Source organism: Synechococcus sp. MU1617, from assembly GCF_020514235.1.
Lineage (GTDB): Bacteria > Cyanobacteriota > Cyanobacteriia > PCC-6307 > Cyanobiaceae > Parasynechococcus.
This window is the reverse complement of the sequence record NZ_VTLB01000002.1, coordinates 220,918-274,916: the sequence shown is the minus strand read 5'-3', so window position 1 is coordinate 274,916 and position 53,999 is coordinate 220,918. Positions and strand designations below refer to the sequence as shown.

The window sequence follows — 53,999 nt, the reverse complement described above, 5'->3', positions numbered from 1 at the left end:
TGTACGTCCTGGAGCTCGCGCGCAGCCTGGCTCAGCGGGCCGAGGTCGATCAGGTTGATGTGGTCACTCGCCTGATTCAGGACCGTCGGGTTCACCTCGATTACAGCCAACGGGAAGAGGTCATTGGTCCGGCTGCCCGCATCCTGCGCTTTCCCTTTGGTCCGAAGCGGTATCTGCGCAAGGAGTTGCTTTGGCCCCATCTCGAGGAGCTGGCTGATCAGCTGGTGGAACATCTGAGCCAGCCCGGCCAGAGGGTTGATTGGATTCATGCTCACTACGCCGATGCCGGGCTGGTGGGTGCTTTGGTCAGTCAGCGATTGGGGATTCCGCTTGTCTTCACCGGCCATTCCCTCGGTCGGGAGAAACAGCGACGTCTCCTTGCCAGTGGCCTGGATCGCTCTCAGATCGAGCAGACCTATGCCATCAGCCGCCGAATCGACGCTGAAGAGCGTGCTCTGGCCCAGGCGGATCTTGTGATCACCAGCACCCGTCAGGAGGCGGATCAGCAGTACTCCCGCTACGGCCACTTTCAGGCGGATCAGGCGGAGGTTGTGCCCCCCGGGGTCGATGCCACCCGGTTCCATCCCCACAGTTCATCGCAGGAATGCTCCGCGCTGCAAAGTCTGTTGCAGCCTTTCCTAAGGGAGCCGGATCGTCCGCCCCTGCTTGCGATTTCCCGTGCGGTGCGGCGCAAGAACATTCCCGCGCTGGTGGAAGCCTTTGGCCAGTCGCCGGTGTTGCGGCAGCGTCACAACCTGGTGCTTGTGCTGGGCTGTCGGGATGACCCGCGTCAGCTCGAGAAGCAGCAGCGTGATGTGCTTCAGCAGGTGTTCGATCTGGTGGATCGGTTTGATCTCTATGGCCAGGTGGCTTATCCCAAACAACACAGCCGTGCCCAGATTCCCGCTCTTTACCGCTGGGCGGCGCGTCGTGGAGGGCTGTTTGTGAACCCGGCGTTGACCGAACCTTTCGGACTCACCCTTCTGGAGGCCGCGGCCTGTGGTTTGCCGATGGTGGCCACCGATGATGGCGGTCCACGGGACATCCAACTCCGCTGCGACAACGGTCTTCTGGCGGACGTCACCGATCCTGGTGCACTTCAAGAGGCCTTGGAATTGGCCGGCAGCGATCGCTCCCGTTGGCGTCGTTGGAGTGACAACGGGGTTGAGGCCATCAGTCGCCACTTCAGCTGGGATGCCCATGTGTGTCAGTACCTCGCCCTGATGCAGCAGAAGATCCGCGTGTCACCTGTTCGTCCGATGTCGGTGGTGCGGCGGCCAAGTCCCGTCTCCAGGCTGTTGGCGTTGGATCTTGACAGTTGCTTGGAGCTGCCGGAGGAACGCTCCTTGGCGCATCTGCGCGATCGGCTTCATGCCGAACCTTTTGCCGCCTCGACAGGCTTGGTGATCCTCACGGGGCGGTCGCTGGATCAGGCGCGTCAGCGCTACCAGGAGTTGCATCTTCCCGACCCCAAGGCCTGGATCTGCCGTGCTGGGACCGAGATTCACCACAGGCTGGATCGTGCAGAAGATCCCGTTTGGGCGCAGCGCATCAGCCAAGCCTGGGATCGCGAGGCTGTTCTCGCAGCGATGGGGCAACTCCAGGAACACCTTCAGCTTCAGGAGTCTGATCATCAGAGTCACTTCAAGGTCAGCTACCTCTTGCGTGCCTCCAACCGCGGTCTGATTGGTTTGGCCCGTCAGTGCTTGCGCCGCCATGGTTTGCAAGCTGAACCCCAGCTCCGTTGCCACTGGTTCCTGGATGTTCTGCCCCAGCGCGCATCCCGCAGCGAGGCCATCCGTTTTCTGGCCCAGTCTTGGCAGCTCCCCCTGGACCAGGTTCTGGTGGTGGCCAGTCAGCAGGGGGATGGAGAATTGCTGGAGGGTTTGCCCGCCACGGTGGTTCCTGCGGATCATGATCCCTGCCTGTTGGGTCAAAGGACCCAGCAGCGGGTGTATGTGTCGAAACGCCCCAGTGTTGGAGCCGTGCTGGATGGCTTAACCCACTACCGGTTTTCAGGCAGCCGTTGATCCTGGGATCACGGTTACACAGGCGGCTGCCCTGTCGGCCTTGGCTTGTGCTTCCTTCCGATCTCCTCCCCTTGCCAGGGCTACACCCATCCGCCGACCGGGGCGGGCCGTGGGCTTGCCGAACAGCAGCAATTGGGTGTCAGCTTCCGTGAGCGCTTGTTCGACCCCTTCAAAAGCGACGGAGTCCATTTTTGTTTGGGACAGGATCACTCGGCTGGCGGCGGCATCAGCTGCCGTGATGGTGGGGATCGGCAGACCGAGAACAGCGCGCAGGTGCAGTTCGAATTCGCTCAGGTTCTGGCTGATCAGGGTGACCAGGCCTGTGTCGTGCGGCCGTGGAGACAATTCGGAAAAAATCACCTCATCGCCACAGAGGAAAAATTCCACACCGAAGAGGCCGGCACCGCCCAGGTTGTCGGTGACGGTCTTGGCCATGGCCTGGGCCTGACGCAGTTGTTGGTCGGTCAGTTGCGCCGGCTGCCAGCTGCACTGATAGTCCCCTCCTTCCTGTTCGTGGCCGATCGGTGCACAGAACAGGGTTTCGCCATTGCGCTGACGGATGGTGAGCAGGGTGATCTCCAGATCAAAATGGAGAAATTCCTCCACGATCACTTGGGTTGAGGTGCCCCGTGCGCCGGCCATGGCGGCCTCCCAGGCTTTGGGTAGATCGTCCGCACAAGCCACCACGCTCTGGCCTTTGCCGGAGGAACTCATCACCGGTTTCACCACGACGGGCCAGCCCAGAGGTTCCGCCACCGCTGTGAGTTCCTCAGCGCTGGAGGCATAGGCGAACCGGGCGGTGCGGAGACCGAGTTCGCCGGCCGCCAGGTCGCGGATGCGGTCTCGGTTCATCGTGACGGCCGTCGCACGGGCCGTTGGAATCACGGTGATTCCCTCTTGTTCGAGTTCCGCCAGGGCATGGACGGCGAGTGCTTCGATTTCTGGGATCACCACGTCGGGTTGGTGGCGCCTGACCACCTCAAGCAAGGCATCGGCATCGGTCATCGGCAGCACTTCGGCCACGTCAGCCACCTGCATGGCCGGGGCCCCGTCATAGCGATCACAGGCGATCACCTGGCAGCCAAGCCGTTGGGCAGCAATGGCCACTTCCTTGCCCAGCTCCCCGCTGCCCAGCAGCATCACGGTGCGTGGAAACGACGGCATGGTGATCCTTGAACGGCCTGCCTGCATCATCAATCAATGCAAGTCCTGAGACTTTCCGCAGCCTTGAGTGCAGGGCCCGATCTCCCGCTAGGTCAAGGATGCGTTCTTGATTGAGTCCAGTGCTTCGGGCGACGTTGTTGGCGGTTTTGGCTGGAGCCTGTCTCCAGCTCGGGCCTGCCCAGGCCAGGTCTGCGGATCCCATTCCACCGGTTGCCCCCTGGCTTAGTGATGCGGAGGCGCTGGCCTTGTTGCCTGCTGCTGTTCGTTCCCGTTCCACCAAGCAGCTGGTGCTGCATCGTTCCAGCCGTCAGCTGATCCTGCTGGAGCAGGGACAGCTTCGTTTGCGTGTGCCTGCTGCGGTCGGCACGCAAGGCTGGGAAACGCCTCTCGGTGAGCATCGGGTGCTATTCAAAGCGGTGGATCCCGTCTGGCGGCATCCAGGCACCGGTGCTTTGGTTCCCCCCGGCGGTAGAAATCCCCTGGGATCCCGCTGGATTGCTTTCTATCAGGACTGTTCCAATCCCGGTGGTTGGGATGGCGAAAAGGTGGTGCAGGTTCGCGGCTGCTCCCACGTCGGCTTGCACGGCACGCCCCATCGTTGGACCGTTGGACGGGCCGTGTCCCATGGATGTGTTCGCCTCTACGACGAACACATCCAGAGGGTCTTTGACCTTGTGGATGTGGGGACGCCGGTGGTGGTTCTGCCTTGATGGTTTTGTCTTGACAGACAGGGACATAAAAAAGCCCTGGGTGGACCCAGGGCTCGGTGGACGTGTTTTGTCGTTCTGCCTTTAGATCACCAGAGTCCCTGAACGGGAGCAGCGGGAGCGGGCTCGGGGGCCTTGGCGGTGTAGGCCTGGATGCAGGCCGGGGTGTTCATGTACCAGCTGAGCAGTGAGGTGTCCTTGTGGAAATCACCTTGCACATCGGCATTGCAGACCTTCATGGCACCTTGCAGGCGCTGGTCGGTCGGCAGCTTGGCCATCATTCCGTAGCTGGAAAGCTGGCCATCTTCAGCATCAAGGATGATGGCACTGCGAACGGCCTGCAGATCGTTCTGCTGGCTGTAGTACGGGTGATAGTTGCCGTTGATGCTTTCTTTCAGGAAAGCCTCGCCTTCAGTTGAGTAGAGGAAGCGGGTGACGTCTGCAACGTCGACGTCGTACTGCTTCTCCAGACCCACCTCGAGTTCTTCACGGGTCCAACCGGACAGATCGCTCAGATCTTCAGGAACGGGATTGGAGACGGCTTTTTTGCCACCGATGGGCAACAGCACGTTGGAGCGCACGAAACCGTTGGTGACGGTGCGGGCGGTTTGCTTGGGAGCGGCGAAGCTGGGAAGTCCAGCAGCGGCGACCATCAGTCCGGCGCCGGTGAAGAGAAGTGCTCTGCGCATGAGCTGCAGTTGATTTGCCTTCGAACCGTCGCCAGACCGCCCGGGAAGTGGCCTGGAAGCACAGGGTTTTTTTCCTTTTAAGAGAGCGTTAAGGAAAAACGAGAATGCTGTCTTTTCTCTGACGGAAGGGACTTTGTCTTAAGATTCTCTTCCAATTCTCGTTTTGATTGTTTGCTCGGTCTGTTTGCCGCGTTGCTTGTGCCGATGTCGGGTGTGGTGACCCAAGGCGTCGAACAGGACCATCCAGCCTTGGACATCTCCTGCCGTGTTGGTCGCCCTGTGCGTGCCGCTCATGACGGGGTCGGTCGGAGTCGCTGGACAGCGACCCACGGATGGACGTTTCATCTGGCTGGGGCAGGCGTCAAGACGCGTTACAGCCATCTCAATGCTGGTGCCCCAGCAGGCTCCTACGACCGCGGCGAGATCATTGGTCTTTGCGGGAACACGGGCCGTTGGTCGACAGGTCCTCATCTGCATTTCGAAGCAGAACCCCTGCATCTCCTGGACGTGCTCGAGAGCCCCAACGCAGAGCAGTTGAAATCGATGGAGCAATCGCCTCAATGGCGTCAGCGCTCGGTGGAAGCGAGCCGCTAAGGGCTCAGTTCGAATCGGTACTGCTCTGACGGCGCACTTCTCCGATCAGCCATACACCCATAAATCCGAGCGACGACACACCGAAATAGATCAGCACCCACCGCAGAACCCGATCTGGATCGGCAGCTGCGTTGGCGAGCAGCTCAGCGGTTTTGGCAAGCAGGTTGTCCATCAGTTCTGAAGATCGGGGATCAGCGTGAGTTGGCGGACCGGTGATTCCTCGCTGACGAAACCCCAGGCTTCAAACACGGTGGGATCGGGATGCGTGATGCGCTGCTCCGTTCCATGGCGTTCCAGTTGGAACCCTTCGCTCGACATGCGCCGCATCAAACTGGCCGACTCCTCAAAGCGGGCAGCCATCGCCTCGAGGCTTGAGCAGTCAGCTGTGAGACCGGATTCACGCCAGGTGAAGTAGGTCATCTTGCCCTGCTGCCTCAAAACATGACTTTAAGGGATTTAAGCGGCATGAGGCTTTCGTTCTGAACATGAAAAATCCCCTGAGTATCTGGTAGGTCGTTCAGGCCTTCCTTCATTCAGGGCGCTTAAGTGTGGTCACTCCAAAATATAAAAATGTCGATCATTTTTTCTGCGTCAGGTTCAATCTTTTTCCGAAGATATTGGCTTTGTTTGGTGCGAAACTAAATTTAATCTTATTGGCGATCTGAATCACTGCATCATTGAGATCGCTTCAAAATGATGCTCCTTAGGATTGGATCAAAGATCAGGGACGCAGAGCCAGTCCGAGAACGACAAGCCCTGCTGTGACAAGCCAGAACGCAGGCACCACGCTTCGTTCATTGGCGCCCCCCAGCTCAAAATGGTGATGGAGTGGCGCCATGCGGAACACGCGTCGCCCTTGCCCATCAGGGCCTTTCGTGGCCTTAAACACCCAAACCTGGATGATCACGGAGAGGGATTCCGCCACGAAGACGCCTCCCATTACCAGCAGGGGCCAGAGGCTGTTGGACAACAGGGCCACACCGCTGAGGGCGGCCCCCATCGCCAGGGATCCCGTGTCGCCCATGAAGGCTCGAGCTGGGTTTCGGTTGTGCACGAGAAACCCAAGCCATGCCCCGGCCATGGCCATGCAGAAGCCAGCCAAGGCGGGATCTCCGTTGTCTCCTCGCAGCATCAGTTGAAGTGCCAGACCCGTAAACACCAGTGCTCCGCAGCCGCTGGCCAAGCCATCCAGGCCATCGGTGAGGTTGGTGGCGTTGCTCTCCGCCAGAACGACAAACAGCCCCAGCGGCCAGATCAGCAGTCCCAACGGCAGTTCAAGGCCAAAGGGCAAAGCAATGCTGCTGCTGATCCAGCCCTGCCAGGCAGCGATGGCAAGAAAGGCAGCCGCCGCCATGGCTTGCAGCAGCAATTTCCCTTGTGCTGTCAGGCCTGTATTGGTGTGTTTGGTGAGGCTGCTCCAGTCATCGATGCCGCCGATCAGCATGAACGCCAAGGTGAGTCCGGCCAGGCTGAGCAGTTGTTGCGACGCCACGGCGTCCCGTGTGATCAAGCTCCCGAGAATGACCCCAACGGGAACCACAAGAAGGCCCCCCATCGTTGGGGTTCCCGCCTTGCTCTGATGGGCTTTGGGGCCTTCCACACGGATGAACTGCCCCATCTTCAAGCGACGCAGAAGGGGAATGCCCAAGGCTGCAGTCGCTGTTGCGCAGACCGCTGAAATCAAGAGCGGCAGGCTCAGTTGCGCATTGGTGATCCATTTGTCGGCTGCAAAGCTGGTCATCAAGACCACCAGCATCAGCAAGCTGGCACTCAATGAGCCGTTCTCCCACCAAGAACGGTGGTTCGAATCCGTGGATTGCAAAGTGGCACTGGACTGGTCGCTGGGACCCTAGGTGAGTCGCTCAGGGTCGACCAGTCAGTGCTTGGGGGACGTCAGTCCTCCCACTGCTCCTCGTTTTGCTCGTCATCCTTGTTGTAATCCTCTTTCTCGCCCATGAGCGCAGAGAGTTCTTCCTCTTCGACGGTGCTCACTTCAGGTGATCCGGATTCTTCGTCGGCAACGAGACGACCGCTGGTTTCGAGCCAGGACAGGAGGTCGGGCTCCTCACGCAGGGGCAGCACGGGCGCAGGGTCGCGGCGCCCGTAGCGGGTGAGGGACGGGTTGACGCTGTCCAGGGCGTTTAAATCAACCAGAGCGCTCATGCAGGGAGGGACGCGGGCCAATCGACCACGATAGACCACGTGCTGTTTTTGGCCCGCCCTTGAACAAATCTGCGCTGCTCGTTTTTCTTTGGGGCCTGGCCCTGCTCATCAGTGCTGGCCTGCATTGGTGGGGTTTGCAGCGGCCTGAACCGTTGCAGACCTCTTGGGCGCTGGCGCTGCTGCTGGTCTTTTCCCCGGCGCTGGCGTTGGCTGGATGGTTGCTTGTGGATTCCTCAAAGGTGGCGGCCGGCGAGACGAGAGAATCAGACGATTGTGATCAGGAGACCCATTGATGGGCCGCGCCAAGAAGGTGGTACTCGCCTATTCCGGGGGAGTGGATACCAGTGTTTGCATCCCCTACCTCAAGCAGGAATGGGGTGTGGAGGATGTGATCACATTTGCCGCTGATCTCGGCCAGGGCGATGAACTGGAGCCGATTCGTCAGAAAGCGCTAGATGCCGGTGCCAGTCAGTCGCTGGTGGGAGATCTGATCGAGCCCTTCATTAAGGATTTCGCTTTTCCGGCGATTCGTGCCAACGCCCTCTATGAAGGCCGTTACCCCCTCTCCACGGCCCTGGCGAGGCCTCTGATCGCGAAGCGCCTGGTGGAGGTGGCCAGGGAAGTGGGTGCCGATGCTGTCGCCCATGGATGCACAGGCAAGGGCAACGATCAGGTGCGTTTCGATGTGGCCATCGCTGCGTTGGCACCGGATCTCAAGGTGCTCACCCCAGCCCGTGAGTGGGGCATGAGCCGTGAGGAGACCATCGCCTATGGCGAACGCTGTGGTCTGCCCGCACCGGTGAGCAAGAAGTCGCCCTACTCGATCGACCTCAATCTGCTGGGCCGCAGCATTGAGGCAGGACCCCTCGAAGACCCGATGGTGGCTCCGCCGGAGGAGGTGTTTGCGATGACGCGATCGGTGGAGGCTGCTCCGGATGTCTCTGAAGAGATCGAGATTGCTTTTGAAGCAGGCAATCCTGTGGCGATCAACGGTCAGCAGCTGGACCCCGTGGCTTTGATCCGTGAAGCCAACCGTCTGGCGGGCACCCATGGCATTGGCCGCCTCGACATGATCGAGAACCGGGTGGTGGGGATCAAATCCCGGGAGATCTATGAAACGCCCGGGCTGTTGCTGCTGATCCAGGCCCACCAGGAACTGGAAAGCCTGACCCTGGCTGCCGATGTGCTGCGCAGCAAGCGGCAATTGGAAATGCAGTGGGCTGACCTCGTCTACCAGGGGCTTTGGTTTGGCCCCCTCAAGAATGCTTTGGACGGCTTCATGGACCGCACCCAGATCACCGTCAATGGTGTCGTTCGTCTCCGGCTGCACAAAGGAACGGCCACGGTCACCGGACGCGGCTCAGCAGACAGCAGTCTGTACGTCCCCGAAATGGCCTCCTACGGCAGTGAGGATCAGTTCGATCACCGCGCTGCAGAGGGCTTTATTTACATCTGGGGTCTGCCAACCCGACTCTGGTCAGCATCCCAGCGCCGTTCAAGCTGAGCGCTGCAGTTTCTGCAGGAACTTGGGAAGCCTCAGAACCGGAAAACGCACAACGTTGTCGGGTTCTGAGCTTCCAGGCAGGGCCGGCTGAGACCGCTCGATCTGTTCTTGATCAACCTGTTCAGCCAGAAGTTGATAACGCTCCATAAAGGGCTCAAGCCGCTGTTGGAAGCGGCGTTCAAAAACGTCTGGCAGTTCGGCCAAAAGCTCGTTGTAGGCCTTGATCTCGCCCTCGAGCTCTGAAATTCTTTTTTTCAGCAATCGAATCACTTCAGCGTCGCCATGACGCTCGTTCCACACAGGTTCGGTTGGCTGAGGTTGGTCGTGTTTCGAATCCATGGGCGGACGGTATCGCCCACCCACGAATCCAACAATGCTGATCAGTCAGCTGATGCAGCGGCTTCGGCTTGTTGCTGTTGAGCAGCTTCGCTGCCCGGCATCACCCGAGGTGCGGGAAGGGGGCCGTCCTGCTTCACGGTCAGATAGCGGATCACGTCTTCACTGAGACGCATCGCTTTCTCGAGCACAGCAACTTGCTGGCCATCGCCGTTGTGGCTCAGCTGCACGTAAATGCCTTCCTTGTGCTTCGCAATGGGGTAGGCCAGACGGCGCTTGCCACGCATCTGGTTATCCAGAACGTCGGCACCAGCTTCCACGAGCATGTCGCGGTACTTGGTGACGTGGCTTTCAACTTCCTCCTCCGGAATGTCCGGACGAAGGATGTACATGGTTTCGTAATACGGATCGTGCGTCATGGGCAGCACCTAAGGGGCATCAGGCTCACCGGAGTGAGCGACGGATCCAACACCTTATCCCCTGGTGTGTCCCCGCACCTTCAGTAGAGCTGCATGCGTACGGCCTGGCTGATGCCGGGCAGATCAGGTTCGCGCCCGCGCCAGCACTCCACCAGGGCGAACAGAAGGATCGCCAGCACCGCCACCACGATCGTGCTGGAGAGGGTGCCCAGAAGCAGGCTGCCCCCAGCAATCGGTTGCAGCAGGATGCCAAACGCGAAGCTGAGCACAACGATCACGATGTCGGTGAGCAGGGCCTGCAGCGTGTTGAAGCGCAGGAAGTAAGGAACGGCTGGATTCCGCACTACCGCCAGAAACAGCACGAAGAAGAGCAGCAGGCCACCGAAGGGAACTCCCCGATCCAATTGGATCAGCGGTACCGCTGGAACGATCAGCAGCCTCAGCAACGGGATCTGGTTGAACACGCCGTCAGCCCCGAGGCCAAACGGAATGGCATCACTCCAGGGGAGCAGGTACACCAGCGGTGCAAGCAGCCGCTGCCAGAGGGGAATCTGCACGGTGGAGCTAGGGATTGTTTGGACCTTAGGCCGCAAGCGCAGTCACGGCGGCGCTTCGCATCGCCACGACAGGAACGTCATTGCGATCACTCCAGAGCCGCAGCGATGCAGCGCCCTGCTGCACCAGCATCTCAAGGCCATCGATGCAGCGATGGCCCCGTTGTTGCCCAGCGGCGAGCCAGCTGGTGGGCCTTGGGGTGTAGATCAGGTCGTACAACACCGCCTCTCCGTTCAGGCCTGACCAGAGTTCGGCCCCCAACGGCATCGCTTCGGGGTCACCGTGCTGTGCCATGCCCACCGGGGTGGTGTTCACAACGAGAGCCGCTTGAGCCACGCTCTCGTTGAGCTGAACAGCGTTGTCGAGACAGGCCGTCAGAGGGGCGTGGCCCTGCTGCAGATCAGTAATAAAGGCTTGCAGTGCCTCGCTTCGCCGTCCCACAACGGTGATGCTGCTGAGGTTCAGGGTCTGCAGACCGGCGACCACTGCTCGAGCTGATCCGCCGCAGCCGATCACCACGGCATCGCGTCCTGCCCAGGCGTCGTTGGCACCGAGGGGTGCCAGAAAGCCCTCCACGTCGGTGTTGGTGCCGAACCAGCCACCGCCTGTCCCTGGGATCAGGGTGTTGACGGCACCGAGTCGTTGCGCCAACGGGCTCAGCTCCTCGCAGAGTTCGGCGATGGCTTGTTTGTGGGGGATGGTGATGTTGAGGCCCTGGCAGCCCACGGCCCTGAGACCCTTCAACACCTGATCAAGGCTTTCGCTTTCGCAGGGCAGGGCCAGGTAGCGCCAGTTGAGCCCCATGCTTTCGAGGGCTGCGTTCTGCATCACTGGTGAAAGCGAGTGGCTCACTGGATTGCCAAGCAGGCCCACAAGGCTGGTGCCGCCGTTGATCATTGCCAGGGCCGGATCGCTCCACCAGCCTGCCTGTTCGGGAACCACACCTCGCCTGTCAGAGGGTCTGCTGTGGAGGATGAGCCCATTCAAATCACCATTTCTGGAGGTGGGCACCGATGGGCAAGGTTGTCGGCATTGACCTTGGCACTACGAACAGCTGTGTTTCCGTGATGGAGGGCGGTAAGCCCACCGTGATCGCGAACGCCGAGGGCTTCCGGACCACGCCCTCCGTGGTTGCATACACCAAGAACCAGGATCAGCTGGTGGGTCAGATCGCCAAACGTCAGGCGGTGATGAACCCAGACAACACCTTTTATTCCGTCAAGCGTTTCATCGGCCGTCGGGTTGATGAGGTGAATGAGGAGTCGAAAGAAGTGAGCTACGGAGTTGAGAAGGCTGGCTCCAACGTGAAGGTGAAGTGCCCGGTTCTCGATAAGCAATTCGCGCCTGAAGAGGTTTCCGCTCAGGTGCTGCGCAAACTGGCTGAGGACGCCGGTAAGTACCTCGGCGAAACCGTTAGCCAAGCGGTTATCACCGTTCCGGCTTACTTCAACGACTCCCAGCGCCAGGCCACCAAAGACGCCGGAAAGATCGCTGGCCTTGAGGTGCTGCGCATCATCAACGAGCCCACCGCCGCGGCTCTGGCCTACGGCCTCGACAAGAAGAGCAACGAGCGCATCCTGGTCTTCGACCTGGGCGGCGGCACCTTCGACGTCTCTGTTCTGGAAGTTGGCGACGGCGTGTTTGAGGTGTTGTCCACCGCTGGTGACACCCACCTCGGCGGTGACGACTTCGACAAAGTGATCGTTGATCACCTGGCCGAGACGTTCAAATCCAACGAAGGCATCGATCTGCGTCAGGACAAGCAGGCCCTGCAACGCCTCACCGAAGCCGCTGAAAAAGCGAAGGTCGAGCTGTCCAACGCCACCCAGAGCGAGATCAACCTGCCGTTCATCACGGCCACACCTGAGGGTCCCAAGCACCTCGATCTCACTCTTACCCGCGCCAAGTTCGAGGAACTGGCCTCGAAGCTGATCGACCGCTGCGCCATGCCTGTGGAGCAGGCGCTCAAGGACGCCAAGTTGTCCTCCGGTGAGCTGGACGAAATCGTGATGGTGGGTGGTTCCACCCGCATCCCGGCTGTGCTCGAACTGGTCAAGCGCATCACCGGTAAAGACCCCAACCAGACGGTGAACCCCGATGAGGTGGTGGCTGTCGGTGCTGCCATTCAGGGCGGTGTTTTGGCCGGCGAGGTAAAGGACATCCTTCTGCTCGACGTCACGCCCCTCTCCCTGGGTGTTGAAACCCTCGGCGGTGTGATGACCAAGATGATCACCCGCAACACCACGGTTCCCACCAAGAAGACCGAGACCTACTCCACGGCTGTGGATGGTCAGACCAATGTGGAAATTCACGTGCTCCAGGGTGAGCGCGAGATGGCGTCCGACAACAAGTCACTTGGAACCTTCCGTCTCGATGGCATCCCCCCGGCTCCCCGGGGCGTGCCTCAGATCGAAGTGACCTTCGACATCGACGCCAACGGCATTCTCAGCGTCACCGCCAAGGACAAGGGCAGTGGCAAGGAGCAGTCCATCTCGATCACCGGTGCGTCGACCCTCTCGGATTCCGAGGTCGACAAGATGGTCAAGGACGCCGAGGCCAATGCCAGCGCTGATAAGGAGAAGCGCGAGAAGATTGACCTTAAGAACCAGGCCGAAACCCTCGTCTACCAAGCTGAAAAGCAGATGGGCGAACTGGGCGACAAGGTCGATGCCGACGCCAAGGCGAAGCTGGAGGAGAAGCGCCTCAAGCTCAAGGAAGCCACCGAGAAGGACGATTACGACGCGATGAAGACTCTGCTGGAGGAATTGCAGCAGGAGCTCTACACCGTGGGTGCTTCCGTCTACCAGCAGGAAGGGGCTGCAGCTGGTGCGCCTGGTGCTGATGCCGGTGCTGGTGCCAACGCCGGTGGTGGCGACGCCAGTGACGATGTCATCGATGCAGAGTTCACCGAGACCAAGTGATCGGTTGAGCCACCAACGCGTTAGGGCCCTGTGGGGCCCTTTTTTATGCCTGTTGAACGGCAGCGGCGACCCACTCAGCGGTGCCAGGCGTGAGCAGAACGCCGTTGCGGTAGTGCCCACTGGCAAGGATCAACCCAGGTTCCAGCTCTTCCAGCAGAGGGGCCGGGCGATCCACGGGCCGGGCTCGCAGTCCGCTCCAGTGGCCAACCACCGTGGCTGAGCTCAGCCACTCCGGTGCGCGCTCATTCAGGCTGCGCATCAGAGTCAGAGGATCCTCTGAAGCGCGATCGCCCGGTTCCACGGTGGCCCCGAGCAGCAACTGTCCGGGTGCGGTGGGAATCAGGTTGAAGCCCTGATCCACCAGCACCGAGGGCCAGTTGCTCCACGCCGTCGGATCCGTTGTCAGTTGGAGCGACAGGGCCTGGCCCAACACCGGTGTCATCGGTCGGGCATGGCCCAGGGGTTCCAGCAAGGCATCCGAGCACAGTGCTGTGGAGAGCACCACAAGGTCGTGAACGGAGCTGTCTCCGTCGGTTCGATGCACACGCCAGTGGTTGTCGTTGCGCTCCAGACGGACCACCGCCGTGGCATTCAGCGCCACACTTTGCACTGCCAGCGCCTGCCGAAGGGCCAGTTGCAGCAGCAGTGGATCCACCCGACCGTCGTGACGAGAGTGGAGGCCACCGTGGCTGGCCGTCGGCCAGATCGCTGCTAGATCGGCGTTGGACACCATGTGTAGCCCCAGGTCAACGCGCTGGGCGGCCAGCGACTCCATCCGCTCAGCCGTTCGTTCGTCCTCGGCGATTTGCAGCAGGCCTGGGTGGAGCTTGAGCTCAGGCTCGTGAGCCTGCAGCGTTTCGATCCACTGCGGCCAGAGCTCCATGCTCCGGCGGCGCAGCCTCCAGCCTCGTCCGCTGCTGCGGCGAAACACGTGACCCATCAGCACCCCGAGGGATGCCGATGTTCCACTGAGATCGTTTGCTGATCCCTCGCGATGAACGGGTTTGTTCAGGCGAGGGTCGTAAAGGGAAACATCGTGCCCTTGCTGGGACAGATGCCAGGCGGTGCCGAGGCCGATGGCCCCGGCACCAATCACTCCAACGGAGCGGCTCAGCTGAAGGCCTCAGCAGGGATCAGATCGCTGTAGGCATCAAAGCCGGCAGCTACTGCGCTGTAGGACTTCTGCAGGCGGCTGAAGTCCTGCAGGCGTGCGGCTTCATCCAGATCAGCCAGAGCTTCTTTCAAGGAGCGGGCCACCTTGGTGGCCTCCTTGCGCTCGCTCTTGTCGAGGCGCTGATTGATGTAGAGCATTTCACGGCTCACTTCCTGCATGGGGCCATGCAGAAGGTTGCGGGTGAAGACCCAATCCTTTTCGCTGACCAGCCGGGCCAGATCAGGGAGACGGGATTTTGCGTCTTCAAAGGCTGCGGCTTGGCGGCGGATCACGCCCAGATCGTCAGGACTGATGCCGGCAGCATTGACAGCAGCCGGGGCCATAAGACCCAGGCTCAAAGCGACGCAGAGGCAGAACGCGGCAAGGCGGCTCAGAGCCTTCAGCATGGTGATTGAAAATTTGCTTGCGACTTTAACCAGCCCCTCCCGCGCGGGAGAATTTTGTTTTTCAAAGCGTTGTTGTGAGTGACGCCACGGTCATCCTTCAGATGATCTGCCCCGATCGGCCGGGCCTGGTCAGCGAATTGGCGGGTTGGGTGGCAGCCAACGGTGGCAGCATTCGTCATGCCGATCACCACACGGACGCGGGAGCTGGGTTGTTTCTCAGCCGGATTGAGTGGCAGCTCCAGGGATTCGGCATACCCCGGGATGTGCTTCCTGAAGCGGCTCAGGCGCTGGGACAGCGGCTTGGTGGGGAGGCGCAGCTCCACTTCTCAGACGAGTTGCCTCGCGTGGCGATTTTCGCCAGCAAGCAGAGCCACTGCCTGCAGGACTTGCTTTGGCGGGTTCAAAGCGGGGAGCTGCCGATGCAGGTTCCACTGGTCATCGCCAACCATCCCGACCTGGAACCCCTGTGCGCGTCGTTTGAGGTTCCTTTTATTTGTGTTCCGGTTAGTCGGGATACCAAGGCGGAAGCGGAGCAGCGGATGCTGCAGCTGCTGGAAGAGAACGAGGTTGAACTTGTGGTTCTGGCCAAATACATGCAGGTGCTGAGTCGTGATTTCCTCGAGCGTTTCCCCCAGGTGATCAACATTCACCATTCATTTCTGCCTGCGTTCAAGGGCGCTCAGCCGTACCACCGCGCCTGGGACCGTGGGGTCAAGCTCATCGGCGCGACGGCCCATTACGTCACTGAAGATCTTGATGACGGACCGATCATTGAGCAAACCACCGTTCCCGTCAGCCACCGGGACGAGGTGGAGGATTTGATCCGTAAGGGCCGTGACACGGAACGTCTTGCCTTGGCGCGGGCCCTTCGCCTGCATCTGCGCCGTCAGGTGATGGTGTATCGCGGGCGTACGGCTGTTTTTGCATGACTTCTGATCGCGGCGGTCAGGCCTTCCGGCTTGGCCTGTTTCTGCTCCCCTCCAGTGCTTTGCTCTCGGGCATCTGCCTGTTTGTGGCCTGTGTGAGCGGCAGTCGGGGTCGGGATCGGCCTGTTTGGCAGGCCCGCTGGACCCAGCCATTTCTGCTTGCTGCTGTGTTGATGCTGGTGGGGGCGCTGGGGGCGGAAACAGGATCTCTGGCCTGGGCTGGGTTGGGCAATTGGTTGCCTTTTTTCTGGGCCTTCTGGGCCTTTCAGCCCCATTTGGCCAGCGAACAGCAGCGCCGTCAGGCCGCTTGGATGCTGGTGGCTGGCACCTTGCCGGTGCTGCTCACCGGCCTGGGGCAAATGTTTCTGGGTTGGCAGGGACCCTGGCAACTTGGAGGTGGCGCCATCATCTGGTTCGTCGCTCCCGGTGGTCAGCCTCAGGGGCGACTCTCTGCCCTGTTTGATTACGCCAACATCGCGGGTGCCTGGCTCGGGGTGGTCTGGCCATTGATGCTCGCGGCTGTGCTGCGGCCGGATGGCTGGTGGCGGCGTGGTGCTGCTCTGATGCTCACGCTTTCCACAGTTCTGGCCGTTGTTCTCACCCAGTCGCGCAATGCCATGGGAGCGCTGGCTTTGTCGGTTCCTTTCGTGATGGGCCCGATTCAGTGGTTCTGGTTGCTCCCCCTGCTGCTGCTGCTGGCCTCTCCGTTGTTGTTGGTGGTGCTCCCCGGTGTCCCGTCCGGATTGCGCCAACTGGCAATGGCCTTAGTGCCCGAGCCGATCCTTGATCGACTCCTTGAACGGGGAGGGCCCACCGCTTGGAAACACACCCGTCTGGGGCAGTGGGGGTATGCCTTGGAGTTGGTTGCCGCCCGTCCCTGGCTGGGCTGGGGGGCAGCCGCTTTCAGCGTTCTTTATCCGATCTATGCGGCCAAGCGTTGGCATGGCCATTCCCACAATCTCCCCCTGGAGTTGGCGATCAGCCACGGCCTTCCGGTGATGCTGTTGGTTGTCGGGACGGTGCTTCTGTTGCTGGTGGTGGCTCTGCGGCGCGGAATCCTGCAGAAAGCACCCATGGAACGGGCCTGGTGGACCGCCACACTTGTGTTGGTGGCGATGCATGCCACCGACCTGCCGTTTTTCGACAGTCGGCTCAACATCCTGGGCTGGACGCTGTTGGCCGGTTTGGCTGCCTTCAACCAGGAGGTGGAACAGACTCCACCCCCAAGGCCTGATCGTGATGATCCCGCAGCGTCGCCGGAGCCAGGGGCCCCCTGAGGTGGGTCCAGGGGAGGGTCGTTGAAGCCTCCCATGCGTCGTGGATCACCCTGCTCCAGGGCGGCGGTGGTGGCAGGGCTGGTCCCGGCATCGGCTGGAGTTCGCCGTTGAGAGCAGCCCGGTAGGTCTTCTTCCAGCCGCCCATGCTTTCGCGGCCCTCGCCAACGGCTGCGATCACCGGCGCCAGGCGACGATCGCTGCGGGAGAGCAGGGCCTGAATCACGCTCCAGCCATAGCTCTCTGGGCGGAACTCGATTCCCTTCGGTTTCAACCGTTTGGCCAGACGTTTGAGGCGCTTCTCGGCTTCCGGTCGGACGCCCTGCCATTGGAAGGGCGTCTGGGCTTTGGGCACAAAGGTGCTCACCCCAAGGGTGAAGCGCAATCCAGCGGTTCCTTTCTTGAGCGCCAGCAGAAGATCCGCCGTTGCCTCGACGTCGTCATCCGATTCCGTCGGCAGGCCCACCATCCCGTAGAGCTTGAGACTTGAGAGGCCGCCCTGTTTGGCATGGCAAGCCGCTTCATGGATGGCCTCAGTGGTGAGTTTCTTGTTCACCACCTCGCGCATCCGCTCACTGCCGCTTTCAATGGCGATGGTGAGGGAGCGGCTGCCCCGTTTGGCCAGGATCCGACCCAAATCAGGGGTCACGGTGGCGGCCCTCACCGAGCTGACGCTGATACGGGTGTCATCGAAACGGTCCTGATCCAACCAGTGGAGCAGGTCGGAGAACTGTGGATGCTGGGTGACGGAGGCCCCCAGTAGGCCGAGGCGTTTTGTGGCTTGAAGGCCTTTCTCCACGGCCGGGATTAGGCCGTCATCCAACGATGGTGTCCGAAACGGCAGCGTCAGGTAGCTGGCCAGACAGAACCTGCATAGTTCAGGACAACTGCGCACCACTTCCACCATGTGGATGTCGGGCCAAGCGGCCTCGGGGGTGACCACCGTTGAGTGACTCAAGGTGTTCCCGCGCCAGGTCTGTTTTTCCACCAGGGCTGGAACCGCTGGATCGATCGGTTCCACGGCAATCAGCTCCCCGTCGGGGTCGTACTGCGGGGCATACAGCGACGGCACGTACACCCCCGGCACCTGAGCCAGCTGTCGCAGCCGCTCCGCTCGCGGTGCCTGTCGGCAGTTCTGCAGAGCATCGATGAAGGCGGGCAGCAGCAGCTCGCCGTCCCCGAGCAGCACGGCATCAAAAAACGGTGCCAGGGGCTCAGGGTTGGCCGTGAGCACCGGTCCGCCGCCGAACACGATTGGGTCCTCATCTCCCCGCTCCAGGGCCCAGACCGGAATCCGCTGGTTCTGCAGCAGCTCCGGCAGCACCGGTCCATCCAGTTCCCAGCTCAGGGAGAGCCCGAACAGATCGATGTGGCGTGGCATCGGATCACCCTGGTCGGTGAACAGCCGGCGCACGTCCACATCCGACCGCTGCGCAAGCGTTGCCCAGACGATCTGATAGCCGAGGCTGGTGATCCCCACGGAATAAGTGCTGGGAAAGGCCAGCACGGCCTTCAGGGCCTCGGGGTCCGGCGTGGCCGGATCGAACAGCAGCGTTTCGTTATTCAGCTGGGGCCTCCTGTTGGGCCTGATGGCGGGGATGGCGGCGTGAACGGACGTCTGTAGCGGTTGAGCTTCATCGCCATCCGATCTTCTGAGTCGAGTTCCATGCCCATCTGACGTTCGTAGATCGAGTGGGGGTGGAACAGTCGGGCGATGACGAAGCTGGTGAGGCAGGCCACCAGGATCGGTTTCAGGATCAGCAGATCCTTGGTGAGGGCAAAGGCCAGGAACATCGCCGAGATCGGCGTACGGGAACAGCCTGCAACGAAGGCACCCATGCCAGCGAACACGTAAGTGGTGGGCACGTGGCCGGTGAGGGCCTCAACGCCAATGCCGCCGGCCAAGCCAATGGCTCCTCCCAGCGTCAGCATCGGCATGAACAGTCCCCCTGGGGCTCCCGAGCCCGCCGCCAGACCGGTGCTGAAGAAGAGCACCACAAAGCTGGCGAGGGCCAGGCTGATGTCGGCCTTGCCGGCTCCGATCAGGTGCTTGAGTTCGCTGGGGTTATGGAAGGCATCCGGCAGGGCCGCATAGACGCAGCCCAGAACGAACCCGCTCAAGGTCATGCGCAGGATCAGTCGGTCTCCGAACCAACGGTTGCCCTGTCGTTGCATGGTGAGCACGTAGCGGGTGTAGAGCTCCGCCAGCACACCGATCACCACACCGAGAGCGACCAGATACAGCAGATCAACAGGCAGGAAGCGCACCAGGGGGGTGTATTCCCGTTCCAGTTGAAACCCGATGGTGCTGTTGAGCCCGCCGCCCCCGGGGTTGAGACCAAGAAAGCCGAGCACATCCGCCAGGGTGTCGGCCGAGAACGTGGTGATGATCACCAGCAGCAGGACCACGGGCCTCGCGGAGTGGAGCAGCTCCTCGATCGCGTAGATGAATCCACCGATCGGAGCGCTGAACACAGCGGCAATACCGGCACCGCCACCGGCGGCCACGATCACCCGGCGAAAGGCCACCGGCGCCCGCAGCCAGCGGGACATCTGCCAGGCCACGGAGCCGCCCATCTGAACGGCGGGGCCTTCCGGGCCCAGGGGGAAGCCTGAGCCGATCGCAATGATGCCGGCCACCAGTTTCACCAGGCCTACCCGCAGCCCCATCGGCACCGACCGGTGGCGTAGGAAGCCCATGATGTGGGTGATCCCGGCTCCGCCAGCGGCCGGAGACAGGTTGGTGATCAACCAGGCCGAGACCATCCCGCCGATGGCGCCGAGGGCGGGGAGCACCACCCATGCTGGAAACTCATCGAGCAGATCGAGCCGCCAATCCCGCAGCAAGTTGATGCCGCTGGTGAAGAGCAGGCCGGTGATGGCAGCCCCAAGGCCCGTGAGCGCCAGAGCCAAAACCACCACCAGCCAGCGGCGTTCCAACATCCTCCTGATGCTCCGGCTGGAGCCCAGGAGGTGGCGTCGTTGTTTGGGTTCGCTCAGGGCTGGCACAGATGAGGTGATCCGGGATCAGGCCTGAGCCAGAACGGTTGCTTCGTCGTCAGCACTGACCACCCGCCCCTGGTCTTCAAAGCCGCTGATCTGATCGAAGTTCAGGTAGCGGTAAAGCTCGTCGGAGAGGGGATCGATCTTCTCGGCCGCAATGCTTCGGTATTCGTCTGGGGTGGGGATGCGTCCCAGCTGGGCGCAGACGGCGGCCAGTTCGGCGCTGCCCAGGTACACCTGAGCACCTTTGCCCAGGCGGTTGTTGAAGTTGCGGGTGCTGGTGGAGAACACGGTGGTGTTGTCCTCCACGCGGGCCTGGTTGCCCATGCAGAGGGAGCAACCCGGCATCTCCATGCGGGACCCGGCGGCTTCGAAGGTGGCGTAGTAGCCCTCCTCTTTGAGGGTCTCCTCGTCCATTCGCGTTGGGGGGCAGACCCAGAGGCGCGCCGTGTTCTGGCCGGCGCCTTCCAGCACCTTGGCCGCGGCGCGGTAATGGCCGATGTTGGTCATGCAGGAGCCGATGAACACCTCCTGCACAGGGTCGCCAGCCACCTCGCTGAGCAGCTTCACGTTGTCGGGGTCGTTGGGGCAGGCCACCACCGGTTCGGTGAGCTCGTCGAGGTTGATCTCCAGCACTTCCGCGTACTCAGCGTCAGCGTCAGCGCTCATCAACTGCGGGTTTGCCAGCCAGGCCTCCATCTCTTTGATCCGGCGGGCCAGGGTGCGGGCGTCGCTGTAGCCGCGGGCGATCATGTTTTTGAGCAGCGCCACATTGCTGCGCAGGTATTCGCTCACCGTGTCTTCGGAGAGCTTGATCGTGCAGCCGGCGCAGGAGCGCTCGGCACTGGCATCGGTGAGTTCGAAGGCCTGTTCCAGCTTCAGGTCGGGCAGCCCTTCGATCTCCATGATCCGGCCGTTGAACAGGTTTTGCTTGTTGGCCTTCTCAACGGTGAGCAGTCCCCGCTGAATGGCCACCCAGGGGATGGCGTTCACCACATCCCGGAGCGTGACGCCCGGTTGCAGGGATCCGCTGAAGCGCACCAGAACCGATTCCGGCATGTCCAGCGGCATGGCGCCGATGGCGGCCGCAAAGGCCACAACCCCAGAGCCGCCTGGGAAGGAAATGCCGAGTGGGAAGCGGGTGTGGCTGTCGCCGCCGGTGCCGACGGTGTCGGGCAGAAGCATCCGGTTTAGCCAGCTGTGGATGATGCCGTCACCGGGCCGAAGGGCCACGCCACCGCGCTGGGCGAAGAAGTCGGGCAGTTCGTTCTGGGTCTGCAGATCCACCGGCTTCGGATAGGCGGCGGTGTGGCAGAAGCTCTGCATCACCAGGTCGGAGGAGAAGCCCAGGCAGGCCAGTTCCTTCATTTCGTCCCGCGTCATCGGGCCGGTGGTGTCCTGGGAGCCGACGGTGGTCATCAGCGGTTCGCAGCTGGTGCCGGGTCGGACGCCCGTGAGACCGCAGGCCTTGCCCACCATCTTTTGCGCCAGGGTGAAGCCCTTACCGGTGTCTGCTGGGGCTGAGGGGCGGATGAACAGATCCGAAGGGGTGAGTCCAAGCTTGGCCCTCACCTTGTCGGTCAGGGCGCGACCGATCATCAGGGGGATGCGACCGCCGGCCCGCACCTCGTCGCTGATCGTGGTGGGTTTCAGGTCGAACCGACTCACCACGCTGCCGGCCCGTTCGATCGTGCCGGCGTGGGGGCGAATGGTGATCACATCACCGGTGTTCAGTTCGGTGACATCGCATTCGATCGGCAGGGCACCGGAGTCTTCAGCGGTGTTGAAGAAGATTGGGGCGATCTTGCCGCCAAGGATCACGCCGCCCGCCCGTTTGTTGGGCACATGGGGGATGTCATTACCGGTGTGCCAGAGCACTGAATTGATGGCGCTCTTGCGGGAGCTGCCGGTGCCCACCACGTCGCCGACGTAGGCCACGGGATGGCCTTTTTCTTTCAGGGTCGCGATGGTCTTCAGGCCCTCTGGATCCCGGGTCTCGAGCATCGCCAGGGCATGGATAGGGATGTCCGGCCGGGTGGTGGCGTGGGTGGCCGGCGACAGATCGTCCGTGTTGGTTTCGCCTTCGACCTTGAACACCGTCACGGTGATGCTCTCGGCCAGTTCAGGTTTGGAGGTGAACCACTCGGCAGCGGCCCAGCTGTCCACTACTTGCTTGGCAAAGCGGTTGTCCGCTGCCAGATCCATGACTTCATTGAATGCGTCGTAGACGAGCAGCGTTCGGCTGAGTCCCTCAGCAGCACAGCCAGCCAGCGCAGCGTCGGAGTGCTTCAGCAGCTCGATCAGGGCGGCGACGTTGTATCCCCCCACCATCGTTCCCAGCAGGCGGGTGGCTTCCAGTGGTGACACCAGGGGGCTCTTGGCGTCTCCCTGAGCCACGGCGCTGAGCCAGGTGGCCTTCACGTAAGCGGCTTCATCCACACCCGGGGGGATTCGTTCGCTCAGCAGGTGCAGCAGGAATTCCTCCTCGCCGGCGGGAGGGTTCTGCAGCAGTTCGGTCAGTCCCTGGGTCTGCTCGGCGTTGAGCGGAAGAGCGGGAACGCCCTGGGCTTCCCGGGCGGTGGCCAGCTCGCGGTAAGCGCTCAGCATGGAGATCTCTGTGCAGGGATGATCACCATTCTTCCGGACCGTGTCTGTTGCCAGTGAGCGGGGTGCGTAGCCTTGGTCGGAGTCTCGCGTCCAGTCATGGCCACCACCTCCGATTTGCATGTGGTGGAGACACGTCCCTTGGTGGCCCCTGCTGTGTTGCATCAGGAGCTGCCCATGGACGCTGCGGCGCTCGAGACCGTGGCATCCGCCCGCCAGCGCATTCAAGACATCCTCAGTGGCCGTGATCAGCGCTTGCTGGTGGTGGTGGGTCCCTGCTCCGTGCACGACGTCAAAGCTGCCCGGGAGTATGCCCAGCGCCTGGCTCTGATCCGCGAGCGCTTGAAGGATCAGCTCGAGGTGGTGATGCGGGTGTATTTCGAGAAGCCGCGCACCACGGTCGGCTGGAAGGGGTTGATCAACGACCCCCACCTCGATGATTCTTACGACATCAATACCGGTCTGCGGCGGGCCCGGGGATTGCTGTTGGATCTCTCCCGTGAGGGGATGCCTGCTGCAACGGAACTGCTCGATCCCGTGGTTCCGCAGTACATCGCCGATTTGATCAGCTGGACTGCGATCGGCGCCAGGACGACGGAAAGTCAGACCCACCGCGAAATGGCCTCAGGGCTGTCGATGCCGATTGGCTACAAGAACAGCACCAACGGCAGCGCCACCATCGCGATCAATGCCATGCAGGCGGCAGCGAAGCCGCATCACTTTCTCGGCATCAATCGCGAGGGTCATGCCTCGATCGTCAGCACCACGGGCAATCCCTATGGCCACCTCGTGCTGCGCGGCGGCAGCCAAGGCAGCAACTACCACTTGGAGGCTGTGGAGGAGGCCGCAGCCGAGTTGAGCAAGGCCGGTCTGCAGGATCGTCTGATGGTGGATTGCAGCCATGCCAACAGCAACAAAGACTTCCGCCGACAGGCGGAGGTCCTGGCCAGCGTTGCCGAGCAGTTGCGGGGTGGCTCCAACCACGTGATGGGCGTGATGATTGAGAGCCATCTGGTGGAAGGCAACCAGAAACTGAACGCCGACCTGACGCAGCTGACCTATGGCCAGAGCGTCACTGATGCTTGCATCAGTCTCGAGACCACCGAAGCTTTGTTGGATGATCTGGCCGCGGCCGTGGCCAGTCGCAAACAGACGGTCACCGCCTGAGCATCAACGCTTGGCTCAGCCCACCAGTTGACTCCACAGCATTCCAACGCTGAGGGGAACGCTGAGGTTGTCGAGACCACCCCAGCTGAGCTGTTCCAGCCCGGTTGCGATGGCAACCATGCCCAGGGTTGCCGGAAGGGACAGGTCAGCCCCCGACCATCGCGCCAGGCCGATCAGCACCAGGATTGAGACAACGGCCATGGTCATTGTGCCGACACTTGATTTGGTCTGACCAAAAAGAACCCATTTCGGGGACTTGACGTTGCGGCCGATCAACCCTGCAAGGCCATCCCCCAGGGCCATCACGAGAACCCCGGCGGACACCGCATCGGCTCGGGTTGGCCAGAACAGCAGAAGCAGCGTTGTGATCGCGATGCCGTAGGCGATGGTGCCGTAGCTGTTGCGATCAACATCCTCAACGGCGGGGATGAAACGCCATTGGTGGTTCATCGCCGTCAAAACAGTGATCACCGCCGCGACAGGCAGGGCAACGACGAAGGGAATTTGAAAGAACCAGGCCAAAGGAACCACGGCTCCGGTTCCGATGTGCACAATCTTTCGGCTCAGTTCCCGTTGGTTCGGCCGAAGCCGACGACACAACACAGCGCCTGCTGTCACCATCGCCATCCAGATCAGGATGGCGATGGGTCCGGTGAAGGAAAGCAAATTGCTTAGGCGGCTTGTTGGTGGTTGGTCATCGCGCGCAGCTTGAGAATCGCTTTGGCCTCGAGCTGTCGGACGCGCTCACGGGACACATTGATCTGACGACCGATTTCCGCAAGGGTTAGAGGCTCTTCACCTCCGAGACCGAACCGCAACTTCAGAATCTTCTGCTCGCGCTCGTTCAACTGCGACAGCCAGCCGCCCAGATGTTCCTTCTGGATGCTGCGATCCATCCCTTCCATCGGCTCTTCACCGTTGGGATCCGGGATCAATTCGCCCAGGGTGCTGCGATCTTCCTCGCCACGGGCATGGGCATCGAGTGATGCACAAGGTGCGCTCTGGGAGATCAGATCCTCCAGTTCCCGCGGTTCGATGCCCATGGCACTCGCTAATTCCAGCCGATTCGGTTGACGGCCGAAGCGGTGGGACAGCTCCCGGGAGATGCGACGCATCTTGGAGAGTTTTTCGCTGATGTGGATCGGCAGGCGAATGGTGCGGGCGCTGTTGTCGATGGCCCGCGTCATGCCTTGGCGAATCCACCAGTAGGCATAGGTGGAAAATTTGTAGCCCATGGCGGGGTCGAACTTGTCGACCGCTCGTTCCAGGCCGATGGCACCTTCCTGAACCAGATCGAGCAGTTCCAGGCCCTGGTTCTGGTATTTCTTCGCCACGCTCACCACGAGACGGAGGTTGGCGGCCATCATCCGGTCGCGGGCGCGTTTGCCCATGCGGATCTTGTGACGATGCCGGGAGGTCAGCTCCTCCTCCGGCAACTCCTGAAGTTGCTTCATCGCTTGCACATGGTGTGCAAGTTCGATCTCTTCAGCTGCCGTCAGCAAGGGAATGCGCCCGATGCTGCTCAGATAAAAACCGATGGAGTCGGTGGCAAGCCGTCCTCCTTGTCGAGTTGATGGTCGACGTCCAGTGGACGGCAACGCAGGTTCCTTCCGAGACGACTTTTTTGTCGTGCCGGAAGATTCCAGAGGGATCCCCATCACCCTGGTCTCCTGAATGAATTTGGGCTGAACTTAGCACCAGGCAACAGCGTTGACTGTTTCGAATCGAAAGAATTTCAGGAGCTGAATCTTTGGCCTTTCAAAACAACTGATTTGGCTGTGATCGTGGCCGCTTCAAGTTTGTTTTTGAAGCAATGTTGTGTATCGGACGTCACAGACGCATTCACTTCTCAAAATCAAAAGAATCACAAGGATTGGATGCCGTTGCTCCATTCCTTGACCAATTGCATCTGGGAATTACGTTCTGAGTCACCATTTTCCGGTTTGCGCTGCACAAATGTGCCGTCGCTCTCCATGTCCCAGGCTCCCTGGTTGTCATTGAAGTACAGCTGCAGTAGGCGTTCTAGTTTCTGGCGATGTTCTGGATGTTCGATCGGTGTGACCGCTTCAATGCGGCGGTCGAGGTTGCGGCTCATCCAGTCGGCACTACCGATGTAAACCTCCGGAGCGCCGCCGTTGGCGAACGAGAAGATTCTCGAGTGTTCCAGGAATGGGCCGATGATGCTGATCACCCGAATGTTTTCACTCAGTCCTTCGCGACCGGGATAGAGGCTGCACATGCCGCGAATGATCAATTCGATCCTGACTCCGGCTTGGGACGCTTCATAAAGAAGCGCAATGATCGTTGGGTCCACCAGGGAGTTCATTTTTGCTCGGATTACGGCCTTTTGGCCCTGCTGGGCATGTTCAATTTCGCGGCGGATCAACAGTTCCATGCCTTTCCGCAGGGTGACGGGGGCCACGAGCAGGCGACGAAAACTTTGCTGCTTGGAAAAACCGGTGAGGTAATTGAACAGTTCCACCAGGTCTTGCCCCAGTTCCTGGTTGGCTGTGAGCAGGCCCAGGTCGGTGTAGAGCTTGGAGGTTTTGGAGTTGTAGTTGCCCGTTCCGATGTGCGCATAGCTCTGAAGCTTCTCCTTTTCCTTGCGCACCACCAGAACAATCTTGGTGTGGGTTTTTAGCCCGAGCACCCCGTAAACAACATGAACCCCGGACTGCTCCAGGTGCCGGGCCCATTGGATGTTGTTGTCTTCGTCAAATCGCGCTTTCAATTCCACAAGGGCCATCACCTGCTTGCCGTTTTCGGCGGCTCGGATTAGTGCAGCGATGATCGGGGAATCTTTTGACGTGCGGTAGAGCGTCATCTTGATGCCCATCACCTGGGGATCGTCCGCTGCCTGGTTGATGAACTCTTCGACGGTTGTCGAGAACAGTTCGTAGGGATGGTGCAGAAGGATGTCCTGACGGCGAATCACCGAAAAAATGGATTCGAATTCATCCGGCTTGATCGCTCCTTCTTCCACCAGGTGTTGCTGACTGCGGGCAAGCAACGTTGGTGTCTGGCCCCCGTGGGTTCGGCTCTTGAGGTTCGGTAGCGGTAGTGAAGTCAGGCTGAGCAGGTCGTCCAGCCCCAGGGGGCCATCGATGACATAGAGGTCTTCCACTTCAACGCTGAGTCCCGTCATCAGCATCTCCACCACGTCCTGAGGCATCTCGTTGGGAACTTCGAGGCGCACCACCTCTCCGCCCATTCGTCGTTTTCGCAGCCCTTGTTCCAAGGCCAGCATCAGGTCATCAGCTTCCAGATCCCTCAGTTCCAGATCTGCATCCCTGGTCACTCGGAAGAAGTAGTGCCCTTCGATTGTCATGCCAGGGAACAGCTCCTTCAGGTTGAAGGCGATCACCTGTTCGAGAGCAATGGCAGTGTGAACGGGTTTGTGCTCCTGGCCGCTCAGGTCTGACGGGATGGCGATGAAGCGAGGAAGATTTTTCTGGGGAACTTTGACCCGTGCAAATTGTCGTTGTCCTGTTTCTGGATCAACAACCACGGCGGCAACGTTCAGGCTCAGGTTGCTGACGAAGGGGAACGGATGGGCGGGGTCCACAGCCAGGGGTGTGAGCACCGGAAACACCGACGTCTGGAAGGTGTTATCAACCCACTGGCGTTGGTCGTCGTTGAGCTGTTTGTAATCGAGTAGCTCAACCTTGTGCTCGAGCAGCTTCGGCCTCAGATGTTGGCGGTAATGCACCTGTTGCTCTCGCAGCAGGGGAATCAGTCGCTCTCGGATCGCCAGCAGTTGCTCCAGGGGTGACTTCCCGTCCTCACTCGGTTTGCTGACGCCCGCCTCCACCTGAGACTTCAGTGACGCCACGCGAACCATGAAGAATTCGTCGAGGTTGTTGCTGAAGATGGCGCTGAACTTGGCTTGATCGAGCAGAGGTGTGCGCGGATCCAGGGCCTGGGCCAGCACCCTCTCGTTGAAGGCGATCCAGCTCAGCTCCCGGTTGATGTAGTGCTCCGGGGCTAATGCTGCTGCGCACATGGGCTGAACGTCTCGGCGCTGGTGTCGTTAGCCGAAACGTAGCAATCAGGACTGGCTTGGTTGTGTGTCGGAGATGTCCGGCAGAGGGCTGCCGGCCACTAGGCCGATCACGATCACCAACACGGTTGCCGCTGCGGCAAAGGGGCTCACTGGACCCAGAAGGTCGTAGCTCAATCCCGCCAAGGGTGGACCGAGAAAACTGCCCAAACTTTGCAGGGCCTGAAGGCTGCCGAGGGCGCTGCCTTGCCCCTCCCGACCTAGGCGCCGTGACACCAGGCTGCGCAGGCTTGGTGTGACCAGGCCGGTGCCCAGGGCCAGGATGCCGACGGCGATGAAGATGGCGCCGGCCCGATCGGATGCACCGACGCTCGGTATCAGCAGGCATCCAATGATCACCAGGCCCAGGCCCAGCAAGGTCAGACGCCATTCACCAAACCGTTTCACCAGGGGCCCGATTAGCCCTCCTTGGACCACGGTGGCGACGACCCCCACGACAAGGAACGCTGTGGTGGCCAGTTCAGGGCCCCAGCCGAAGCGTTGCTTGAAATAGAGCACCAGGATGGCGGTGAACCCGTTGAAGGCCAGAAAGAACAGGAAAAAGGCTCCGCACAGTCGCCCCACGCTGGGGTTCATCAGCACCTGGCTGAGTCGTGCAAAAGGATTTAGGTCGCGTTTTCTGGGCAGGCTTTTGCGCGAGTCCTGAGGATGGGTTTCCGGCAGCAGATTGAGCACCACCAAGAGGTTGAGAGCAGCGAAGCCTGTGGCCACCCAAACGGGAAGGGACACCGACACCTGGGCCAGTTGCCCGCCAACGAAGGGCCCAAGGATGAACCCCAAGCCAAAGGCCACGCCGATCAAGCCGAAGGCACGGGCCCGCTTGTCGGGAGGAGTGATGTCCGCCAGCACGGCGCTGGCCGTCGCTGCCGTACCGCCACTGATGCCGTCAATGATCCGAGCTGCGAACAGCAGCAACAGGGGAAGCAGGCTTTGGCTGGGCCAAGGCAGTGAAACCGTTACTGCAAACAGGCCGAGTCCCACCACGGATCCTGCGACGCAGATGCTGATCACGGGGCGGCGGCCGTACCGATCACTCAGCGCGCCGATCAATGGGGTGACCAGGAACTGAGCGAGGGCATAGCTTCCCGCCAACAAACCCAGGGTTCGTCCGTCTGGGGCGAACTGGGCGAGGAGAAAGGGCAACAGCGGAAAAACAATGCTTTCGCTGAGCCGGTCGTTAAGCAGCGTGAGAAACGCGCTGAGCAGTGTGGGAATCCGAGGACGCTGCAAGCTTGCTGCCACGCAGGAGAGACTCACATTCCAACAGGCGGCTGCCATGGCTTTGCGTCCGATTGCTCCGGAGGATCAACCGCTGTTGCGGGAGATCTATGCCGATGCGATCGAATCGCAGGCTCCCCTCCTTTATTCAGATGAACAAGTCAGGGCTTGGGCGGCCCTGGCTTGGTTGCCCGGCGTGCTCGACGCGAGCTTTCGGGAAGGCTCGGGATGGCTCACCACCGATGGTTCAGCGTTTGCGATCCGCCATCCCGAAGATCGTTTGTCGCTGCTCTATTGCCGTGGTTGTGCGTCGAGGCGGGGGCATGGCAGTGCGCTTCTGAACCGGATTGAGGCGGATGCGCTGGCGTCCGGCGTCCGGCATCTGCGAACGGAGGCCAGCCAGTTCAGCCGACCGTTGCTGGAGCGACGTGGCTGGTGTGTGGAAACGCCGGAGACGATCCTGATTGGAGGCGTTCCGTTCGAGCGCTATCGGATGGTCAAGCTGCTCCGCCAAGCGCAGAGTTGATCGAGCATGGCTCGGGCCTGGCCCGTTTGCAGAGCAGACGCTGCCAGTTGAATGCCTTGTTCCAGGGATTCACAGCAGCCGGAGAACCACAGATAGGCGCCGGCGTTCCAGCGCACGGCGTCGCAAAGAGGGCCTTTGTGCTGCAGTGCGTTTCGCGCCTGATCGGCCCAGGTGTTGTCGTCAGTCCATTCCACATCGGCGTCGTGACAGCCATGGTCCCGGGGGTGCAGGATCAATCGTTCCGCTTCGCCGTTCCGCACCCGGGCCGTGATGCAGGCCCTGCCGATGGGCAGGTCGGTTCCTCCTTCCAACCCTTTCACGGTGAGGACATCGGTTTCTCCGGCTTGCTTCAGGGCTTCCCAGGCGCGGGCTTCTGTTGGTGGGTGGACAAAGCCACTCACGAGAAGATGGTCGCCTTGATGGGGTGTCCAGAGGAGTTCCAGGCTGGCAACCGGGGGACGCTTGCCCAGCTCCTCGCGGTAGCCGATCAGGGTTTCCGCGATGGGGAAGTGATCCGGTTGGTGGATTAGGGCGAAGCCGTTCTGCTGGAACCCCTCTGCAACGGCGCTGATCGGCAGACCTGTGAGGTCGAGATTGAGAAGGCGGAACAGGTCAATAGCGGTGACGCCGTATTTGATCGGCATCCGGTCACCGCCCTGCAGAACCACCGGCTGACCACAGGCCAGCAGCACCAGCGCGGTGAGCGGGTATATCGGCGCTGTGCGCGTGCGCCCGTCATAGGGCATGCCGAAACAGAGCGGTGTTCGACTGCCAGCGGTGGATTGCAGCACCGGTCCGTGGGTTCGGTAGGTGTCGAGCATCCCCGTGAGTTCTTGGGGCTCGGGTCGTCGGATGCGATGGGCAATCAGGAAGGCGCCGATCTGTGCGGGCGTCGCTTCGCCCTGCAGCATCAGCTCCATGGCATCAGCCGCTTCCTCGCGACTCATCCCTTTGCTGGTGTGTTCGCCGCTTCCCACCTTGCGCAGGTGCTGCTTGAAGCGGTCGCGGCCGGAGAGAACTGCGCTCGTCAAAGGTCCGGCCTCAAGCTGTGGCCAGTCTTCAGGAGCGACTCACCCGGTAGGGGTAGCAATTGCTACGAAAGCTCAGGGCCTGCTCAGCCGTGATAACCCTTCGAAGCTGCCATGACGTGGATGCTCAGGGTGGTGGCGTCCTTCGGCGTAATAGAGCCGTTCCAGGATCAGTTGGGGCGCTGTTATTGGAGGAAGGAATTGCGCCTGAAGCAGGGTTGCCATGGATTGGAAAAATTGGCTCATTTCAAATTTCTTCTCTAACTAATTTCACCCGCATCATGGGTTTGTTTGCTGTGCTTGTTGCTTCAAAATAGGCTGTTGTTTTGTAGCTGATGCTTCATTGTTAAGCCTGCGTTTGCGCAACAGTTTCTTTGCTGCTGAGACGTTCCAGCTTGGGACGCTGTTTTTGAAGCGGCCATAACAACTTTTCGTTCAATCATGACTGTTTCAGCTGTTCCTTCGACCCCGTCGTTGTCAGCTCCTTCTCAGGAGACCGTCACCGCGACCTTGATGGCCGCCAAGAAAGCCAAGGGAATGAGCTTTGCCGATCTGGAGTCGGCCATGGGCCTTGATGAGGTCTGGATTGCTTCCTTGTTCTATGGACAAGCCACGGCCTCCAAGGAAGAGGCTGAAAAGCTGGCTGAGCTGCTCTCCCTTGATCCGGCCATCACCGCCGCTTTGCAGGAGTTCCCCACCAAGGGAAGCCTCGATCCTGTGATTCCCACTGATCCCTTGATCTATCGCTTCTACGAGATCATGCAGGTCTATGGAATGCCTCTGAAAGATGTTATTCAGGAACATTTTGGTGACGGCATCATGAGCGCGATCGACTTCACGCTTGATGTCGACAAAGTGGAGGATCCCAAGGGTGATCGCGTCAAAATCACCATGTGCGGCAAGTTCCTGCCTTACAAAAAGTGGTGAACAACCAAATGCCTTGATTGAGGGCATCATGGCCCCGCAACAGCGGGGCCTTTTTATTGGCGGAACTGTTGGCTTAGTTGGGTGCTGGCCATCTTGCGTCGATTTTCGTCATTCAGGTCCTGGCTCAACTCCAGAAGACAACGCTGACTGGCAGGTGTGGCGATACAACCGAGCGCGCGGAACGCGGCCTCGGCAACAGGCAGTGAACCGTTGCGACACAGGTCTGCCAGCTTTTCGCTGATCAACGCGCCATCGCGGCGTTGCAGAACCCGAATGGCCGCCACAACGACTGGATCGCGAAAATCATTCAACACCTCTTGGCAGAACTGCAGCAGTTCATCGTCGTCAAGGCAGTGGGACCGGAAGCTGAGCAGTTGCAGGCCGGCCAGTCGGTGCAGTTGGCCTGGGTGATGCAGGCAATTCACCACCACGGATTGCGGAACTTCGGCGCCCCAGCAAGCCAGAGCCTGAACCACCATCAGATTGGCGTCCTCATCGTCCGAAGTTTGCTCGAGTTGAGCCAACAACCAATCTCGGGCCTCACTCTGGTGGCATAGCCCTGCTGCCATCACTAAATCGGGCAGAACCCCATGGCTAGCGAGGAGTTCTTGAATCACGGGCCAGCCGCGCTCGGCTTGCATCCCCAGTTTTTCGCAGAGGGCTCGTCGCAGATCAACAGAAAGGCTGGGGGAGTAGACCTCCCCCAGCCAAGAAGGCTCCAATGGAGCGCGTCGTGATCGGGCGAGCCGTTCCCAGAGAACGGCTTCCTCGTTCATGGATGGATCAGCGGGCACCCAATTCAGCAGCGAGCTCACGCTCCAGCTTTTCATCGTGCTCGGTCGGCAGCACGTTCTCCATCGGAGTGCGGTGGGTGCTGTAAAAGAGCATGCCGATGAACACCATGCCGCCAACGATGTTGCCGAGGGTGACAGGCAGGAAGTTCCAGAAGATCACCTTGGTGAAGGGGACGCCTGAACCGAGGATCGGGCCGGCGGTGTGCAGGAACTGGTTCACCACGATGTGCTCCATGCCCATCGATTGGAAGGCGGTGATCGGAAGCCAGCAGGCCAGGATCTTGCCGGGAACGCTCTTGCTCACCAGAGCCATGGTCACGCCCAGGCAAACCAACCAGTTGGCCACCAGTCCGCGCAGGAAGGCGAGGAAGAAGCCCATGCTTCCCAGGGCCTCGTACTTCTTCTCAACGTTGATTTGATTGAGGGCCATGATCTTCTGAGCCACGGCATCCCAGATCGGTGGGCCGACGTTGTCAGCAGCGCCGTCCATAGTGCCGCTGGTAAGGCTGATGGCCATGATCACGGCCACAACGGCGGTGCCGATCCAGTTGCCGATCCACACCCAGGCCCAGTTGCGGAAGGTGGCACCCCAGGTGCTTTTGCCAGCCCAGGTGGCCATCGGCAGCAGAGCGAAGTTGCCGGTTACCAGCTCCATGCCGAACAGCACGATGCTGGCGAAGCCGAAGGGGAAGAGCAGTGAGCCCACGAAGGGGGCTTTGACGGTGATGCCCACGGTGAGGGCCAGGATCACTGCCAGGCCGAGAATGGCTCCGGAGTAAAAGCCACGGATCAGCAGGTTTTTCACGCTGACCGTTGATTTTTTGCCGCCGGCGGCAATCATGCCGTCGACAAGCTCATTGGGGAGGACGTAGTCCATCGGATGAGATTGAGAGTTGGACGAAGGTTTTGATGTCAACCGCTGATGCGGTTCATCAGGCGGGAGAACAGATCAGGGCTGCCGCCCTGACGGTTGATGGCGGCTCCGTCGCGACCACTGGCGCTGAGCCAGTTGACGAAACGAGAGAACACGTCGTTGCGGTTGGCCATGACGGTGAGGGGGGTGGTCGATGCGGGGAGCCGTGACTTCAAAAGGAAGCGTCACGGCGACCGCAGCGATCAGGCCTTGGGGGTGGCCCCGAACTTGTCGATCAAGACCTCTTTGAGAGCGGCTTTGATCTCATCGGCAGGGATGGCTTTGCGATGGATTTCGCCGATGCTCGGGTTGGCACCTTGGGACCCACCGATGGTCATCGTGTAGCCCTCGCCCATCACGCCTTCACTGTTTTTGGCCTTGGTGCCGGTGAGGCCGATGGCACCCATGTAGGCCTGGCCGCAGGTGTTGGGGCAGCCGGTCCAGTGGATCTTCAGCTCCTCAGGAAGATTGAGCTCTTGGTCGAGTTGCTTGGCCGCTTCCAGGGCTTGGTCCTTGGTGTTGGTGAGGGCAAAACCGCAGTAGGTGTTGCCGGTGCAGGACACCGTCCCTGCGGAGATGTGACCGGGCTCCAGTGGGAAGCGCTGCACCAGGGCATCAGCCTTTAAAGCCTCGAGCTTGTCGTTGGGAAGCCCCACGAGGATGACGTTCTGGTCTTCCGTGAGACGCACTTCCCCACTGCCGTAATTGAGGCTGGTGGTTGCGAGATCCTGCAGATCCTGGGCGGTCAGGCGACCAACAGGAACGTGAAGACCTGCGTAGGAGAGCCCTTCCTGTTTCTGGGGATGGAAGCCGTAGTGGGAGCGGGGCGTGGTGTTGAACACGGACCCAGGATCGGGGGTCAACGGACCGAAGAGTTCTTCAACCTGGCTGCGGAACACGTCGTGGCCCACTTGATCCAGGTAGAGGCGGAAGCGGCCTTTGGGGCGCTTGTCGCGCTCACCGTTGTCCCGCCAGAGCCGGATCACGGCGTCGGTCATCTTGCAGATTTCGTCTGGTTTCACCCAGGCGTTCAGGGGAACGGCATAGGCGTTCATCTGCGATGACAGAACACCGCCGATCCACACACCAAACCCCATCAACCCATCGCGTTCCACGGGATGAAAAACGATGTCGTTGTGGAGCAGGAAGTTGTCCTTCGCGCCGGCAACGGCGGTGTTCCATTTGCGGGGCAGGTTGGAATACTCCGGGTTGCCCTGGCAGTTGTTGGTGAGGAAGTTCTGCAGCTCGGTGGTGTAATGCCGCGTGTCGACGATCTCGTTGGGATCGATGCCGGCGATGGGATTTCCGGTGACGTTGCGAGGGTTGTCGAAGCCGGATTGGATCGTGCTTAGGCCGGCTTCCTTCAGCCGCTTGAGGATTTCGGGTAGGTCGCCCAGCAGCACGCCGCGCAGTTGCAGGTTCTGACGCGTCGTGATGTCACAGCTGCCGTTTTCGCCGTAGCGCTCAACGATGGAGCCAACCACCCGCAGCTGATCGGCCGAGAGCACGCCATTGGGCACCCGCAGCCGGAGCATGAACTTGCCTGGCGTTTTCGGGCGCCAGAACATGCCGTACCACTTCAAACGCAGCTGAAGGTCGGTTTCATCCACCTGCTCCCAGCCAAGCTCGGCGAATTTTTCGATTTCGCTGCCGACCAACAGGCCATCTTTGGCCGCCTTGTTCTGCTCGATCTTGTTGAGCTTCTTGCCATCCAGGTAAGGCCTGGAGGGAGAGCTAATGGTCATAAGTCGATTAACGAGTGGGCGGATTGATTGCTCAAAGATGAGGCGCGAATCAATCGAGATGGCCCGAAGACCGGCAACGCTTCAAAACGAAGGGGAGCGTTGGGATGACTGAATAAACACTGCGATGGCAACCCTGGTCCGTAACAAAGAAAACACTTTTGGCGTTGATCAATGCCAGGGCTATGTTCTGCCTGATTTGTAATGCCGGCTACATCTGGGGGTTCCCGCGAAGCCGTAAAAGGCAACCTGTTTCGGCCTCAGTATTGGCGTCCAATTTCGCCAACCATGCGCACCGCTCCGGCCCGGAGCATCTGCCAAACGCGCTTCATCGCAGCGAAGTCTTGGTCGAGCTCGGAGGGTCCAGCGGGTCGGTCGAAGCGTCGGTCGTACCGGTCATAACGGGTCTCCCTCGGCTCGTATCCCTGGCTGTACCGGTCGTCCCGGACGTCGTACCGGTCGTACCGCTCAATGCGTCCGTCAAGCGGCTCCCGGTAGGAACGGCTGTCCAATGGGGCACGATCAAAACTACGGCGGGGTGCCATGACTCATCCAACGTTCACAACGAACCGATGACATCAGCTGGTGCGGTCATCGATCCGTGGCCATTGCTACGGAATGACGCTTCTGATGGGCGGCGGCATGGGTTGCATTTGGTGGTGCATGGCCGCAGTGGCGGCATCGTTCCGGACTGTTTGGCCTCCCTGCCCGATCTCCTGGCCCCGCGGCGATCAGCGCCTGTGCAGCTGGAAGTGTTAACGGCTGAACAATCCTTGTCGGCGCTTCCCCAATCTTCTTGGATTGTTCCGTTGCTGCTATTGCCTGGGGAGCATGCCCGAACGGACGTGCCGGCGATTCGGAACAGGCTTCGTGGAGCCGGATCCAGTGTGCGTTTGCTTCCCTTTCTGGGCTCTTGGATCATCTGGTGGAACGCTGTGCTTTCAGCACTTCCGGCGTCTGATCGCGCTGATGCCGTGCTGGTGCACCACCCCCTGCGCCCGGGAGTGGCGGATCGCTTCCTCGCGATGCTGGCGTCTCGCCTGGGCTTGCCATTGGTTGCCTTTGATGCGTGGCCCGAGTTCCAGCAGCGCCACCCCAGGGCCCGGCCACTTCCATTAACCCTCGCGCCGAACCGCATGACGGAGGCGTTGAGCGAAGCTGGTGGATTGCCTCCTCTGCTTGAGCATCCCCCCACCCGTCAGGCCCTGATCGATCTGCTTGTTTCCCTGCCGTGACCACCGCTGAACAAACCGGAACCGTTTATCTGGTGGGAGCCGGTCCCGGCGATCCCGAATTGCTCACGCTGAAGGCGCATCGGCTGCTGAGCCAGTGCGATGCCCTGGTGTACGACTCGCTGGTGCCCGAGGAAGTGCTGGATCTTGTGCCGGCAGCCTGCGAACGCCGTTTTGTTGGCAAGCGTCGTGGACATCATTCGGTGCCACAACCAAGCACCAATGCCGTGCTCGTTGAAATGGCTCAGAAGCACCGCACGGTGGTGCGCTTGAAGGGGGGTGATCCCTTCCTCTTCGGCCGTGGAGGCGAAGAAGCGGCTTACCTGGCGGAGCGGAACATCCCTGTTCAGGTGGTGCCTGGTGTCACCGCTGGCATTGCCGCCCCTGCCTACGCCGGAATTCCCGTCACCCACCGGCGGGCGGGGTCATCGGTGACCTTCGTCACCGGTCACGAGGAAATCGACAAGCGCCGTCCTTCCGTGGATTGGCGTGCCCTGGCCGCGGCCAGTGACGGATTGGTGATCTACATGGGGCTGCACAACCTGCCCCGGATCGCAGAGGAACTGATGGCGGGCGGTTTGGCTGCGACAACCCCTGTGGCGGTGATCCAGCAGGGCACGGTGGCGGGGCAACGCTGCCTCAAGGCAACCCTGGTTGACGTTGCCGATCAATGCCGAGCCGAAGCCTTCAAGTCACCCTCGATTGTTGTGGTGGGAGAGGTGATTGATCAGCAGGTTGAAGCCTGCATGCCCACGCCGGCAGCGGTCACGATGCCGATTCCGTTCTGACCATCCCCGCTTTATTCCTTCAAGCGAGCCCGGAGCTGGGCCAGGTTGCAAGGTTGGGTGTCGGCATCGAGTTGAGCACGGATGAGTCGGTCCCAAGCCGTGGTCACGGCATCAAGAGATCCCGGCAGCACAAACACAAAGGTGCCGTTGGCCACGCCGGCAAGGCAGCGGCTTTGCAGGGTGCTGGTGCCGATGCTCTCGAAGGAGAGCACGCGGAACAGTTCCCCGAATCCTTCGATTCTTTTGTCCAGCAGTGGTGCCACCGCTTCGGGGGTTCCATCTCGGCCGGTGAGACCGGTGCCTCCGCTGGTGATCACCACATCAACCGCAGGATCGGCGATCCAGCGGCTCAGTTCACGGCGGATTTGATAGCGATCATCCGGGCAGAGTTGTCGCTCGTGAAGCCGATGGTCGGCGGCTTCAAGGCTGCGCTGCAGCTGATCTCCGCTGCTGTCGTCCGCCAAAGTGCGTGTGTCGGAGATGGTGAGCAGGGCGATGGACAGGCCCATGGCACAGCGGCGCAGCCTCCGGACGCTAGAACCGCTCAAGCTGCCATGGACGTGGTGCTGAAGGTGCTGCTGTTCGCTTCCCTGCGCGAACGCGCCGGTTGGTCTGAGCGTTTCCTTCCGTTCACGCCAGGGGTCTCGACGGCCCGTGAGGTCTGGAATCAGTTGGATCTTGGCCCGCTCGAGTGCATCAGCATTGCCGTGAATCAGGAGTTGGTTGGTGCGAATCAGCCGTTGCAGGCCGGAGATGAGCTGGCCTTTCTTCCACCGTTCACAGGGGGTTGAAGCGTGACCGGTTGCCGTGTGGAGGTGTGCCCGGATCCCTTTGATCCTTGGCAGCAGCTTGCGCTTTGGAGTGGGGCTGCGGCGGCTGCGGCGATCTTCATTGGTCGGGTGCGTCCCACCACGATGGATGGCCGGCCTCTGGAGGCGCTGGAGCTGGAGCACTTCCCCGGCCTCTGCGAACGTCAGATCACGGCCATGGCACAGGGTCTGCAGCAGGAGCACCGGGCGGGGCCAATTTTGGTGTTGCATCGGGTGGGCCGACTCCTCCCTGGTGAGCCGATCGTGCTGGTGGCGGTGCAGGCCGATCGTCGTGGGGCGGCGCAGCGCTGCTCGGCCGCGTTGTTGGAGCAACTCAAGCACCAGGCCCCGTTTTGGAAGCGGGAGTGGTGCGCTGGTCAGGGCACCTGGCTGGCGGCGAACACGCCGCTCTGATCAAGGCTCGGGTGCTGCAGTTGGTAGCCCAACTGTTTGAGTCGGGTGTTGCGAATCCGTCGGCCCCCTGAACCCGGTTCGTCCTGCCCAAGCCAGCGCACGGGGGCCAGACCCTGGCGCTGCAGGCTGCGCCCCACCAAATCCCGCAGCCGAATTGGCTCGTCGTTTACCACATTCACTACGCCGGTCCATTCGGCATCGAGTGCTGCCTCCAGGGCACCGGCGGCATCCGCCACATGCAGCCAGTTGCTGTAAGTCGCTCCGCTTCCAGGGCGTTCCAGTCCGGCGAGCCCGCGCAGGCGCCGCTCGAGATCGCGGCCAGGGCCATACAGCGCCCCAAGGCGCAGGATGCACACCCGCCGGTTGCCGATGCCCTTGAGCAGTTGTTCGCCTTCCAGCAGAACATTGCCATGGCCCCGACCTGGCTCGGGTGGCGTTTGCTCATCCACCCAGTTCCCTTCGGCATCGCCGTACACCGAGCAACTGCCCGTGTAGACGATCTGCCGCAGTTCCGGCAGTTGTGGCAACAGCGACGTCAGGCAGCGGAAGCTGTCGACGAAGGTGTGGCGGTAGCCGTTGGCATCCACCTGGCGATCTCCCTTGGGCCCGAGGCAGAACACGGCGCTGCTGCTTTGTCTCAGGGCGTCCAACAGCTGGGTGGGGTCAGTGGCATCGCAGATCTGCACCCGGTCTGCCAGGGGATTGAGTTGCTCCAGCCTTTCGCTGCTTGTGGTGGTCAGCGTCAGCTTCAGCTGGGGCCGTCTCACTTGCAGCCGCTCCGCCAGGGCGAGCCCCACATAGCCGCAGCCAACGATCGTCAGGTCCATGGCGGGGATGGCTGTTGGCGCGACCCTAAGGAGATCGACCGTTCCATGCCGTCACTGACATGACCGATCAATGGACCCTCAACCGCCGCAATTTCGCCGGTCATTGGCAGGGCTGTGGCCATTGGTTTGAGAGGGATGGCAGCGGTCGGTTGGACCTCCAGCGTCCGACCCGTCGGATCCACCCCACCACCTACGTGATTTCCTTTTCCGATGACGACCACGGGGTGTGGGATGGTTCGGGTTTGGCCTTTGCTCCCGGGGGGCAGGCCACCTATCCCATCAGTCGAGCCACCTACAACGCTGGTGGAGGCTGCTGGCAGTTTCCCGGGGCAGGAGGTCAGTCCAGCCTGGGGCTTGATCCCGATCGTCCCCGCTTCGGCCATGAGATCAACCTGTTCTGCGGTCGTTCCCGCTCGATGCTGGTGCTGCTCTGGGAACCGCTTGACGGCGGCTGGCGTTTGCAGCGTGTTGGGGCGGTGGGTTTCCGTTGCTTGAACAGCACCGATCCCGAACCCGACCGTCCCGCATGCGGGACACCCGAGGCCCTGCTGGCGCCGGTGCAGGGATGGAGTGGCGAGCGGCAGATGCTCAGGCCGCAGGCGGGGGTGAACGGCCAGGCTGAGGACGCCACTCCGCTGGTTTTCGATCCAAGCCAGCTGTTGCACAACGACTGCTCAGCTGTGATGCCCGACGGCTTGGTGTTCTCGGTGCCCAGTGAGCTCCCCAGTGAGCCCTTCAGCCTCGAGATCGGTGGCCGTCTCGGCGCTGCCCTGTTTCAGCAGATCAGCATCCATTTCGATGCATCGGGCCAGCTCATGGCCTGGGAGCGCCACTCCTTTCAGCCTGATCCGGCTTAGAAAATCCGCTGACGAATCACCTGGGCCCAGAGACGGGTGCCGCTTTCGAGCGGGCCGGCTTCCGCTGGTAGTTCCAGCAGCAGATCGGCGTGTTGCAGGGAACCGATCCGGGACGAGGCCTGCGAGCCATCCACCCGTGCCAGCAGCGTTCCTGCGGCGTTGGTGTCGAGGCGGGCCCGTGCCAGTTCCGGTCGTCCCGGTCGGCGGGACAACGGGTCGGCGAGTTCCACCATCACCCGGGGGAACAGCTCCGGTTCGCGCTGGCCCTCCAGGACCTGCAGGGCGGGCCAGAGCAGTTGCAGGGCAGTGACCGCCGCCGCCACGGGATTGCCCGGCAGTCCGAAAAATGGCACGCCCTCACCGATGCTGCCGAAGGCGAAGGGGCGACCTGGGCGCAGGAACAGTTTCCAGAAGTCCACGGCACCCAGCTCCGCCACCAGCGGTCGGATCCAATCGGTGTCGCCGGCGGAGACGCCGCCGGTGCTCACCACCACATCGCAGTCATGGGCCAGATCAAGGAGGGCCTGCCGCAGTGCGTCGGGTTGATCAGCCACCACCCTTCGCTGGGTCACCGATTGCCCGAGGGCCCGGAGCATCGTCTCCAGAAGCGTGCCGTTGCTCTCCCAGATGGCACCGGGGTGCCGCGCTGTTCCGGGTGGTACCAGTTCGTCTCCGCTGATCAGCAGCCCGATGCGGGGTTGCTGCGCAACGGTTAGGTCGGCGATGCCGCAGCCAGCGAGGCGTGCGAGATCGGCGGCACCCAGGCGTTCTCCAGCGGCCAGTAGCAGGTCCCCCGGCTGGCATTCCTCATCCTCGGGGCGAATCCACGGACGATCCGATGCCTCTTTCGTCAGTTGGAGGCTGGTGCCTTCCACGGTGATGAGCTCTTGGGGCAGCACCCAGCCAGCACCGTCTGGAAGTGGAGCGCCGGTGAGGATTCGAATCGCATCGCCGTTGTCCAGGGTCCCGTTGAAGGGCTGGCCAGCGGCGGAACGTCCCTTCAGCTGCCAGGTCTCCCCAAGTTTGGGCTGGTGGCTTTGCCCGAGGGCGTAGCCGTCCATGATTGAGGCTCGGAATCCCGGAACGGCCGCACTGGCCAGCACAGCAGCTGTGCTCACCCGGCCGAGGGCCTGCTGCAGGGCCACCGTGCTGCTGGTAGTGATCGGCTGGAGCGCCGTGAGAACCCGTTGACGTGCCTCGTCCAGGGGGAGCCCTTCGCGTCCGTAGGGCTCAGCGTTTCCAGACACCGTTCCGCCCTCCTTCTTTGGACTCCAGCTGGATCGCCTCGATCGTCATGGCTGGATCGACCGCTTTGAGCATGTCGTAAAGGGTCAGCAACCCCACGGACACCGCCGTCATCGCTTCCATTTCCACCCCGGTCTGGCCTGTGGTACGGCAACGGCAGTGGACGACCAGGCCAGGCAGGGAGGCGTCGGCGTCGATCGTCACATCCATGCCACTGAGTGGCAGGGGATGGCAAAGGGGAATCAGCTCCCAGGTGTGTTTGGCCGCCTGAATCGCCGCCACCCGGGCGACTGCGAGAAGATCTCCTTTTGGTGTCTCGCCCCGCTGGATCATGCTGAGGGTTGAGGCTTCCATGCGAATGGCCCCTCGTGCATGGGCCTCGCGGTTGGTGGCCGGACGGTCCCCCACGTCCACCATGTGAACCTCGCCTTGCTGGTTCAGATGACTCAGGTTTTGCGTCATTCGATCAAGGTGACAACACCGCTGCTGAGTTGGAAATAACCCACCACCAGTTTCAGCGCACCGCTGGCTTTGGCATCGGCCAGAACGGCGCTGCGTTGAATCAACGTGGAGGCGCTGGCGAGGGCATTGCGCTTCACGGCTTCCTCGAGATCGCTGCTGCCGTTGATGTTCTTCCGGATGGGTTGGATCAGACGGTCCAGTGAAGGGGTCAGCGGATTGGCGTCCATCGCCGCCGTGACGGCTCCGCAGCCGCTGTGTCCCATCACCATCAGCAGTGGCGTCTTGAGAACGCTGACGCCGTACTCCACCGACGCCATCGCTTCATCGAAGGCGCTGTTGCCGGCATTGCGGATCACGAACAGCTCGCCAGGGGTGGTGTCGAACACCCAGCTCGGCGACACCCGTGAATCAGAGCAGGTGAGCACGGTGGCCCAGGGATGTTGGCTGGTGGCCAAAGCCTTGGGTGAGTTGAAGCAGCGCGGGTCCGGATCCGCCGTTCGGTGCGTCGTTCCTTCGTCTTGCTCGGCGTGGCGCCAGGCCTCGGCGAACCGGCGGTTCCCCGCTATCAGGGCCTGGAGTGGATCATTCGGGGTGCAGAACCGCTCCTCTGCTGCCTCAACGGGGCGCGCTTGCATCAGGGCGGCCAAGGCCAGACCGCCCGTACGCTGGAGGAAGTGACGGCGCTGAATCCCCATGCCGCCACCTTATTTAGGCCGTGTGATCAGCGCTCGCCGAAGGGTGCCCAGAGGGTGGCTTCGGAACCCACAACAGGCTCCACAGCGGGCTGGATGGCAGCAGCGGGTTGGGCGGTTGCGGCTGTGTTGGCGCTGGCGATATCGCGCTCGGCCAAGGGAGCCCAGAGAGCGGCAGGACCGGCGATCACCGGCTCGACGCCAGTAGCGCCGGCCTGAATGGAGGCCGTCTGGCTGCGCACCAGTTGCACGGCAAGGGAACCAACGATGAAGGCACCCAGGAAGCCGGCGGCCAGGGTGATGGGGCTGCGGCCGGAAGCGGACGAGATGCTGCTGGTCACGGCAGGAACTCTTTGAACAGAGCTTCAGTATGGAAAGAATTGGTGTGAACGACTACTAAACGCGCTGAATTGTGTAGCGGAATTAACAGTTTTTATGGGATCAAAGCCCTGCATGGGCTGCTGTTGGAGTGCTTCAGCTGTGACCCATCCATGGGACATTCCCAGCAACATTCCAAGGGAGAGGGCGAAGCGCACAGACCAACATTTGTATCGAAGTAAACATCTCTGTTTTCATGGTCTTTCGTTGTCATCATTGACACCGATCAAGGCTTTGGTTGATGTCCAGCCGTCGTCATTCCGCCAGCCATTGCTTTGCCTTTGAGCAGGATTTCATCGGTAACTGGCGCTGCATCCCTCTGTGTGTGCGACGCAAATTGGATCTCTGTGGGGTGAAGTTAAAGCTCAACCACTGGCTTCAACTCTCCCAGGAGCAACGTCAAGCCTTGGTGGATTGGCCGGATGCAGCTGATGCTCTCGAGCAGCTTCGCCAACACCTGCGCGATTGCACGCGCCCCATGGCCGATGGCATGGCCAAGGATCTGCCACCGGTGAGCGGTGCGCTCTGGCAACAGCAGGCGGAGCTGCCCGCTGTGGTGCAGGAGGCCGCCACAGCGCGGGGTGTGGTCCTGACCCTGGAGCAATGGATCCAGCTCAGTGAGCTGGATCGCTTTGCGTTGTGCAAGTTGGCCCGGCCGGGGCACGATCACCACAACCTCGAAGCAGCCTTCAGCGAAGTGCTGGTGTGAGCAGCCGGCGCAGGGCCTCCAGCCTTCCTTTCTGCTGTTCAACGGGCTTCACCACTGAGACGGCCGGAGCCACGATCACCGCGCAGGCTTTGAGTTCCGGTTGCTTTGATACTGGGCAGGCCTCGTCATGCATCAGGGTGTTCGCTTCGCAGGCCTTCTCCTGGGTGAATCCCCAGTGCATCGGCAGGAAGACCGAACCACGCCGAATGCGATCGGTGACCTTCACGGTGGCGGTGAGGTGGCCGCGGCGTGAGCTGATCGCCGCCAGTTCGCCGTTGCGCAGTTTCAACTCCTGAGCATCACCGGGGTGTATCTCCAGCAGTGGCTCGGGATGCTGTTTCATCAGCCGCTCCACCTTGCCGGTGCGGGTCATCGTGTGCCATTGGCCCAGGTAGCGGCCCACCGTCAGCACCAGCGGATAGGTCTCGCAGGGAGGTTCCGCCAGTCCGAGTGGTTGATCGGCGCTGAAGCGGGCGCGTTTGTTGGGGGTGGCGAACTGATGGTTTTCGTAGAGGCGTTTGGCTGCTGTGGTGGGTGTGCTGCCGCTGGGATAGGGCCATTGCTGCGGTCCTTCGCCTTCCAGCAGCCCATGGCTCAGGCCGCTCACATCGCAAAGCCTGCCTCGGGTGAGAGCTGTGAATTCGGCGTACACCTCAGCCGCTGAATCGAAGCTGAACTGCTCGGTGTAGCCCAGGCGGCGGCCCACGTCGGCAAACACCTCCCAGTCGGGACGGCTCTCGCCGAAGCGGCGTCGATAGGCCGGGCAGTAGGTCACCCGCCGTTCGGAATTGGTCATGGCGCCTGCTTTTTCGCTCCACTGGGCTGCGGGCAAAAGCAGGTGGGCGTAGTGGGACGTTTCCGAGTCGGCGTAGGCCTCGCTCACCACCACCAGCGGGCACTTGTTCATGGCTGACTTCACCCGGTCGAGATCCGGGAGGCTGACCAGGGGGTTGGTGGCTGCCACCCACCACAGATCCAGCGCTCCCTGTTCCATGGCTTCGATCTGTTGCCAGGCCGCCAATCCGGGATTGGCGTTGATCCGTCCTGCCGGCAGCTGCCAGGCCTGTTCCACCTCGGCGCGGTGCTCCGCGTTGGTCACCAGGCGGTAGCCCGGCAGGAGGTGGGCCAAGCCTCCGGCCTCGCGTCCGCCCATGGCATTGGGTTGGCCGGTGAGGGAAAACGGACCTGCTCCTTCCTTGCCGATCTGGCCGGTGAGCAGATGCAGGTTGATCAACCCTTGCACCACGGCCGTTCCTTCACGGCGTTGGTTCACCCCCATCGACCAAAGGCTGAGCACCTTCTCGCGCCGGTGGAATAGAGCTGCCACTTCCCGCAGGCGTTTTTCGGGGATGTTGCAGAACAGAGCCACCCGCCTTGGAGTCCAGCGGGCGGCGACGTCAAAAAAGGCGTCGTAATTCTCGGTGTGATCGTCGATGAAGGCCGGGTCCTGGCCGTTTTCTCGCAGCACGAGGTGGGCTATGCCGTGCAGCAGGGCCAGGTCGCTTCCCGGTGCAATCGGCAGGTGGATATCGGCGGCTTTAGCGGTATCAGTGCGGCGTGGATCTACCACCACAATCTTGACGCTGCCGGGGTTTTTGCGTTTTCGCTTCAGCAGCCGCTGGAACAGCACCGGGTGGCATTCCGCCGTATTGGTGCCGATCAGAAACGCCACCGTGCAGTGGTCGAGGTCCGCATAGCTGCAGGGGGGACCATCGGAGCCCAGGCTGCGGGTGTAGCCCGCCACCGCTGAGCTCATGCACAGCCTCGAGTTGGCGTCGAAATTGTTGGTGCCCAGGGCGCCTTTTAGCAGTTTCTGGGCCAGGTAGTAATCCTCGGTGTGGAACTGACCGGAGCCATACATGGCAATGCCATCGGCGTTGCCGCGCCGGGCCACGCTCGACTGGATCTGACCGGTGATTTTGTTGAGGGCGTCGTCCCAGCTGATCGGCGTGAAGTCGTCCTCGAGGGTCTGGCGGAACAGGGGTTGGCGCAGGCGGCCTGGGGCCAGGGTTTCGCCGACGGTGGCGCCCTTGATGCAGACCTGGCCAAGGCTGGAGGGGTGCTCGCGGTCGCCGCGGGCGGTCCACATTGGATTGCCCTCAGCATCCCGCTTTACCGCCTCACCCTTCACGGCAGGAGGCAAGAGCTCGAGGCCACAACCCACGCCGCAGTAGGGGCACTGGCTGCGCACGCTGCGGGGTGAGTTGGCCATGCAAGAACCAAAAAAAGAACAAAACCCGGAGCCGAAGCTCCGGGTCGTTGTGCAGCGACAGGGTGCTACGGAGGGAGATGGATCAGGCGGTTTCGCCTTCGTGCAGATCTGCAAAGGACCCCTTGGGCTCCTTCAGGAAGAAGAAGCAGAAGAAGGCAACGATCAGACCAGCCACGCCCAGGATCTGGAAGAAGGCACTGTTGGAAGCCGCGATCACCTCGGGGGTGGGTTCGCCGCCGCCGCCCATCCACATCGGCAGGAGGCTGAAGATGGTCAGGTAAGTCACAGCGCCAACGTTGCCGTAGGCACCCACCAGGCCGGCCACCTGACCGGTGACGCGACGTTTGACCAGGGGCACCAGCGCGAAGGTGGCGCCTTCACCGGACTGCACGAAGAAGGAGGCCAGCATGGTGATCACCACGGCAACGGCAATGCCGGTGGTGCCGGTGAAGGTGCCCGGCTTGATCATGCTCATCACCAGGTAGCCCACGCCGAGACCGGCCGTGAGGAAGCCCATGGTGTTCTTGCGGCTGCCGACGCGGTCGGAGATCAGACCACCGGCAGGGCGGGCGACCAGGTTCACAAAAGCGAAGCAGGACGCCAGGATTCCGGCGGTGGCCTTCGGCAGGTCGAAGGTGGTTTCAAAGAAGGTGGGAAGCATCGAAACCACGGCCAGTTCGGAGCCGAAGTTCACGATGTAGGTGAGCTCGAGGATCGCCACCTGGCGGAACTCGTAGCGGTCTTCCTTGGGGTAGACCTTGTTGCCGAGGATCAGGTCGCGGTTGGTGCGGATGATTCCCCAGGTTTGGAAGGCAAACCAGACGGCGACGGCACCGAGGGCCAGGGGATAGGTGGCAGCGGTGAGGAAGCCAACCTTGGAGAGGCGCCAGCAGAGCACGCAGAGAATGGCTGCGAAGGGCACGTTCATGCCCAGCAGACCCCAGAAGTCGCGCATGGAGGTGACTTCCAGACCTGCGGTCTTGGCAGGGCGTTGATACGTCTTGCCGGGGGGGGTGTCGGTGACGTTGAAGAAGTAGAAGAAGCCGTAGGCAGCTGAGACGATGCCGGTCAGAGCGATGGCACCGCGCCAGTTCAGTACGGCGCCGGTGGGCAGTTCGAAGCCACCTGAGAAGGAGAGGAAGCCAGCGAGGGCCACCATGGTGAGAGCTGAGAAGGCGGAGCCGAAGTTGCCCCAGCCGCCGTAGATCCCTTCAGCCAGGCCGATTTCCTTGGGCGGGAACCACTCGGCCACCATGCGGATGCCGATCACGAAGCCGGCGCCAACGATGGAGAGCAGCAGACGGGCCACCACCAGCTGGTTGAAGTCCTGAGCGGAGGCAAACAGCAGGCAGGGAATCGCCGAGAACACCAGAATCGATGAGTAGGTGATCCGGGGTCCGAATTTGTCCAGCAGCATGCCGATCAGCACGCGCGCCGGAATGGTGAGGGCCACGTTGCAGATGGCCACGGTGCGGATCTGACCAACGGTCAGTCCCAGGTCCGCTTTCACGGTGGTGGCCAGAGGGGCCAGGTTGAACCAGACCACGAAGGTCAGGAAGAAGGCGATCCAGGTCAGGTGAAGGGTTCGGTACCTGCCCTGGAACGACCAAAGGTCGCCAAGCATTGAGGAGAAGAAAAGGAACCTCGGGCTTCAAAATGAAAGGTGCCCGGGGATGGCAAAACGGTCGAAAAAAGAATCCGTTTAACCCGCGCAGTTAATCAATTCGTCGGGCCCACGTTTGGTCAGATTGGTTACCGATTTCTGTTTTTCTGTACCGGAGCAAACATCAACGGGGCTGATTGATTGGATCAGATGTTCTTGTGCCGCAATGATTTGGTAGCGGTTATAACTTTTGCGGGCTGTTGGACTTCGCTGGTGCAGATTGTTGGTCGGCGATGTGAACCAAGGCTTGCGCGTTTGTTTGCTCAGTGGCGGAAGCAGCCGTCGCATGGGGCGTGACAAGGCGCTGTTGCCGCATCCCTCTGGCGGTGTCTGGCTCACGGCCCTGGTCGACCAGCTGCTGCCCCTCGGCCATCCGGTGCAGGTGTTGAGTCGCCATGCCGCGCACGCAGAGCTGCTGGCCCACCGGCCCGGATGTTCCGTGCTGCTGGAGCTCCCTCCCTGGAATGGCCCCTTGCAGGCGTTGGCCAAGGTGCTGTCTCCGATGCCCGGCGAGGCCTTGCTGGTGCTGCCGGTGGACATGCCGCTTTTGCGCACCGCCGTTGTCCAGCAGCTCATCGCAGCCTGGAATCGTGCCCCGGAGCAAGCATCGGTGGCCCATGACGGGCAGCGGCTGCAGCCCTTGCTGGCGGTGATCCCCTCAGGTTCTCCCTTCCGCTCCTGCCTCGATCAGCAACTCCAACGCGGAGAGTTGCGCTGGATGGACTGGTTGACCCGCGTTCCCCATCAGACGGTGCGCTTGCCTGCAGAAGCTTTGTTGAATGCCAACTGCCCTGCAGATCTGGCAGCGTTGGAGGAATGAGCACTCCGCTGCCGCTCGCAGATCGTTTCAACCGGCCCATCGGGGTGTTGCGGCTGTCGCTCACGGCCCGTTGCAATCTCGCCTGTCCGTACTGCTGTCCGGATGTGGAGGAGCCCCCTGGTCTGCTCACGCTTGAGCAGCAGCTGCGCGTCATTCGTGTGGCCGCGCGCCTGGGGGCACAGACACTGCGGCTCACCGGTGGAGAGCCGTTGTTGAGCCGGCGCTTGTTGCCTTTGCTGGAGGCGGTGGCGCAGGCCCGGCGGGATTGTTCGGATCCGATCGCCGGTCTTCAGTCGGTGGCGCTCACCAGCAACGGGGTGTTGTTATCGGAAACGATGGCGCGGGCGTTGCGTGCCGCAGGGCTGGATCGCATCACCATCAGCCTCGATGCAGCGGAAGGGGAGGCAGCGGCGCGCATGGCTGGTCTGCAGGGTGGCGCCGTGGCTGGGGACCGCCTGGTGCGCCAAGTGCAGGACGGCATCGCGGCGGCACGGGCCGCTGGTTTTGACCCCTCCTTCGGTGAGCTCAAGCTCAATGCTGTGATCCAACGGGGGATCAATGACGATCAGCTGCTGCCCTTGGCCGGTTTGGCGCGGCTGCAGGGGATGGAGCTGCGCTTGATCGAATACATGGATGTGGGCAATCGCAACCAGTGGACGCTGGACCAGGTGCTGCCGGCGTCGCAGATGCTGGAGCGTATTCATGCCCGTTGGCCCCTTGAACCTATGGGTCGTCCGCGGGGTGGGACGGCCCGACGTTGGAGCTATGGCGATGGCGCAGGATCCATCGGTGTGATCGCCTCGATCAGTGAGCCGTTCTGCGGCGATTGCAACAGGTTGCGTGTCACCGCCGATGGGCAGGCGTTCACCTGTTTGTTCTCGGCTGATGGCACGGATCTCAAGCCCGCGCTTGCGTCGGAGCTTCAGCTTGAGCAGGCCATGCGCCAGCTCTGGCAGCGGCGCCAAGACCGCTACAGCGAGGAGCGTGATCCAGCCGCCGGTGCTTCAACTCATGCGGAAATGGCGTACCTGGGGGGCTGAACCGTCGTGATCGTCACCGTTTTTGCGTGATGCTCCCGGTACAACGGGGCAGCTGAAGGATCCAAAAGGATCCATCGACATGTTTGAACTGCTGGCCTACGAGCGCTTTCGCGACACCCCGTCGGTTCGTTTTTTCGACGTCACCGTGGACACCTCGAATGCGCGCGACCTGGTGATTCACAGCGGCCCGGCGGTGTCGCCCCCCAATGATCCTGAGAGCGGAGCCTGGCAGTTTTATCTGCATCCCCATCAGGAAGACAATCTGCTTGCGGCCAGTGGCGGCAGAACCTTCTTCTTGGTGAACCTGGCATGGGAAAAGCCATTCCACATCGTTCGGCTCGAGAGCGGTGGTGACATCCTTCGTATCCCCCCCGGCACCTTCCACCGCTCGATCTCCGATCCCGATGGTTCCGTCGTTTTGAACCAGGCGGTTCGTGAGGAAGGCGCTTCTCTGGTGCAGGAATTTCGCGTCTACAACAGCGCTGAGATTCCGGCCTTGATGGCAGCCACCCTGAGCTCGGCTCCGAAGCCCCAGTTGCATGGGGTGGAACCTCTGCTTCAGGCGGCCTGAACCAGGTTGCGTGAGGGGGGTTTCGTTCCGGATTTTTCTTCATTGATCTGAATTTGCCAATTCAGTTCACTGCTTGTTCCGAGGGGACCACTGAAGCTGCCGCTCACGGCTGCGGTGAGTTCCGGCTTGGATGAGGTGGCCAGCACCACATAGCGATCGTTGACTTCCATCCCGGCACTGGGGTCAAAGCCGCGCCATCCCGCTCCGGGCAGGTAGACCTCCGCCCAGGCATGCAGGTCGTAGTCCTTCGGTGGAGGTTGCTGCAGTTGATAGCCGCTCACGAAGCGGGCGGGAAGACCCACCACGCGGCAGCAGGCCACCATCAGCATCGCCAGATCACGGCAGGAGCCGATCCGCTCGCGCAGGGTTCGGCCCGCGGGCCAGGCCGGCCCCACATGGCGTTGGGTGTATTTCACCCGCTCTTGAATCAGTTCAATGAGTTGCTTCAGAAAGGCCAGGGTCTGCTGGTTGCTGCCCATCAGGGCTTCTTGAGTTAGATCGATGGCCGCAGGTTCGTGCTGGCCATTGGGCAACCAGCCTTCCAAGGCCCCCTGCAGATCGCTGTTGAGCTGGCCTTGCGGGTATGGCAAGGGTGGTTCGAGTCCGTTGAAGCAGCTCTCTAGCGGAGGTGCCGGTCGGGTCTCCACCAAGCTGCGAGCCTCAAAGACGAGTTCATCGGTACTGCCGAGAAAACGGAGCCGTTGGATTTCGTCGCCGCTGGCGGCCACTAGTTCCCGACGTTGTTCCGGTTCAGGCAGCACGCTGAGTTGATGCTCCAGCAGGGTCTGGAACCCCTGCCCGCGAGGCCTCAGGCAGAGGCGGTGCTCCCCCAGGACAACCGCGGCGTCATACCGATACGTCAGGCGGTGAACGATGAGAGCGCGCATGCGGGATCGGTGGGGATGGAACGGAGGTCGGCGCTGGTGAAGTAGCGGGTCTGGATCAGGCTGTGGAGTTGGTTGAGGTCCTGCTGAAGTTGGTCAATGGCTTCATGCAGACCGGCTTCGATCAGGTTGTCGATCCGCACGTAGCTCCAGCGGGCCAGGAGCTGTCCGCGCAAGCAGTCGAGGTCATCCGGCGTGTCTTGGCTCGGGTGCTGCTGGATCTGTTGCAAGGTGTTGCTGATGCCCTGGAGGCAATACCGAACCGAACGAGGAAAGCTCGGATCCAGCAGCAAAAAGCGGGCCACGGACGCCGGGCTGATGGCTTGCTGCACGCTCTGGCGGTACATCTGATAGGCGCCTGCTGTGCGCAGCAGGGTGATCCACTGCAGTTCATCCAGCACGCCGCCCACCTCCTCGGGGGAGGGCAGCAGTAGGAAATATTTGACGTCGAGGATGCGCGACGTTTTGTCGGCGCGTTCGATCAAACGTCCCAGCTGACTGAACAGCCAGCTCAGATCACGGCTCAGGGTGGTGTCGGTGATCCCGTAAACGAGCTGGCAGCCACGCCGAATGATCCGCAGTTGCTCCTGCACCTGTTCCCGCCAGATGTCTTCGTCGTCCTGCAGGCTCCAGTGCAGATCATTGATCTGCTCCCACATCTCCGTGGTGATCACATCCCTGATCTGCCGCGCGTTTTCCCGGGCCATCGCAATGCAACTCACGATGCTGTTGGGATTGCTGCGGTCCAGCAGCAGGAAGCGCACCACCTGTTTGGGCGTCGCATCGGGATAGGTCGTATCGAAGCGGTGGCGATCCCCCGTTACCTCCACCAGCGGCAGCCACGGTTCGGCGCTGCCCGGAGGACAGTCCAGCGCCATCGCTTCACTGACTTCCAGAAAGCGCGAGATGTTTTCGGCGCGTTCCAGATAGCGGTTGATCCAATACAGCGAATCAGCAACACGGCTCAACACGGCACAGCCTCCTGGGGCTGCGGTGCTGCTATTCGTTGGTCGTCGACGATCCAGGTGTCCTTGCAGCCGCCCCCCTGGGACGAATTCACCACCAGCGAGCCGCGCTTCAGGGCCACCCGCGTCAGCCCCCCTGGGCTCACCCAGGTGCTTGCGCCGCGCAGCACATAGGGGCGCAGATCCACGTGGCAGGGGTAGAGCTCACCGTCACTGAGGGATGGCACGGTGGAGAGCTGCAGTGTGGGCTGCGCGATGAAGTTGCGGGGATTCGCACGGATCTTCGTGTCGAAGTCCGCCAGCTCCGATCGGCTGGCCTGGGGGCCGATCAGCATTCCGTAACCTCCGGCTTCCGCCACCGATTTCACCACCAGCTGCTCGAGGTGTTCAAGCACATAGCGCTGGTCGTCCGGCCGGGCACAGAGATAGGTGGGAACGTTCTCGATGATCGGATCCTCATCGAGGTAGTAGCGGATCATCGCCGGCACGTGGGCGTAGATCAGCTTGTCGTCGGCGACGCCGGTGCCAGGGGCATTGGCGATGGCGACCCGTCCTTGCCGCAGCACGTCGATTAGGCCCGGAACCCCCAGCATTGAGTCCTGGCGGAACACGGTGGGATCGAGAAAATCGTCGTCGATGCGGCGGTAGATCACATCCACGGGCTTGAGGCCGTTGGTGCTGCGCATCCACACCCGGCCGTCTTCGCACACCAGGTCGCGTCCCTCAATCAGTGCAATGCCCATCTGCTGGGCCAGATAGCTGTGCTCGAAATAGGCGCTGTTGAATACCCCGGGCGTCAGGATTGCTACGCGGGGACTGTCACTCCAGGGCGCCAGGTCCTGAAGGGTGCGCAGCAGATGGGAGGGATAGGCGTCGATCGGTTGAACGGCACGGCCCTCGAACAGGCCAGGGAACAACCGTTTCATCACCCGACGATTCTCGAGGAAATAGGCCACCCCCGATGGACAGCGCAGGTTGTCTTCCAGGACACGCCAGGTGCCATTGCCGTCGCGGATCAGGTCGAGTCCGGAGATGTGGCACCAGCGGTTGAGGGGCAGGCTGATGCCCTGCATCTGAGGTCGCCAGCCGGAGGAACTTTCCACGTCTTCCCGCGGGATCACACCGTCGTTGAGGATCTGCTGGGGGCCGTAGATGTCGGCGAGGAAGCAGTCGATGGCTTCCAGGCGTTGCAGCAGTCCCCGCTCCAGGTTGATCCAGTCGCTGCGGCCGATCAGTCGGGGCAAAGGATCGAAAGGAAGAATCCGTTCACTGCCCTTGAGGCCAGAATCGTTCAGGCGGAAGGTGGCACCGAGGCGACGCAGCAGCTGGCTGGCGGAGGCATGGCTTCGGTTCAGTTCGGGCAACCCCATCTGCCCCAGCGATGCAAGCAGCGTGGCCAGATCTTCGCGAGGCCTCGCCGTTTCACTGCAGAAATATTCGTCGAAGCCGACCGTGGGCTTGTAGTCGGTGAACATTCCGATGGTCTGGACGCAAGTCATCCAAGGCGTCGCCCCAACCCCCTTCGGGTTGTAGTTGCTACACATTCCGCAATTTCTGGCGACAGGGCGCTGATCGCTTGATGTTTGGGTATCCGTAGGCACCTGTATGGAGGGCACAGGGTTAGGCCTGAGAACCTCTTTTGCTTATCTGTTTCTGGAGTTCAAACGGTCTTCGTCTTGGATGAACTGCTCTGGGCCCGACTGATCTTTGCCCTTGGAGCCGTTGTGACTGCGGCGACGGTGGTGATGATTCTGCGCGGACATCTCTATTGGAACCGCAGGGGATCGACGGATGTCCGCTGACTCGGTTCCCTTCCTCCAGCCCGGAATCGCCTGGGCGCTGGTGGTGCTGTTCTCTGTTTTCTGGGTGGCGCTCGGGATTGCCTGGGGCCGGCGCGGTCAAGGCAATGCCGACGACTACATGCTGGCGGGGCGCAACATCGGGCTGGCCCTGAGCACGGCCACGTTGATGGCCTCATGGGTCACCGGCAACACCACCCTGCTCGCCCCTGAATTCGGCTACAAAACCGGGCTTTGGGGCATGTTCAGCTATGCCCTGGCCGGGCTTGGCCTGATCCTGTTCGCCCCCCTGGCCTCGCGGATCAAGCAGCTGATGCCCAACGGGCGCACCAGCGGCGACTTCATTCGCCTGCGCTACGGGCGTCTGGCTTGGTGGGTGTTCATGGTGATCACCGCGATCTACACCCTGGGCTTTCTGATGACCCAGGCGATGGGTGCTGGCCTGCTGCTGCAGGCCCTTTCAGGTTTCGATTACCACGTGGGGATGGTGGTGGTGATTGGTGTCGCCACCGTCTACACCCTGTTCGGCGGAATGCGGGCCGTGATCGGCACCGATTTCATTCAGTCGCTGTTGATCATGGTGTTGCTGGCGGTGGTGGCGGTGCTCGCCTTCCGACAATTCCCGATGCCTGAGGTGCATGCCTCCTTGCTGGCCCGGCATCCCGATCGGCTTGATCTGCTGCTGCCGGCGGGCTTGTTGATCGCCTGGAATTCCGCCCTCTTTTCAATGGGCGAGGTGTTTCACAACAACATCTGGTGGTCAAGGGTCTTCGCCAGCCGGCGCTCGGTGGTGATGACCTCCTTTGTG

General features: G+C 61.5%; 59 protein-coding genes (2 of these 59 only partly in view). 22 read left to right on the top strand and 37 right to left on the bottom strand.

Annotated features, from left to right (window positions below):
- Positions 1 to 2,030, top strand: partial view of an HAD family hydrolase gene (locus FZZ90_RS05290; RefSeq protein ID WP_226424696.1) — the 3' portion only. The gene continues 94 nt to the left of window position 1, outside the view; only the last 2,030 of its 2,124 coding nucleotides appear in the window; the start codon falls outside the window, past its left edge; its stop codon occupies positions 2,028 to 2,030.
- Here the strand turns inward: FZZ90_RS05290 and purT are convergent.
- Complete coding sequence (gene purT, locus FZZ90_RS05285) at positions 2,016 to 3,194, bottom strand: formate-dependent phosphoribosylglycinamide formyltransferase (RefSeq protein WP_226424695.1); 1,179 nt, start codon at positions 3,192 to 3,194, stop codon at positions 2,016 to 2,018. The genes FZZ90_RS05290 and purT overlap by 15 nt on opposite strands.
- Before the next feature lie 119 nt (positions 3,195 to 3,313).
- On the opposite strand from purT, the gene FZZ90_RS05280 reads away from it, so the two are divergent.
- The gene (locus FZZ90_RS05280; RefSeq protein WP_226425027.1) at positions 3,314 to 3,904 is read left to right on the top strand and encodes a L,D-transpeptidase; all 591 of its coding nucleotides are present in this window, start codon (positions 3,314 to 3,316) and stop codon (positions 3,902 to 3,904) included.
- Positions 3,905 to 3,990: 86 nt separating this feature from the next.
- On the opposite strand, the gene FZZ90_RS05275 is transcribed toward FZZ90_RS05280, so the two are convergent.
- Positions 3,991 to 4,590, bottom strand: a complete 600-nt coding sequence (locus FZZ90_RS05275; RefSeq protein WP_226424694.1) for an alpha/beta hydrolase — start codon at positions 4,588 to 4,590, stop codon at positions 3,991 to 3,993.
- 171 nt (positions 4,591 to 4,761) lie between these two features.
- Between FZZ90_RS05275 and FZZ90_RS05270 the strand changes: the two genes are divergently transcribed.
- Positions 4,762 to 5,184 (top strand): M23 family metallopeptidase, encoded by a 423-nt coding sequence (locus FZZ90_RS05270; protein WP_226424693.1) that lies wholly within the window; start codon positions 4,762 to 4,764, stop codon positions 5,182 to 5,184.
- A 4-nt stretch (positions 5,185 to 5,188) separates the two neighbouring features.
- On the opposite strand, the gene FZZ90_RS05265 is transcribed toward FZZ90_RS05270, so the two are convergent.
- From FZZ90_RS05265 to FZZ90_RS05250, 4 genes are all read right to left on the bottom strand, one after another.
- Positions 5,189 to 5,356, bottom strand: a complete 168-nt coding sequence (locus tag FZZ90_RS05265; protein WP_006851462.1) for a hypothetical protein — start codon at positions 5,354 to 5,356, stop codon at positions 5,189 to 5,191.
- On the bottom strand, positions 5,356 to 5,604 hold the full coding sequence (locus FZZ90_RS05260) for a hypothetical protein (protein WP_115094718.1): 249 nt from the start codon (positions 5,602 to 5,604) through the stop codon (positions 5,356 to 5,358). The genes FZZ90_RS05265 and FZZ90_RS05260 overlap by 1 nt, the downstream gene beginning before the upstream one ends.
- 301 nt (positions 5,605 to 5,905) lie before the next feature.
- Positions 5,906 to 6,940, bottom strand: a complete 1,035-nt coding sequence (mraY, locus tag FZZ90_RS05255) for a phospho-N-acetylmuramoyl-pentapeptide-transferase (protein ID WP_226425026.1) — start codon at positions 6,938 to 6,940, stop codon at positions 5,906 to 5,908.
- 137 nt (positions 6,941 to 7,077) lie between these two features.
- Positions 7,078 to 7,347 (bottom strand): DUF3134 domain-containing protein, encoded by a 270-nt coding sequence (locus tag FZZ90_RS05250; RefSeq protein WP_006850710.1) that lies wholly within the window; start codon positions 7,345 to 7,347, stop codon positions 7,078 to 7,080.
- Between the two features lie 59 nt (positions 7,348 to 7,406).
- Here FZZ90_RS05250 and FZZ90_RS05245 point away from each other — a divergent pair, with 59 nt between their 5' ends.
- Both FZZ90_RS05245 and FZZ90_RS05240 read left to right on the top strand, forming a co-directional pair.
- Positions 7,407 to 7,640 carry a hypothetical protein gene (locus tag FZZ90_RS05245; RefSeq protein WP_226424692.1) on the top strand — a complete coding sequence of 78 codons (234 nt, stop codon included), beginning with the start codon at positions 7,407 to 7,409 and terminating at the stop codon, positions 7,638 to 7,640.
- Positions 7,640 to 8,851, top strand: a complete 1,212-nt coding sequence (locus tag FZZ90_RS05240) for an argininosuccinate synthase (RefSeq protein ID WP_226424691.1) — start codon at positions 7,640 to 7,642, stop codon at positions 8,849 to 8,851. The genes FZZ90_RS05245 and FZZ90_RS05240 overlap by 1 nt, the downstream gene beginning before the upstream one ends.
- Here FZZ90_RS05240 and FZZ90_RS05235 read toward each other — a convergent pair.
- From FZZ90_RS05235 to FZZ90_RS05220, 4 genes are all read right to left on the bottom strand, one after another.
- On the bottom strand, positions 8,843 to 9,190 hold the full coding sequence (locus tag FZZ90_RS05235; protein ID WP_226424690.1) for a hypothetical protein: 348 nt from the start codon (positions 9,188 to 9,190) through the stop codon (positions 8,843 to 8,845). The genes FZZ90_RS05240 and FZZ90_RS05235 overlap by 9 nt on opposite strands.
- A gap of 41 nt (positions 9,191 to 9,231) precedes the next feature.
- On the bottom strand, positions 9,232 to 9,606 hold the full coding sequence (rpsF, locus tag FZZ90_RS05230; protein ID WP_226424689.1) for a 30S ribosomal protein S6: 375 nt from the start codon (positions 9,604 to 9,606) through the stop codon (positions 9,232 to 9,234).
- A gap of 80 nt (positions 9,607 to 9,686) precedes the next feature.
- On the bottom strand, positions 9,687 to 10,199 hold the full coding sequence (locus FZZ90_RS05225; RefSeq protein ID WP_226424688.1) for a Tic20 family protein: 513 nt from the start codon (positions 10,197 to 10,199) through the stop codon (positions 9,687 to 9,689).
- Positions 10,189 to 11,058 (bottom strand): shikimate dehydrogenase, encoded by an 870-nt coding sequence (locus FZZ90_RS05220; RefSeq protein ID WP_226425025.1) that lies wholly within the window; start codon positions 11,056 to 11,058, stop codon positions 10,189 to 10,191. Before FZZ90_RS05220 ends, FZZ90_RS05225 begins: the two co-directional genes overlap by 11 nt.
- Before the next feature lie 116 nt (positions 11,059 to 11,174).
- Between FZZ90_RS05220 and dnaK the strand changes: the two genes are divergently transcribed.
- Positions 11,175 to 13,082 (top strand): molecular chaperone DnaK, encoded by a 1,908-nt coding sequence (dnaK, locus tag FZZ90_RS05215; RefSeq protein ID WP_226424687.1) that lies wholly within the window; start codon positions 11,175 to 11,177, stop codon positions 13,080 to 13,082.
- Positions 13,083 to 13,125: 43 nt separating this feature from the next.
- On the opposite strand, the gene FZZ90_RS05210 is transcribed toward dnaK, so the two are convergent.
- Together FZZ90_RS05210 and psbQ are read right to left on the bottom strand one after the other, a co-directional pair.
- Positions 13,126 to 14,178, bottom strand: a complete 1,053-nt coding sequence (locus FZZ90_RS05210) for an FAD-dependent oxidoreductase (protein WP_226424686.1) — start codon at positions 14,176 to 14,178, stop codon at positions 13,126 to 13,128.
- Between the two features lie 14 nt (positions 14,179 to 14,192).
- Complete coding sequence (gene psbQ / locus FZZ90_RS05205; protein WP_226424685.1) at positions 14,193 to 14,642, bottom strand: photosystem II protein PsbQ; 450 nt, start codon at positions 14,640 to 14,642, stop codon at positions 14,193 to 14,195.
- Between the two features lie 74 nt (positions 14,643 to 14,716).
- On the opposite strand from psbQ, the gene purU reads away from it, so the two are divergent.
- Together purU and FZZ90_RS05195 are read left to right on the top strand one after the other, a co-directional pair.
- A complete protein-coding gene (gene purU, locus FZZ90_RS05200) occupies positions 14,717 to 15,571 on the top strand; it encodes a formyltetrahydrofolate deformylase (RefSeq protein ID WP_226424684.1) in 855 nt (284 codons plus the stop codon).
- Positions 15,568 to 16,845, top strand: a complete 1,278-nt coding sequence (locus tag FZZ90_RS05195) for an O-antigen ligase (RefSeq protein WP_226424683.1) — start codon at positions 15,568 to 15,570, stop codon at positions 16,843 to 16,845. The genes purU and FZZ90_RS05195 overlap by 4 nt, the downstream gene beginning before the upstream one ends.
- Here the strand turns inward: FZZ90_RS05195 and FZZ90_RS05190 are convergent.
- Genes FZZ90_RS05190 through acnB form a run of 3 tightly spaced genes read right to left on the bottom strand, consistent with a single transcriptional unit; the run spans position 16,763 to position 22,452 of the window.
- A complete protein-coding gene (locus tag FZZ90_RS05190; protein WP_226424682.1) occupies positions 16,763 to 18,349 on the bottom strand; it encodes a radical SAM protein in 1,587 nt (528 codons plus the stop codon). The genes FZZ90_RS05195 and FZZ90_RS05190 overlap by 83 nt on opposite strands.
- Before the next feature lie 56 nt (positions 18,350 to 18,405).
- The gene (locus FZZ90_RS05185; RefSeq protein WP_226424681.1) at positions 18,406 to 19,851 is read right to left on the bottom strand and encodes a ClC family H(+)/Cl(-) exchange transporter; all 1,446 of its coding nucleotides are present in this window, start codon (positions 19,849 to 19,851) and stop codon (positions 18,406 to 18,408) included.
- Between the two features lie 18 nt (positions 19,852 to 19,869).
- Positions 19,870 to 22,452, bottom strand: coding sequence for a bifunctional aconitate hydratase 2/2-methylisocitrate dehydratase (acnB, locus tag FZZ90_RS05180; protein ID WP_226424680.1), 2,583 nt, complete (start codon positions 22,450 to 22,452; stop codon positions 19,870 to 19,872).
- A 96-nt stretch (positions 22,453 to 22,548) separates the two neighbouring features.
- Between acnB and FZZ90_RS05175 the strand changes: the two genes are divergently transcribed.
- Positions 22,549 to 23,616: a 3-deoxy-7-phosphoheptulonate synthase gene (locus FZZ90_RS05175; protein ID WP_226424679.1), complete on the top strand. Its 1,068-nt coding sequence runs from the start codon at positions 22,549 to 22,551 to the stop codon at positions 23,614 to 23,616.
- 15 nt (positions 23,617 to 23,631) lie between these two features.
- Here FZZ90_RS05175 and FZZ90_RS05170 read toward each other — a convergent pair whose 3' ends face one another.
- From FZZ90_RS05170 to FZZ90_RS05155, 4 genes are all read right to left on the bottom strand, one after another.
- Positions 23,632 to 24,282 carry a diacylglycerol/polyprenol kinase family protein gene (locus FZZ90_RS05170; protein ID WP_226424678.1) on the bottom strand — a complete coding sequence of 217 codons (651 nt, stop codon included), beginning with the start codon at positions 24,280 to 24,282 and terminating at the stop codon, positions 23,632 to 23,634.
- 5 nt (positions 24,283 to 24,287) lie between these two features.
- A complete protein-coding gene (locus tag FZZ90_RS05165) occupies positions 24,288 to 25,274 on the bottom strand; it encodes an RpoD/SigA family RNA polymerase sigma factor (protein WP_025362584.1) in 987 nt (328 codons plus the stop codon).
- A gap of 206 nt (positions 25,275 to 25,480) precedes the next feature.
- Positions 25,481 to 27,619 (bottom strand): polyphosphate kinase 1, encoded by a 2,139-nt coding sequence (gene ppk1, locus FZZ90_RS05160; protein WP_226424677.1) that lies wholly within the window; start codon positions 27,617 to 27,619, stop codon positions 25,481 to 25,483.
- 45 nt (positions 27,620 to 27,664) lie between these two features.
- The gene (locus tag FZZ90_RS05155; protein ID WP_226424676.1) at positions 27,665 to 28,954 is read right to left on the bottom strand and encodes an MFS transporter; all 1,290 of its coding nucleotides are present in this window, start codon (positions 28,952 to 28,954) and stop codon (positions 27,665 to 27,667) included.
- Between FZZ90_RS05155 and FZZ90_RS05150 the strand changes: the two genes are divergently transcribed.
- Positions 28,953 to 29,420: a GNAT family N-acetyltransferase gene (locus FZZ90_RS05150; RefSeq protein WP_226424675.1), complete on the top strand. Its 468-nt coding sequence runs from the start codon at positions 28,953 to 28,955 to the stop codon at positions 29,418 to 29,420. The genes FZZ90_RS05155 and FZZ90_RS05150 overlap by 2 nt on opposite strands.
- Here the strand turns inward: FZZ90_RS05150 and FZZ90_RS05145 are convergent.
- The gene (locus FZZ90_RS05145) at positions 29,381 to 30,451 is read right to left on the bottom strand and encodes an anthranilate phosphoribosyltransferase family protein (RefSeq protein WP_226424674.1); all 1,071 of its coding nucleotides are present in this window, start codon (positions 30,449 to 30,451) and stop codon (positions 29,381 to 29,383) included. The genes FZZ90_RS05150 and FZZ90_RS05145 overlap by 40 nt on opposite strands.
- Before the next feature lie 72 nt (positions 30,452 to 30,523).
- A complete protein-coding gene (locus tag FZZ90_RS05140) occupies positions 30,524 to 30,694 on the bottom strand; it encodes a cyanate hydratase (RefSeq protein ID WP_226424673.1) in 171 nt (56 codons plus the stop codon).
- Positions 30,695 to 30,889: 195 nt separating this feature from the next.
- Between FZZ90_RS05140 and cynS the strand changes: the two genes are divergently transcribed.
- Positions 30,890 to 31,375 carry a cyanase gene (gene cynS, locus FZZ90_RS05135; RefSeq protein WP_226424672.1) on the top strand — a complete coding sequence of 162 codons (486 nt, stop codon included), beginning with the start codon at positions 30,890 to 30,892 and terminating at the stop codon, positions 31,373 to 31,375.
- Positions 31,376 to 31,428: 53 nt separating this feature from the next.
- Here cynS and FZZ90_RS05130 read toward each other — a convergent pair whose 3' ends face one another.
- The 5 genes from FZZ90_RS05130 to FZZ90_RS05110 all read right to left on the bottom strand — a co-directional run bounded on the left by FZZ90_RS05130 (position 31,429) and on the right by FZZ90_RS05110 (position 35,369).
- Positions 31,429 to 32,151 (bottom strand): HEAT repeat domain-containing protein, encoded by a 723-nt coding sequence (locus FZZ90_RS05130; protein ID WP_226425024.1) that lies wholly within the window; start codon positions 32,149 to 32,151, stop codon positions 31,429 to 31,431.
- Positions 32,152 to 32,158: 7 nt separating this feature from the next.
- On the bottom strand, positions 32,159 to 33,046 hold the full coding sequence (locus FZZ90_RS05125) for a formate/nitrite transporter family protein (protein WP_226424671.1): 888 nt from the start codon (positions 33,044 to 33,046) through the stop codon (positions 32,159 to 32,161).
- Between the two features lie 35 nt (positions 33,047 to 33,081).
- Positions 33,082 to 33,258: a ferredoxin--nitrite reductase gene (locus FZZ90_RS05120; protein ID WP_226424670.1), complete on the bottom strand. Its 177-nt coding sequence runs from the start codon at positions 33,256 to 33,258 to the stop codon at positions 33,082 to 33,084.
- A 27-nt stretch (positions 33,259 to 33,285) separates the two neighbouring features.
- A complete protein-coding gene (locus tag FZZ90_RS05115) occupies positions 33,286 to 34,827 on the bottom strand; it encodes a ferredoxin--nitrite reductase (RefSeq protein WP_226424669.1) in 1,542 nt (513 codons plus the stop codon).
- A 257-nt stretch (positions 34,828 to 35,084) separates the two neighbouring features.
- Positions 35,085 to 35,369 (bottom strand): hypothetical protein, encoded by a 285-nt coding sequence (locus tag FZZ90_RS05110; protein WP_226424668.1) that lies wholly within the window; start codon positions 35,367 to 35,369, stop codon positions 35,085 to 35,087.
- Between the two features lie 27 nt (positions 35,370 to 35,396).
- Between FZZ90_RS05110 and FZZ90_RS05105 the strand changes: the two genes are divergently transcribed.
- Together FZZ90_RS05105 and cobA are read left to right on the top strand one after the other, a co-directional pair.
- Positions 35,397 to 36,059, top strand: coding sequence for a DNA mismatch repair protein MutS (locus FZZ90_RS05105; RefSeq protein ID WP_226424667.1), 663 nt, complete (start codon positions 35,397 to 35,399; stop codon positions 36,057 to 36,059).
- Positions 36,056 to 36,844: a uroporphyrinogen-III C-methyltransferase gene (gene cobA, locus FZZ90_RS05100; RefSeq protein ID WP_226424666.1), complete on the top strand. Its 789-nt coding sequence runs from the start codon at positions 36,056 to 36,058 to the stop codon at positions 36,842 to 36,844. The genes FZZ90_RS05105 and cobA overlap by 4 nt, the downstream gene beginning before the upstream one ends.
- Positions 36,845 to 36,855: 11 nt before the next feature.
- Here cobA and moaB read toward each other — a convergent pair whose 3' ends face one another.
- Complete coding sequence (moaB, locus tag FZZ90_RS05095) at positions 36,856 to 37,353, bottom strand: molybdenum cofactor biosynthesis protein B (RefSeq protein ID WP_226424665.1); 498 nt, start codon at positions 37,351 to 37,353, stop codon at positions 36,856 to 36,858.
- A gap of 45 nt (positions 37,354 to 37,398) precedes the next feature.
- On the opposite strand from moaB, the gene FZZ90_RS05090 reads away from it, so the two are divergent.
- Positions 37,399 to 37,635: a MoaD/ThiS family protein gene (locus FZZ90_RS05090; RefSeq protein ID WP_226424664.1), complete on the top strand. Its 237-nt coding sequence runs from the start codon at positions 37,399 to 37,401 to the stop codon at positions 37,633 to 37,635.
- Between the two features lie 3 nt (positions 37,636 to 37,638).
- Complete coding sequence (locus FZZ90_RS05085) at positions 37,639 to 38,067, top strand: molybdenum cofactor biosynthesis protein MoaE (RefSeq protein ID WP_226424663.1); 429 nt, start codon at positions 37,639 to 37,641, stop codon at positions 38,065 to 38,067.
- Here FZZ90_RS05085 and FZZ90_RS05080 read toward each other — a convergent pair.
- Complete coding sequence (locus FZZ90_RS05080) at positions 38,031 to 38,894, bottom strand: NAD-dependent epimerase/dehydratase family protein (RefSeq protein ID WP_226424662.1); 864 nt, start codon at positions 38,892 to 38,894, stop codon at positions 38,031 to 38,033. The genes FZZ90_RS05085 and FZZ90_RS05080 overlap by 37 nt on opposite strands.
- 59 nt (positions 38,895 to 38,953) lie before the next feature.
- Here FZZ90_RS05080 and FZZ90_RS05075 point away from each other — a divergent pair, with 59 nt between their 5' ends.
- Positions 38,954 to 39,751 carry a hypothetical protein gene (locus FZZ90_RS05075; protein ID WP_226424661.1) on the top strand — a complete coding sequence of 266 codons (798 nt, stop codon included), beginning with the start codon at positions 38,954 to 38,956 and terminating at the stop codon, positions 39,749 to 39,751.
- Here FZZ90_RS05075 and FZZ90_RS05070 read toward each other — a convergent pair.
- Genes FZZ90_RS05070 through FZZ90_RS05055 form a run of 4 tightly spaced genes read right to left on the bottom strand, consistent with a single transcriptional unit; the run spans position 39,748 to position 42,491 of the window.
- Complete coding sequence (locus FZZ90_RS05070; RefSeq protein ID WP_226424660.1) at positions 39,748 to 40,998, bottom strand: molybdopterin molybdotransferase MoeA; 1,251 nt, start codon at positions 40,996 to 40,998, stop codon at positions 39,748 to 39,750. The genes FZZ90_RS05075 and FZZ90_RS05070 overlap by 4 nt on opposite strands.
- Complete coding sequence (gene moaC / locus FZZ90_RS05065; protein WP_226424659.1) at positions 40,982 to 41,458, bottom strand: cyclic pyranopterin monophosphate synthase MoaC; 477 nt, start codon at positions 41,456 to 41,458, stop codon at positions 40,982 to 40,984. Before moaC ends, FZZ90_RS05070 begins: the two co-directional genes overlap by 17 nt.
- Positions 41,455 to 42,153 carry a carbonic anhydrase gene (locus FZZ90_RS05060; RefSeq protein WP_226424658.1) on the bottom strand — a complete coding sequence of 233 codons (699 nt, stop codon included), beginning with the start codon at positions 42,151 to 42,153 and terminating at the stop codon, positions 41,455 to 41,457. Before FZZ90_RS05060 ends, moaC begins: the two co-directional genes overlap by 4 nt.
- A 26-nt stretch (positions 42,154 to 42,179) precedes the next feature.
- Complete coding sequence (locus FZZ90_RS05055; protein ID WP_226424657.1) at positions 42,180 to 42,491, bottom strand: hypothetical protein; 312 nt, start codon at positions 42,489 to 42,491, stop codon at positions 42,180 to 42,182.
- 278 nt (positions 42,492 to 42,769) lie between these two features.
- On the opposite strand from FZZ90_RS05055, the gene FZZ90_RS05050 reads away from it, so the two are divergent.
- Positions 42,770 to 43,237, top strand: coding sequence for a nitrate reductase associated protein (locus tag FZZ90_RS05050; RefSeq protein ID WP_226424656.1), 468 nt, complete (start codon positions 42,770 to 42,772; stop codon positions 43,235 to 43,237).
- Here FZZ90_RS05050 and FZZ90_RS05045 read toward each other — a convergent pair.
- Complete coding sequence (locus tag FZZ90_RS05045) at positions 43,218 to 45,449, bottom strand: nitrate reductase (protein ID WP_226424655.1); 2,232 nt, start codon at positions 45,447 to 45,449, stop codon at positions 43,218 to 43,220. The two genes, FZZ90_RS05050 and FZZ90_RS05045, sit on opposite strands and share 20 nt — an antisense overlap.
- 82 nt (positions 45,450 to 45,531) lie before the next feature.
- Positions 45,532 to 47,073: a NarK family nitrate/nitrite MFS transporter gene (locus FZZ90_RS05040; RefSeq protein WP_226424654.1), complete on the bottom strand. Its 1,542-nt coding sequence runs from the start codon at positions 47,071 to 47,073 to the stop codon at positions 45,532 to 45,534.
- Positions 47,074 to 47,359: 286 nt separating this feature from the next.
- Here FZZ90_RS05040 and FZZ90_RS05035 point away from each other — a divergent pair, with 286 nt between their 5' ends.
- The 3 genes from FZZ90_RS05035 (at position 47,360) to FZZ90_RS05025 (ending at position 49,543) form a co-directional block, all read left to right on the top strand.
- Complete coding sequence (locus FZZ90_RS05035) at positions 47,360 to 47,932, top strand: molybdenum cofactor guanylyltransferase (protein ID WP_255613588.1); 573 nt, start codon at positions 47,360 to 47,362, stop codon at positions 47,930 to 47,932.
- On the top strand, positions 47,929 to 48,972 hold the full coding sequence (locus FZZ90_RS05030) for a GTP 3',8-cyclase MoaA (protein ID WP_226424653.1): 1,044 nt from the start codon (positions 47,929 to 47,931) through the stop codon (positions 48,970 to 48,972). Before FZZ90_RS05035 ends, FZZ90_RS05030 begins: the two co-directional genes overlap by 4 nt.
- Before the next feature lie 79 nt (positions 48,973 to 49,051).
- The gene (locus FZZ90_RS05025; protein ID WP_226401098.1) at positions 49,052 to 49,543 is read left to right on the top strand and encodes a redox protein; all 492 of its coding nucleotides are present in this window, start codon (positions 49,052 to 49,054) and stop codon (positions 49,541 to 49,543) included.
- On the opposite strand, the gene FZZ90_RS05020 is transcribed toward FZZ90_RS05025, so the two are convergent.
- The 3 genes from FZZ90_RS05020 to FZZ90_RS05010 are packed head-to-tail and all read right to left on the bottom strand — an operon-like array spanning position 49,531 to position 52,867.
- Complete coding sequence (locus FZZ90_RS05020; protein WP_226424652.1) at positions 49,531 to 50,430, bottom strand: transglutaminase family protein; 900 nt, start codon at positions 50,428 to 50,430, stop codon at positions 49,531 to 49,533. The genes FZZ90_RS05025 and FZZ90_RS05020 overlap by 13 nt on opposite strands.
- On the bottom strand, positions 50,403 to 51,398 hold the full coding sequence (locus FZZ90_RS05015) for an alpha-E domain-containing protein (protein ID WP_226424651.1): 996 nt from the start codon (positions 51,396 to 51,398) through the stop codon (positions 50,403 to 50,405). The genes FZZ90_RS05020 and FZZ90_RS05015 overlap by 28 nt, the downstream gene beginning before the upstream one ends.
- On the bottom strand, positions 51,392 to 52,867 hold the full coding sequence (locus FZZ90_RS05010; RefSeq protein ID WP_226425022.1) for a circularly permuted type 2 ATP-grasp protein: 1,476 nt from the start codon (positions 52,865 to 52,867) through the stop codon (positions 51,392 to 51,394). The genes FZZ90_RS05015 and FZZ90_RS05010 overlap by 7 nt, the downstream gene beginning before the upstream one ends.
- A 201-nt stretch (positions 52,868 to 53,068) precedes the next feature.
- On the opposite strand from FZZ90_RS05010, the gene FZZ90_RS12810 reads away from it, so the two are divergent.
- On the top strand, positions 53,069 to 53,194 hold the full coding sequence (locus tag FZZ90_RS12810; protein WP_006850406.1) for a hypothetical protein: 126 nt from the start codon (positions 53,069 to 53,071) through the stop codon (positions 53,192 to 53,194).
- Positions 53,184 to 53,999 carry the 5' portion of a sodium:solute symporter family protein gene (locus FZZ90_RS05005; RefSeq protein WP_226424650.1) on the top strand. The gene runs 615 nt beyond the window's last position, so 816 of the gene's 1,431 nt are visible here — the first part of the coding sequence; it begins with the start codon at positions 53,184 to 53,186; its stop codon lies off the right edge, out of view. The genes FZZ90_RS12810 and FZZ90_RS05005 overlap by 11 nt, the downstream gene beginning before the upstream one ends.

What these genes read in the sequence shown, in the direction of transcription:
- FZZ90_RS05080 (WP_226424662.1), bottom strand. Translation starts at nt 38,894, where the DNA reads ATGGACCTGACGATCGTTGGCTGCGGCTATGTGGGGCTCGCCCTGGCG.
- FZZ90_RS05130 (WP_226425024.1), bottom strand. Translation starts at nt 32,151, where the DNA reads ATGAACGAGGAAGCCGTTCTCTGGGAACGGCTCGCCCGATCACGACGC.
- mraY (WP_226425026.1), bottom strand. Translation starts at nt 6,940, where the DNA reads ATGCTGGTGGTCTTGATGACCAGCTTTGCAGCCGACAAATGGATCACC.
- FZZ90_RS05125 (WP_226424671.1), bottom strand. Translation starts at nt 33,046, where the DNA reads ATGGACTACGTCCTCCCCAATGAGCTTGTCGACGGCATGATTGCCGCC.
- FZZ90_RS05265 (WP_006851462.1), bottom strand. Translation starts at nt 5,356, where the DNA reads ATGGACAACCTGCTTGCCAAAACCGCTGAGCTGCTCGCCAACGCAGCT.
- FZZ90_RS05195 (WP_226424683.1), top strand. Translation starts at nt 15,568, where the DNA reads ATGACTTCTGATCGCGGCGGTCAGGCCTTCCGGCTTGGCCTGTTTCTG.
- FZZ90_RS05040 (WP_226424654.1), bottom strand. Translation starts at nt 47,073, where the DNA reads ATGCTTGGCGACCTTTGGTCGTTCCAGGGCAGGTACCGAACCCTTCAC.
- acnB (WP_226424680.1), bottom strand. Translation starts at nt 22,452, where the DNA reads ATGCTGAGCGCTTACCGCGAGCTGGCCACCGCCCGGGAAGCCCAGGGC.
- FZZ90_RS05090 (WP_226424664.1), top strand. Translation starts at nt 37,399, where the DNA reads ATGGACGTGGTGCTGAAGGTGCTGCTGTTCGCTTCCCTGCGCGAACGC.
- FZZ90_RS05110 (WP_226424668.1), bottom strand. Translation starts at nt 35,369, where the DNA reads ATGGCACCCCGCCGTAGTTTTGATCGTGCCCCATTGGACAGCCGTTCC.
- FZZ90_RS05275 (WP_226424694.1), bottom strand. Translation starts at nt 4,590, where the DNA reads ATGCGCAGAGCACTTCTCTTCACCGGCGCCGGACTGATGGTCGCCGCT.
- purT (WP_226424695.1), bottom strand. Translation starts at nt 3,194, where the DNA reads ATGCCGTCGTTTCCACGCACCGTGATGCTGCTGGGCAGCGGGGAGCTG.
- moaC (WP_226424659.1), bottom strand. Translation starts at nt 41,458, where the DNA reads ATGACGCAAAACCTGAGTCATCTGAACCAGCAAGGCGAGGTTCACATG.
- FZZ90_RS05165 (WP_025362584.1), bottom strand. Translation starts at nt 25,274, where the DNA reads ATGGGGATCCCTCTGGAATCTTCCGGCACGACAAAAAAGTCGTCTCGG.
- dnaK (WP_226424687.1), top strand. Translation starts at nt 11,175, where the DNA reads ATGGGCAAGGTTGTCGGCATTGACCTTGGCACTACGAACAGCTGTGTT.
- FZZ90_RS05240 (WP_226424691.1), top strand. Translation starts at nt 7,640, where the DNA reads ATGGGCCGCGCCAAGAAGGTGGTACTCGCCTATTCCGGGGGAGTGGAT.
- FZZ90_RS05155 (WP_226424676.1), bottom strand. Translation starts at nt 28,954, where the DNA reads ATGGCAGCCGCCTGTTGGAATGTGAGTCTCTCCTGCGTGGCAGCAAGC.
- FZZ90_RS05030 (WP_226424653.1), top strand. Translation starts at nt 47,929, where the DNA reads ATGAGCACTCCGCTGCCGCTCGCAGATCGTTTCAACCGGCCCATCGGG.
- FZZ90_RS05105 (WP_226424667.1), top strand. Translation starts at nt 35,397, where the DNA reads ATGACATCAGCTGGTGCGGTCATCGATCCGTGGCCATTGCTACGGAAT.
- FZZ90_RS05050 (WP_226424656.1), top strand. Translation starts at nt 42,770, where the DNA reads ATGTCCAGCCGTCGTCATTCCGCCAGCCATTGCTTTGCCTTTGAGCAG.
- psbQ (WP_226424685.1), bottom strand. Translation starts at nt 14,642, where the DNA reads ATGCTGAAGGCTCTGAGCCGCCTTGCCGCGTTCTGCCTCTGCGTCGCT.
- FZZ90_RS05140 (WP_226424673.1), bottom strand. Translation starts at nt 30,694, where the DNA reads ATGAGCCAATTTTTCCAATCCATGGCAACCCTGCTTCAGGCGCAATTC.
- ppk1 (WP_226424677.1), bottom strand. Translation starts at nt 27,619, where the DNA reads ATGTGCGCAGCAGCATTAGCCCCGGAGCACTACATCAACCGGGAGCTG.
- FZZ90_RS05020 (WP_226424652.1), bottom strand. Translation starts at nt 50,430, where the DNA reads ATGCGCGCTCTCATCGTTCACCGCCTGACGTATCGGTATGACGCCGCG.
- FZZ90_RS05115 (WP_226424669.1), bottom strand. Translation starts at nt 34,827, where the DNA reads ATGACCATTAGCTCTCCCTCCAGGCCTTACCTGGATGGCAAGAAGCTC.
- FZZ90_RS05220 (WP_226425025.1), bottom strand. Translation starts at nt 11,058, where the DNA reads ATGATCAACGGCGGCACCAGCCTTGTGGGCCTGCTTGGCAATCCAGTG.
- FZZ90_RS05250 (WP_006850710.1), bottom strand. Translation starts at nt 7,347, where the DNA reads ATGAGCGCTCTGGTTGATTTAAACGCCCTGGACAGCGTCAACCCGTCC.
- FZZ90_RS05175 (WP_226424679.1), top strand. Translation starts at nt 22,549, where the DNA reads ATGGCCACCACCTCCGATTTGCATGTGGTGGAGACACGTCCCTTGGTG.
- cynS (WP_226424672.1), top strand. Translation starts at nt 30,890, where the DNA reads ATGACTGTTTCAGCTGTTCCTTCGACCCCGTCGTTGTCAGCTCCTTCT.
- FZZ90_RS05045 (WP_226424655.1), bottom strand. Translation starts at nt 45,449, where the DNA reads ATGGCCAACTCACCCCGCAGCGTGCGCAGCCAGTGCCCCTACTGCGGC.
- rpsF (WP_226424689.1), bottom strand. Translation starts at nt 9,606, where the DNA reads ATGACGCACGATCCGTATTACGAAACCATGTACATCCTTCGTCCGGAC.
- FZZ90_RS05060 (WP_226424658.1), bottom strand. Translation starts at nt 42,153, where the DNA reads ATGGGGATTCAGCGCCGTCACTTCCTCCAGCGTACGGGCGGTCTGGCC.
- FZZ90_RS05010 (WP_226425022.1), bottom strand. Translation starts at nt 52,867, where the DNA reads ATGTTCACCGACTACAAGCCCACGGTCGGCTTCGACGAATATTTCTGC.
- moaB (WP_226424665.1), bottom strand. Translation starts at nt 37,353, where the DNA reads ATGGGCCTGTCCATCGCCCTGCTCACCATCTCCGACACACGCACTTTG.
- FZZ90_RS05235 (WP_226424690.1), bottom strand. Translation starts at nt 9,190, where the DNA reads ATGGATTCGAAACACGACCAACCTCAGCCAACCGAACCTGTGTGGAAC.
- FZZ90_RS05150 (WP_226424675.1), top strand. Translation starts at nt 28,953, where the DNA reads ATGGCTTTGCGTCCGATTGCTCCGGAGGATCAACCGCTGTTGCGGGAG.
- FZZ90_RS05025 (WP_226401098.1), top strand. Translation starts at nt 49,052, where the DNA reads ATGTTTGAACTGCTGGCCTACGAGCGCTTTCGCGACACCCCGTCGGTT.
- FZZ90_RS05075 (WP_226424661.1), top strand. Translation starts at nt 38,954, where the DNA reads ATGACCGATCAATGGACCCTCAACCGCCGCAATTTCGCCGGTCATTGG.
- FZZ90_RS05260 (WP_115094718.1), bottom strand. Translation starts at nt 5,604, where the DNA reads ATGACCTACTTCACCTGGCGTGAATCCGGTCTCACAGCTGACTGCTCA.